47 protein-coding genes (1 of these 47 only partly in view) are annotated in these 57671 nt (G+C 57.5%); 23 read left to right on the top strand and 24 right to left on the bottom strand.

Translation table 11 applies throughout. The features are described from left to right. Positions 1-306: 306 nt before the first annotated feature. The 3 genes from JF535_RS05960 (at position 307) to JF535_RS05970 (ending at position 5869) form a co-directional block, all read left to right on the top strand. Positions 307-1269 (top strand): glucokinase, encoded by a 963-nt coding sequence (locus tag JF535_RS05960; protein ID WP_207000342.1) that lies wholly within the window; start codon positions 307-309, stop codon positions 1267-1269. A 224-nt stretch (positions 1270-1493) separates the two neighbouring features. Further along, on the top strand, positions 1494-4259 hold the full coding sequence (locus JF535_RS05965) for a TonB-dependent receptor (protein WP_242523729.1): 2766 nt from the start codon (positions 1494-1496) through the stop codon (positions 4257-4259). Between the two features lie 119 nt (positions 4260-4378). After that, positions 4379-5869, top strand: a complete 1491-nt coding sequence (locus JF535_RS05970; RefSeq protein ID WP_207000344.1) for a tryptophan halogenase family protein — start codon at positions 4379-4381, stop codon at positions 5867-5869. 33 nt (positions 5870-5902) lie between these two features. On the opposite strand, the gene JF535_RS05975 is transcribed toward JF535_RS05970, so the two are convergent. Continuing rightward, complete coding sequence (locus tag JF535_RS05975; protein WP_207000346.1) at positions 5903-6766, bottom strand: alpha/beta hydrolase; 864 nt, start codon at positions 6764-6766, stop codon at positions 5903-5905. A gap of 306 nt (positions 6767-7072) precedes the next feature. On the opposite strand from JF535_RS05975, the gene JF535_RS05980 reads away from it, so the two are divergent. Next, positions 7073-10975: a PxKF domain-containing protein gene (locus JF535_RS05980; RefSeq protein ID WP_207000348.1), complete on the top strand. Its 3903-nt coding sequence runs from the start codon at positions 7073-7075 to the stop codon at positions 10973-10975. A 77-nt stretch (positions 10976-11052) separates the two neighbouring features. Here JF535_RS05980 and JF535_RS05985 read toward each other — a convergent pair whose 3' ends face one another. Continuing rightward, positions 11053-11895 (bottom strand): universal stress protein, encoded by an 843-nt coding sequence (locus JF535_RS05985; RefSeq protein ID WP_066967439.1) that lies wholly within the window; start codon positions 11893-11895, stop codon positions 11053-11055. 282 nt (positions 11896-12177) lie between these two features. Here JF535_RS05985 and JF535_RS05990 point away from each other — a divergent pair, with 282 nt between their 5' ends. After that, the gene (locus JF535_RS05990; protein WP_207000350.1) at positions 12178-13926 is read left to right on the top strand and encodes an alpha-amylase family glycosyl hydrolase; all 1749 of its coding nucleotides are present in this window, start codon (positions 12178-12180) and stop codon (positions 13924-13926) included. Between the two features lie 205 nt (positions 13927-14131). On the opposite strand, the gene JF535_RS05995 is transcribed toward JF535_RS05990, so the two are convergent. The 4 genes from JF535_RS05995 to JF535_RS06010 form a co-directional block, all read right to left on the bottom strand. Continuing rightward, positions 14132-14971 (bottom strand): DUF3014 domain-containing protein, encoded by an 840-nt coding sequence (locus JF535_RS05995; protein ID WP_207000352.1) that lies wholly within the window; start codon positions 14969-14971, stop codon positions 14132-14134. Between the two features lie 204 nt (positions 14972-15175). Next, a complete protein-coding gene (locus JF535_RS06000; protein WP_207000354.1) occupies positions 15176-17104 on the bottom strand; it encodes an alpha-amylase family glycosyl hydrolase in 1929 nt (642 codons plus the stop codon). Positions 17105-17125: 21 nt separating this feature from the next. Beyond that, positions 17126-19585, bottom strand: coding sequence for a glycoside hydrolase family 31 protein (locus tag JF535_RS06005; protein ID WP_207000355.1), 2460 nt, complete (start codon positions 19583-19585; stop codon positions 17126-17128). A 52-nt stretch (positions 19586-19637) separates the two neighbouring features. Further along, a complete protein-coding gene (locus JF535_RS06010; protein ID WP_242523730.1) occupies positions 19638-21524 on the bottom strand; it encodes a glycoside hydrolase family 13 protein in 1887 nt (628 codons plus the stop codon). Positions 21525-21826: 302 nt separating this feature from the next. Here JF535_RS06010 and JF535_RS06015 point away from each other — a divergent pair, with 302 nt between their 5' ends. After that, positions 21827-24103, top strand: a complete 2277-nt coding sequence (locus tag JF535_RS06015) for an alpha-amylase family glycosyl hydrolase (RefSeq protein ID WP_277987236.1) — start codon at positions 21827-21829, stop codon at positions 24101-24103. 114 nt (positions 24104-24217) lie between these two features. Here the strand turns inward: JF535_RS06015 and JF535_RS06020 are convergent, their stop codons facing one another. Further along, positions 24218-24373, bottom strand: a complete 156-nt coding sequence (locus JF535_RS06020) for a DUF2986 domain-containing protein (protein WP_207000357.1) — start codon at positions 24371-24373, stop codon at positions 24218-24220. Positions 24374-24564: 191 nt separating this feature from the next. On the opposite strand from JF535_RS06020, the gene JF535_RS06025 reads away from it, so the two are divergent. Further along, the gene (locus JF535_RS06025; protein WP_207000360.1) at positions 24565-25266 is read left to right on the top strand and encodes a spermine/spermidine synthase domain-containing protein; all 702 of its coding nucleotides are present in this window, start codon (positions 24565-24567) and stop codon (positions 25264-25266) included. On the opposite strand, the gene JF535_RS06030 is transcribed toward JF535_RS06025, so the two are convergent. From JF535_RS06030 to JF535_RS06090, 13 genes are all read right to left on the bottom strand, one after another. Further along, a complete protein-coding gene (locus JF535_RS06030; RefSeq protein WP_207000361.1) occupies positions 25267-25665 on the bottom strand; it encodes a hypothetical protein in 399 nt (132 codons plus the stop codon). It abuts the gene before it with no gap. 12 nt (positions 25666-25677) lie between these two features. Then, on the bottom strand, positions 25678-26118 hold the full coding sequence (locus JF535_RS06035; RefSeq protein WP_207000362.1) for an FAD-binding oxidoreductase: 441 nt from the start codon (positions 26116-26118) through the stop codon (positions 25678-25680). 127 nt (positions 26119-26245) lie between these two features. After that, positions 26246-26389 carry a hypothetical protein gene (locus JF535_RS06040; RefSeq protein ID WP_207000364.1) on the bottom strand — a complete coding sequence of 48 codons (144 nt, stop codon included), beginning with the start codon at positions 26387-26389 and terminating at the stop codon, positions 26246-26248. Between the two features lie 275 nt (positions 26390-26664). Next, positions 26665-27186 carry a GNAT family N-acetyltransferase gene (locus JF535_RS06045; RefSeq protein WP_207000366.1) on the bottom strand — a complete coding sequence of 174 codons (522 nt, stop codon included), beginning with the start codon at positions 27184-27186 and terminating at the stop codon, positions 26665-26667. A gap of 104 nt (positions 27187-27290) precedes the next feature. After that, the gene (locus tag JF535_RS06050) at positions 27291-27758 is read right to left on the bottom strand and encodes a nuclear transport factor 2 family protein (protein ID WP_340674134.1); all 468 of its coding nucleotides are present in this window, start codon (positions 27756-27758) and stop codon (positions 27291-27293) included. Positions 27759-27876: 118 nt separating this feature from the next. Then, positions 27877-28338, bottom strand: coding sequence for a methyltransferase (locus tag JF535_RS06055; RefSeq protein WP_207000369.1), 462 nt, complete (start codon positions 28336-28338; stop codon positions 27877-27879). A gap of 60 nt (positions 28339-28398) precedes the next feature. After that, positions 28399-28809: a hypothetical protein gene (locus tag JF535_RS06060; RefSeq protein ID WP_207000371.1), complete on the bottom strand. Its 411-nt coding sequence runs from the start codon at positions 28807-28809 to the stop codon at positions 28399-28401. Between the two features lie 31 nt (positions 28810-28840). Continuing rightward, positions 28841-29761 carry a GIY-YIG nuclease family protein gene (locus JF535_RS06065; protein WP_207000374.1) on the bottom strand — a complete coding sequence of 307 codons (921 nt, stop codon included), beginning with the start codon at positions 29759-29761 and terminating at the stop codon, positions 28841-28843. Positions 29762-29874: 113 nt separating this feature from the next. Beyond that, positions 29875-30627 (bottom strand): endonuclease/exonuclease/phosphatase family protein, encoded by a 753-nt coding sequence (locus tag JF535_RS06070; protein ID WP_207000376.1) that lies wholly within the window; start codon positions 30625-30627, stop codon positions 29875-29877. An 82-nt stretch (positions 30628-30709) separates the two neighbouring features. Further along, positions 30710-31528 carry a hypothetical protein gene (locus JF535_RS06075; protein WP_207000378.1) on the bottom strand — a complete coding sequence of 273 codons (819 nt, stop codon included), beginning with the start codon at positions 31526-31528 and terminating at the stop codon, positions 30710-30712. A 196-nt stretch (positions 31529-31724) separates the two neighbouring features. After that, positions 31725-32234 (bottom strand): hypothetical protein, encoded by a 510-nt coding sequence (locus JF535_RS06080; RefSeq protein ID WP_207000380.1) that lies wholly within the window; start codon positions 32232-32234, stop codon positions 31725-31727. A gap of 693 nt (positions 32235-32927) precedes the next feature. Beyond that, on the bottom strand, positions 32928-34250 hold the full coding sequence (locus JF535_RS06085; RefSeq protein ID WP_242523731.1) for a type II toxin-antitoxin system HipA family toxin: 1323 nt from the start codon (positions 34248-34250) through the stop codon (positions 32928-32930). Then, entirely contained in the window at positions 34250-34600 is a 351-nt protein-coding gene (locus JF535_RS06090) for a helix-turn-helix transcriptional regulator (protein ID WP_207000383.1), read from the bottom strand. Before JF535_RS06090 ends, JF535_RS06085 begins: the two co-directional genes overlap by 1 nt. Before the next feature lie 336 nt (positions 34601-34936). Between JF535_RS06090 and JF535_RS06095 the strand changes: the two genes are divergently transcribed. Next, positions 34937-36418 (top strand): MFS transporter, encoded by a 1482-nt coding sequence (locus JF535_RS06095; RefSeq protein ID WP_207000385.1) that lies wholly within the window; start codon positions 34937-34939, stop codon positions 36416-36418. 105 nt (positions 36419-36523) lie between these two features. Here JF535_RS06095 and JF535_RS06100 read toward each other — a convergent pair whose 3' ends face one another. Continuing rightward, a complete protein-coding gene (locus tag JF535_RS06100) occupies positions 36524-37570 on the bottom strand; it encodes an NADP-dependent oxidoreductase (protein ID WP_207000387.1) in 1047 nt (348 codons plus the stop codon). Positions 37571-37887: 317 nt separating this feature from the next. Here JF535_RS06100 and JF535_RS06105 point away from each other — a divergent pair, with 317 nt between their 5' ends. The 6 genes from JF535_RS06105 (at position 37888) to JF535_RS06130 (ending at position 44654) form a co-directional block, all read left to right on the top strand. Continuing rightward, on the top strand, positions 37888-39267 hold the full coding sequence (locus tag JF535_RS06105; protein WP_207000389.1) for an alanine/glycine:cation symporter family protein: 1380 nt from the start codon (positions 37888-37890) through the stop codon (positions 39265-39267). A gap of 198 nt (positions 39268-39465) precedes the next feature. Further along, entirely contained in the window at positions 39466-40071 is a 606-nt protein-coding gene (locus JF535_RS06110; RefSeq protein ID WP_207000391.1) for a bactofilin family protein, read from the top strand. A gap of 91 nt (positions 40072-40162) precedes the next feature. Then, positions 40163-41374 carry a class I SAM-dependent methyltransferase gene (locus JF535_RS06115; RefSeq protein ID WP_207000393.1) on the top strand — a complete coding sequence of 404 codons (1212 nt, stop codon included), beginning with the start codon at positions 40163-40165 and terminating at the stop codon, positions 41372-41374. A gap of 63 nt (positions 41375-41437) precedes the next feature. Beyond that, positions 41438-42814 carry a hypothetical protein gene (locus tag JF535_RS06120; protein ID WP_207000395.1) on the top strand — a complete coding sequence of 459 codons (1377 nt, stop codon included), beginning with the start codon at positions 41438-41440 and terminating at the stop codon, positions 42812-42814. Then, positions 42814-43536, top strand: coding sequence for an OmpA/MotB family protein (locus JF535_RS06125; RefSeq protein ID WP_207000397.1), 723 nt, complete (start codon positions 42814-42816; stop codon positions 43534-43536). The genes JF535_RS06120 and JF535_RS06125 overlap by 1 nt, the downstream gene beginning before the upstream one ends. Further along, positions 43536-44654: a hypothetical protein gene (locus tag JF535_RS06130; protein ID WP_207000399.1), complete on the top strand. Its 1119-nt coding sequence runs from the start codon at positions 43536-43538 to the stop codon at positions 44652-44654. Before JF535_RS06125 ends, JF535_RS06130 begins: the two co-directional genes overlap by 1 nt. Before the next feature lie 63 nt (positions 44655-44717). Here the strand turns inward: JF535_RS06130 and JF535_RS06135 are convergent, their stop codons facing one another. Both JF535_RS06135 and JF535_RS06140 read right to left on the bottom strand, forming a co-directional pair. After that, the gene (locus JF535_RS06135) at positions 44718-45323 is read right to left on the bottom strand and encodes a L,D-transpeptidase (protein WP_227718300.1); all 606 of its coding nucleotides are present in this window, start codon (positions 45321-45323) and stop codon (positions 44718-44720) included. Positions 45324-45878: 555 nt separating this feature from the next. Then, positions 45879-47531 (bottom strand): alpha-amylase family glycosyl hydrolase, encoded by a 1653-nt coding sequence (locus tag JF535_RS06140; RefSeq protein WP_207000401.1) that lies wholly within the window; start codon positions 47529-47531, stop codon positions 45879-45881. A 288-nt stretch (positions 47532-47819) separates the two neighbouring features. Between JF535_RS06140 and JF535_RS06145 the strand changes: the two genes are divergently transcribed. Both JF535_RS06145 and JF535_RS06150 read left to right on the top strand, forming a co-directional pair. Further along, positions 47820-49010, top strand: a complete 1191-nt coding sequence (locus JF535_RS06145; protein ID WP_207000403.1) for a hypothetical protein — start codon at positions 47820-47822, stop codon at positions 49008-49010. Between the two features lie 8 nt (positions 49011-49018). Beyond that, entirely contained in the window at positions 49019-49921 is a 903-nt protein-coding gene (locus JF535_RS06150; protein WP_207000405.1) for a hypothetical protein, read from the top strand. Between the two features lie 28 nt (positions 49922-49949). Here the strand turns inward: JF535_RS06150 and malT are convergent, their stop codons facing one another. After that, positions 49950-52676, bottom strand: coding sequence for an HTH-type transcriptional regulator MalT (malT, locus tag JF535_RS06155; RefSeq protein WP_207000406.1), 2727 nt, complete (start codon positions 52674-52676; stop codon positions 49950-49952). A gap of 682 nt (positions 52677-53358) precedes the next feature. Between malT and JF535_RS06160 the strand changes: the two genes are divergently transcribed. From JF535_RS06160 to JF535_RS06190, 7 genes are all read left to right on the top strand, one after another. Then, positions 53359-54246: a hypothetical protein gene (locus tag JF535_RS06160; protein ID WP_207000408.1), complete on the top strand. Its 888-nt coding sequence runs from the start codon at positions 53359-53361 to the stop codon at positions 54244-54246. Positions 54247-54369: 123 nt separating this feature from the next. After that, the gene (locus tag JF535_RS06165) at positions 54370-55020 is read left to right on the top strand and encodes an MBL fold metallo-hydrolase (RefSeq protein ID WP_277987237.1); all 651 of its coding nucleotides are present in this window, start codon (positions 54370-54372) and stop codon (positions 55018-55020) included. Positions 55021-55080: 60 nt separating this feature from the next. Continuing rightward, positions 55081-55662, top strand: coding sequence for a DUF2799 domain-containing protein (locus JF535_RS06170; protein WP_207000411.1), 582 nt, complete (start codon positions 55081-55083; stop codon positions 55660-55662). A 41-nt stretch (positions 55663-55703) separates the two neighbouring features. Further along, positions 55704-56135 (top strand): hotdog fold thioesterase, encoded by a 432-nt coding sequence (locus tag JF535_RS06175; protein ID WP_207000413.1) that lies wholly within the window; start codon positions 55704-55706, stop codon positions 56133-56135. Between the two features lie 57 nt (positions 56136-56192). Then, positions 56193-56867, top strand: coding sequence for a M48 family metallopeptidase (locus tag JF535_RS06180; protein ID WP_340674193.1), 675 nt, complete (start codon positions 56193-56195; stop codon positions 56865-56867). Positions 56868-56956: 89 nt separating this feature from the next. Further along, complete coding sequence (locus JF535_RS06185; RefSeq protein ID WP_207000416.1) at positions 56957-57325, top strand: DUF2750 domain-containing protein; 369 nt, start codon at positions 56957-56959, stop codon at positions 57323-57325. Between the two features lie 100 nt (positions 57326-57425). Then, positions 57426-57671: the 5' portion of a VOC family protein gene (locus JF535_RS06190; RefSeq protein ID WP_207000418.1), read on the top strand. Its footprint extends 165 nt past the window's final position; 246 of the gene's 411 nt are visible here — the first part of the coding sequence; the start codon lies at positions 57426-57428; its stop codon lies beyond the right edge, outside the window.

Raw genomic sequence — 57671 nt, forward strand, 5'->3', positions numbered from 1 at the left:
CTCCCGTGTCCAGCGGAACCAAACACCAGTTCAGTGTGGCTTGCCCAGAATGCTCCAGAATACTGTAGACGCCTCGTTCCCCCATATTTGTATCTCCCCCTAAAGGAAGGGCTGGAGTTTTTGTCGGCGAATCATTACCTTATAGCGCCTTTTTTGGGCTGGGCCCGCGCTGTTCACGCTGGATGGTGTGTTATACGGCTGCCGCTCTCTGTCAGCCGGCGCCGCGCCGCGCGGCGGGCTAAAATTCAAACCCGTGCGCTGGAAAGTGCGTCAGGCGGGGATTAAGGAATATTTAAGGAAAGTGCCATGACCAGAATCGTTGCGGACATCGGCGGCACCAATGCCCGCTTCGCTATCGCTCACCCACATCAGGGAGGCTACCGACTGGAGGCCATCCATGTGGTGAATTGCGCCAAGTTTGGCGACTTCTATTCCGCGATGGGCCAATGGCTGGAAGGGCTGGATCAGGCCGCCCCCAAGGACGCATGCGTAGCGGTAGCGGGGCCGGTGGAGAAAACGCCCGAGGGCGGTCGCGTGACCATGACCAATCTGGGCTGGGACATTCGCGCTGAAGAGCTCTGTGCGCGCTTCTCGCTCGACCGCGCCCTTGTGGTGAATGATTTTGCCGCGCTTGCACTGTCCTTGCCGCGCCTGCCACAAGAAGACAAGTGGGCGCTGCGGGATGTGCCCGCGCAAAAAGGCGGCCCCATGGTGGTGCTTGGCCCGGGCACTGGCCTCGGTGTTGCCGCACTGGTGAGCGACGGCGGCCGCTACAGCGTGGTGCCTGGAGAGGGTGGCCACGCCAACCTGTCTGCCGGTAGCGAGCGCGAACTGGAGCTGTTGCGTATTCTGGCCCGCGAGCAGATGCCGGTGTACAACGAATATGTACTGAGCGGTGGCGGTCTGGTGAATCTGTATCGCGCCGTCTGTGCCCTGCACGGTCGCTCGGCGGAAGCGCTGACGCCGCCGGACGTGAGTGGCCGCGGCCTGGATGGCTCCGACCCCCTGTGCCGGGAAACCCTGATCGATTTCCTCAATTTCCTCGGCAGCGCTGCCGGCGATGCCGCGCTCTACTATGTGGCCCGCGGTGGTGTGTTCCTTGGCGGCGGCGTGCTGCCGCGGATCGAATCCCTGTTGCCGGAAAGCCAGTTTGAACAGCGCTTTATCACCAAAGGCTGCCTGGGCGAGTGGCTGCAGGGCGTGCGTGTGGAGGTGCTGAAAGCCGGCTATCCGGCCCTGATTGGTGCGGCCGCGTTCCTGGAAAGCTGACCGCCGCGTTCTCCCTCGATAAAACCTCTCCTCAGGGCTGAACAATATTTGTTCATTCCGTATAATCGCCCCGCAATGGTGACCGGGGCCGGCTCCGTTACCTCCTCTACTCCTCTGCCGGCCCCAATTTCTCCCTCCTCCTCCCCCCCTGGGGGTGGAGGATATGGACTTCGGGTAGGCCTAGGATGGCAGTACTCACCATAACGATAAGTCCAAGGGAGAAGATGATGAGTCTGACGAACAAACGTTTCCGACCGGCACTGCTTTCCGCAGCCATTGCCGCGTCCACTGTTTCCGGTGCTGCCTTTGCCCAGGAAGAGGGCAATACCGAGCTGGAAGAAATTACCGTTACCGGTTTCCGCAAGAGTGTTATGGACTCTATCGGTACCAAGCGTGACGCCAAGGGTGTAGTAGAAGCCATCTCTGCCGAAGACATCGGCAAGCTGCCTGACTCCTCTATCGCTGAATCCCTCGCTCGTCTGCCCGGTCTGGCTGCCCAGCGCCTCGACGGCCGTGCCAGCCGCGTGACCATTCGTGGTTTTGGTGAAAACGAAAGTGCTACCACCTTTAATGGTCGTGAGCAGGTTTCCATCAGTGATAACCGCGGTGTGGAATTCGACCTGTACCCGTCCGAGATCATGAGCGCTGTTACCGTGCACAAGACCCCGACCGCCGATCTGGAAGCGGAAGGCATCGCCGGTGTTATCGACATGCAGACCATCAGCCCGCTGGAGCGCGGTGAGCGCGTTGTGCAGTTTAACGGCCAGATGGAAATGACCAGCTTCGACAAGCTGAATCCGGACGGTGAAGATCAGGGGCAGCGCGCTACCTTCTCTTACGTCGACCAGTTCGCGGATGACACCGTTGGTGTGGCCTTTGCCTACAGCACCATGAGCTCTCCAAATCAGGAAGAGCGCTGGAACGCCTGGGGTTACCTCGATTATCTCGACACTGATGGCAACCTGTTTCTCGGTGGTGCCAAACCGTTCGTACGCTCCTCTGTACTGGATCGCGACAGCGCCATGCTGGTGGTGGAAGCACAGCCTACAGAGCGCCTGAATATGACCTTCGACGCGCTGTACGTGGATTTCGTCGATGAAAAAATTCTACGTGGAATCGAAATTCCGTATGGCTGGGGGCAATCCTCGACAGCCAGCATTACTTCAATGGGTGAAGTTGAGAACGGTTACTACACCAGCGGTACCACTGAAGGTGAGCACCTGGTGGTGCGTAACGACCTCGAAACTCGCGAAGCTGAGCTGAGCTCTTTTGGTTTCAATACCAAGTTTGACGCTAGCGAAACCCTGCAGTTGGAGTTCGACGTCAGTCACTCCGCGGTAGAGCGTCAGATCTGGAGTTACGAGAGCTACGCTGGCACCGGCCGTGGCAGCTCGCAGGGCATCAATGACGAGCTGAGCTTTACGCTGGGCTCCGGTGCCGCCGGCGCGATGTTCGAGTCCGGTATCGATTACAGTGATTGGGACATCATCCAGTTGGGTGGCCCGTTGTCCTGGGGTGGCAGCGCCGCATTGAACGATAGCTTGGGTATTACCGGAACTGAGCTTGCAAACACTGGTCAGGATGGCTTTATCAATGCTCCGGAGATCGACGATGAGCTGACCTCACTGAAGCTGGCTGCGACCCAGATGGTGGAAGTGGGCATCGTCAACGAAATTTCTTATGGCGTATCCTACCGCGACCGTGAGAAGACCAAGCGCTCCGAAGGTTACTTCCTGACACTGACCGACTTCCCGAGTACCGTCGTAGTGCCGGATAAGTACCGTTTGGGTACTGCGTCTCTCGACTTTATCGGCATGGGTGACATGATTGCCTATGACTCTGCCGCTCTGCTGGCCGACGGCTACTACACTCTGCTGCAGGAGTCTCTGACTAATAGCAGCCATCTGACAAAGTCTTGGTCAGTAAACGAGAAGGTTACTGCAGCATTTGCTCAGGCTGAGTTTGAGACCGAGGTGGCTGGTTTAGCTCTGACCGGTAACGCCGGCCTGCGCTATGTCTACACCGAACTGCAGTCCGCTGGCGCGGCGGGCAGCCCGGATGCCAATGGCATTATTCAAACGGTACCCACCGACCTGTCCCACGACTATAGCCACCTGCTGCCGAGCCTGAACATGGCGCTGGCGCTCGACGACCAGCAAACCGTTCGCTTCGGCGCGGCCAAGACCATCTCCCGTGCACGCATGGACGAGATGAACGCCTCTCTGAGTGTGTCCTACAGCGAGCAGGTTAACCAAGAAGGTTATAACTGGAGCATCAGCGGCGGTAACCCCATGCTGGAGCCGAAAGAGGCGATTGGTGTCGATCTGTCCTATGAGAACTACTTCGTCGAAGACGGCTACTTCTCTGTGGCGCTGTTCTGGAAAGACCTTAGCCAGTGGACTTTTGGCGGCAACTACTTGGTTGATCTGACCGGTGTCACCGACCCGGTAAGTGGCGAAGTGCCCGCCAACCCGATTGCCCTTGGTTCCGGTACCGTGAATGGCGGTGGCGGTACTCTGCAGGGCTACGAGTTATCCGTTTCTCTGCCGTTCCATGTGTTCAACGAAAATCTGGATGGCTTCGGTCTGATCGCCAGCCACACTGGCGTAAGTTCCGACATTCAGGATCCGAATGGCAACGACTACGAGCTGCCGGGCTTGTCTGATAGCATCCAGTCTATGACCGCGTACTACGAGAACTATGGCTTCTCCGCTCGTGCTAGCATGCGCAAGCGCGCTGACTTCAAGGGCGAGGTGTACGGCATTGGCTTCGACGCTCAACAGCGTAATGTTGTCGGTGAGACGCTGGTTGATGCGCAGATCGGATACGATTTCGCTGAGTCCGGTATCGGTGGTCTGGAGGGGCTGTCTGTATTCCTGCAGGGCCAGAACTTGACCAATGAGCCGTTCGTTACCAAGAACGGTGCCACCATTCAGGATTACCAAAACTATGGTAAGACCTACCTGATGGGCTTCAGCTACAAGCTGTAATCCTAACGGAGTAGAAAAAAGCCCTTGTAATCTCGGTTACAGGGGCTTTTTTATTTCTCCGATAAGACTATAAATACAGGTGTCAGCGTTTCGTGCATTGATAGGCAGAGGTATCTAAATTGCAAAATACAATAATAAAAAACCTGGTTATTCTCGGCGGCGGTACTGCCGGCTGGATGACCGCCGCACTGATGGCCAAGGTGCTGGGCAAGACCGTTCAGATCACGCTGGTGGAGTCGGAGCAGATCGGCACGGTGGGCGTTGGCGAAGCCACCATTCCCCCGATCATCAATTTCAACCAGGCCCTGGGCCTGGATGAAAAAGAATTCCTGCGCGAAACCAATGGCAGTATCAAGCTGGGGATACAGTTTGAGGGCTGGTCGCAGCCTGGCGAAAGCTACATGCACGCCTTCGGAAACGTCGGCAAGAATTTTCCTTTTTGCGATTTTCATCACTTCTGGGTGCGCCATTGCCAGCAGGGCGGTCGCGACAGCTACTGGGATTATTCACTGAATTACCAGGCCGCAGTCCAGAATACATTTTCCCCGATCGCAAAAATTCCCAATACAAACCTCCCGGGCATTTCCTACGCGTACCATTTTGACGCGGGTCTTTATGCCAAGTTTTTGCGCCGTTACGCCGAGGAAAAAGGTGTAAAGCGCGTGGAGGGCAAGGTCTCCGATGTGCGGAAAAACCCGGAGAGCGGTTTTGTGGAAAGTCTGGTGCTGGAGAGCGGCCAGGCTGTCACAGGGGATCTATTCGCGGACTGCTCAGGATTCATCGGCCTGCTCATTGACAAGGCCGTGGGTAGCGAGTACGAGAGCTGGAGCCAGTGGCTGCCCTGCGACCGCGCCATGGCGGTACCCAGCGCTTCCGGCGAGCGTATTCCGCCGTACACGCGCTCCATTGCCCACGCCTGTGGCTGGCAGTGGCAGATTCCGCTGCAACATCGCACCGGCAATGGTCTGGTGTATTCCAGTAGCCACTGGAGCGACGAGCAGGCGCACGAAGCGCTGTTTGGGAATCTACCCGGCGAGCCGCTCGCCGAGCCGCGGATTATCCCGTTCAAAACGGGCCACCGGCGTGAACAGTGGAAAAAGAACGTGGTAAGCCTCGGGCTCGCCAGCGGATTCCTTGAGCCTCTGGAGAGCACATCCATTCACCTGGTGCAGTCCGCGGCCACACGGCTGATCAAGTGTTTCCCCCATCGCGGTATTCGCGGCGAAGAAGTGGCGGAGTTCAACCGCCAATCCCGTGTGGAAATGGAACGCATTCGAGATTTCATTATTCTGCATTACAAGGCCAACCAGCGCCGCGACAGCGACTTCTGGCGCGCCTGTGAAGACATGCCGGTGCCCGATAGCCTGAAGGAAAAGATGGAATTGTTCCGCAGCTCCGGCAAGGTATTCCGGGATTTCGATGACCTGTTTACGGAAGTCGCGTGGCAGCAGGTGATGATTGGTCAGGGCATCGTGCCAGCCGATTACCACGGCATCGCCGATGGGCTGACCGACGGTCAATTGGCGGATCTGATGCAGAGCCTGAAGACCCTGATTCAGGGTACGGTAAAGCAGCTGCCTCCGCACGAGGCATTTCTTTCCCGCAAGTAGCCTTTTGGGCAGGGGTTATTCAAACTGGGGCACTCAAGGTGCCCCTTTTTCTTGTTTATCGCAGTGCGCGTTCAGCATCCAGCGGATGGCCTGCGGAAACTCGCCTTGCCAGAAGGCTTCATTGTGCTCCCCTTCCGCGTCGAGTTTTGCCTGCCAAGTATCGGCACTGGCGTTTTGCTGCAGGAGCGTTTGCATCTGCACAAAACCGCGGGTCATGGATTCGCCCTCCTTGCCTCCGGCCACCAGATAAATTCGGGTATCTTTTAGTGCGGGATTGGCTTCGGTGGCCGCAAATATTTGCGGGGCAATCCAGTAAGAAGGCGAAAAAAGGCCGGCACTGCCAAAAACTTCCGGATAACGGTTAATCGCGTGGTTTGAAATCAGCCCGCCCATGGAGCTACCCATGATCAGTGTGTGTTCGCGGTCGGGCAGTGTGCGGTATTCGCGATCGATGCGCGGCTTCAGTTCCTGCACCAGAAAATCCACATAGGCATCGCCTTCGCCCTTGCCGAAACGCGCATTGTCGTAGGGATTCAGTTCGGTCATACGCAACTGGTCCCCATGATCAATGCCTACCACGATCGCTTCCAGGCCGCAGTCCGCGGCTAACTGATTGAGGCTTTCGTCCACGCCCCATTCGCCCACATAAGACGTGGCGTCGTCAAACAGGTTCTGGCCGTCGTGCATATACAGCACCGGGTAGCGTTTATCGCTGTGCGCGTAATCGGTGGGCAGGTAGACACGGTAGTGGCGCTCACGCGGCAGCGTGTGCATCGCAATCGCCGGCATGACATGCACATTGGGTTGTGCCGTGGAAGTGGCGGGTGCGGTTGCCGCCGCAGGCTGTAGCTGTGCGGCGAGCAGCAGGGGCAGCGCCTGTGCGATTTTTTTATACATGGGTAGCAGTTCCGCGCCAAGAGTAGGCTGTAAGTATCCAAGGTGTTGCGCGAGAGGGCTTCATCCCAGGGCGGGGAGGAGATCATTGCAAGGAAGGGCTCACGAGTTGAACAGCACGGCTGGTCTCTCTGATTCTGAAAAAGTGGCACGCAAGGCGTTATCCCGTCCACTATCCGTGGCAATCCCTCCCTCCGTGCACTAATTTCAGTGCGCGTCGTTTCAAATAATAAATTCTGCGAAATGCAGTAATGTCGAGAGCGCCACCACGTCCCATCACCAAAACCTCACGCCCCGGAGTCCGCGATCATGGATCGAGTCGCCAATCATCGTGCAGTACCCAGAACCTTGCTGTGGTTTTTCTTCCTGTTACTCAGCCTTTGCAGCAGTGTTAGCTGGGCCTCCTGCGGGGGCGTGAATGAACGCGCCTGTTGCTTCTTTGAGCGTTTGCCCTCCTGTGACGCGGGACTGATTGAGGTGGCGGCGGGGGAGTATCCCGGTGCCTGTGATTTTATTTTCGGTCCCCTGCCTGCGGGCACCTGCGTTAAACCCACCAATTGTGGCGGCGCCGGTGAGCGGGGGTGTTGCAACGGCGCCGGCGAATTCAGTGAGGTCTCCGGGGTATGCGATTCCCGCAGCCTGGCGCCGCTGGATGGTTGTGTGGGGGAAAACTGCTGGTGCTCGGCGTTTGGCGCCTTTTTTGGAGGCAAGTCGCAGCACACCTGTGCACAGGAGCGGTCCGCCGGATGTGGCGGTGAAGGTCAGCGCGCCTGCTGTGTGATCGAGGGCGGTCTGCCCTGCGAATCCGGATTGATCCAGCAAATCGACGGCTGGGCGGACAAGTTTATTGCGGTCAGTGGTGATGCCACCTGCACCGACGGCATTACCGCGCAAAGGTCCATTGGTACCTGTGTCAAAGCGAGCCCCGGTGCTATCCCAAGCGAACCGGCGACGGGCTGGGGGCCCCCCGGGGTTAAAAGCAGCAGTGTGATGCGGGGCTATCTGGATATGCATCTGCACCTGCTGGCAGACACCGCCCACGGCGGCAATGTGTTTGTGGGTGAGCCCGCACCGCGGGATGCCAACGGTAACTTTACCCTCAACCAAACCTACAACATCAATACCGCCCTTTCCCCCGACGGGGATCTCGCCATACACGAGCACTCTGACCACGGTCTCGGTCGCGATACCATCGGCGATGGCACCCAGGATGGCACCCGCTCCCAATATGGCGCGCCCTATTTCAGTGGCTGGCCCAAGTGGACCAGTACCACCCACCAGCAGGCTTATTACGTATGGCTGGAGCGCGCCTGGCGCGGTGGCCTGCGTGCGGTTTCCATGCTGGCAGTTACCAACGAGGCGCTGTGCAAAAGCACCAATGATGCTGGGCGCTGGGCCGCCTGTGAAAACTCCATGAGACCGATCATTGACCAGCTGCTGGCGGCGAAAAAATTTGAGGCGTTTATCGATGACCTCGCCGACGGGGTGATCAATGGTAACGGCGCCGGGGAGGGCTGGTTCCGTATTGTCACCACCCCGGAGCAGGCGCGGCAGGTGATTAGCAGTGGCAAGCTGGCAGTGATGCTCGGTATCGAGGTGGACAACCTGTTCAACTGTAAGGAGTCTGGTTGTCCGGCGGACTTCGGTTTGCCCGCCGAGGCTACCGGATTGGAAACACCCACCACCCTGGAAGAAGCGGTTCAGGTGATTTATGACCTGGGCGTGCGTCATGTTTTTCCGGTGCACAACTTCGACAACGCCTTCGGCGCGGCGGCCACCTGGCAGGACGCTATCGGCGTTGGGCAGGCGGTGGTCGAGCAGCGCTGGTGGAGTGTCGAGAACTGTGGTGTCGGCAAAGGTGACTACGGTTTCAAACTCAATACTGCTGTTGGTGCCCTGTTGAATCTACTCGGGTTCGGTGGCGCCGCCCCCGGGCTACCGAATTACCCCGCGCAGACCGTTGCCGAAGCCATGTGCAACGCGCGCGGCTTGCAACTGGGCACCGATGGCCAGGTAGGCAAGGGGGCGGAGCTGATGCGCCTGTTGATGGAAAAAGGCATCCTCATCGATATCGACCATATGTCGAATAAATCCATCGACAATATGATCGGACTGAGCCGCACATTTTCTCCCACTACCGGTGAGGCTTACCCGCTCATCGCCAGCCATGTGCAGTTTTTTGATCTGTTCCCCCGGACTTATGGCGGCAAGGGGCGGCACGAACGCATGCGCACACGGGCACAGCTTGAGGCAATCCGCGATAGTGGCGGCATGATCGCCGCGATGCTCAAGGACGATGTGCAGGACACCGACTCCTACGGCGACAGCTTCAATCTTGCTTACAGCACACCGGAGCACGGCGGTGTGATTCACAACAATTGCCGCTATTCCTCCAAGACCTGGGGGCAGGCCCTGCAGTATGCGGTGGATGTGATGGATGCGCCGGTGGCCATGGGCAGCGACTTCAATGGCATCGCCGGCCATCTTGGGCCGCGCTTTGGCAGCGACGCCTGCGGTGGCTGGGAGGCGGACAACGGGCAGGAACGGGCGCGGCAGGAAGTCGACAGAAACGCCGTGCAGTATCCCTTTGAGCTGGAGGGCTTCGGGACATTCTCGCAGCAGCAAACCGGCTTCAAGCGTTACGACTACAACGTGGATGGGCTGGCGCACATCGGCCTGCTGCCGGATCTGATTGCCGACCTGCGGCAGGTTGGGCTCGACGCCCACTATGAGGATCAGTTGTTTTGTTCCGCCGAGGCGTTTGTACGGGTGTGGGAACGGGCTGAAGCCATCAGCCGTGGTGAGCCAGACCCCGCCAGGGAATGGCTGTGCAACAAGGAAGACGCGATGCCGCCGCTGGTGACGGCGGACGTGTCCCCCGCCGCAGAGTCCAGTGGCTGGCACAGCAGCAAACCGGTGCAGGTCACCTTGCGGGCTACGGATGAAGGCTCGGGGCTTGCCGCCATCGACTACCTGGTGCGGGAGCCGGTGCGGCTCGATGGATCAACGGCCGCCGCGGAGGTCATGGTGGCGCTGGACGCGGAAGGGGTGAACCGACTGGAATTCAGCGCGCGGGACCTGGCCGGCAATCGCAGTGCGAGCACCCGCTTGCCGATCTCGATTGATACCGTCGCGCCGCAGATCGCCGGGGAGTCGCTTCCCGATGCCAATGAATTCGGCTGGAACAATACCGAGGTTGCGGTGCGCTTCTACTGTGACGATGTCGACCCGGATACCGGCATCGCGGGCTCCGGCGTTCCCGTGGCGGACTGCGGACCGGACCAGTTGCTGGCCTCGCTTCCGGCGGGCAGTGAGGGCGTCATCGTCCGTGGCGACGCCCGCGATCTAGCCGGCAACACGGACACCATCGAGGTGGGCCCCATTCGCATCGACCGCGAACCGCCGTCGATCGTGGGCGCGGTAGAACCTCTCGCGAACAGTGCGGGCTGGCACAATGCCGCGGTACAAGTGTCGTTTACCTGTGCCGACAGCCTTTCCGGTGTGCAGACCTGCTCGGCCCCGGTGCTGCTGGATCAGGAAGGCGCGAACCAGAGTGCCAGTGGTGCTGCGCGGGATCGGGCAGATAATGATGCGGCGACCACGGTCAGCCCCATCGCCATTGATACAACACCGCCGGACGTTGCGGTCACCGTGATCAGCATGGGCGATATTTACACCTTGGGTTCGGTGCCCAGCCACGGCTGTACCACCAGCGATAGCCTGTCCGGTGTGGCCAGTGAGGCGATTCCGCTGGTGAGTGGCGGTACCAGCAATGGCGTTGGGCGTTTTACCGCAGCCTGCAACGACGCGCTGGACATCGCCGGTAACCACAGCGAGGCGGCGGTCACGTTTGACGTGCACTATGCCTTCAGCGGTTTCCTCGAACCCATTGATGCCCTGCCGGTGAGCAACCAGGTCAAGGCTGGGCAAGTGGTACCGGTGAAATTTGGACTGGCCGGCGATCACGGCCTCGATATTCTCCTCGGCGGGCAGCTGTTCAGCGCCACCGCAAACTGCTCGTCCGGGGCGCCGGTGAATACGCTGGAGGACACGGCGTTCACCGCTGGCAGCAGCACACTCAACTACAGTCCGGGCAACGATACCTACCAGTACAACTGGAAAACCGAGAGGTCCTGGAGCGGCAGTTGTCGGGTGCTATTACTCAAGCTGGATGACGGCACGGTGCGTCGCGCACTGTTTTCGTTCCGGTAGCGTGGAATAAACAATGGCGTAAAAAGATGGGAAGAGCGTCACCGCCGCAGAACGCGGCGGTGAGCGTTGGCAAGTGATTACTTGGTGCTGGTAAACGCGTTACACACCATCACATCGGTTTCCACCGAACCAATGACGCGCTCGGCGGTGTTGCCGCGCAGTAGCGAGCCGGTTTCGCCGTACTGGTTGAGGGTGCCCATTACCACCAGGTCCGCATCAATTTCCTTGGCAATCTCGGCTACGACCTCGTTGGTATAGCCCTGCTTTACGTGGATGCGGTCGGTAGGTACGCCGGTCTTCTGTGCCAGCTTGGCCAGTGCGCCGCGGTCCGGGTACAGCATGGAGTCCAGGAAGGCATTCACCAGGTGCAGCTCGGCACCGTACACCTCGGCAATATAGCCGGCGCGCTCGGTGATCTGGCGGTTGAGCTGGCGTTGCTGAGTGGTCTTGGCCTGGTAGTTCACCGTGGCCAGTACCACCTTGCGGCGGTCTTTCGCATTCGGGCGGATCAGTACCACCGGGCATTTTGCCTGCTTCAGTACCTGCCACTTAGATTCGGCGAAGGTGAAGCGGCGGCTGCTGGTACGCGCGTGCACCGGCAGGTAGATCATTTCCGCGTTGCAGCGCTTGGATTCCTGAATGATCGCGCCCTGCCAGTCACTGGACCAGCACACGGTAATCTCGAATTCCACGCCCGCTTCTTCAATCGGTTTACGGATCTGGTCACGGAACCAGAATTCGTCGCGGAACAGGTGGTCGTTCACCGCGCGGGTGTCGACCGCTTCCCCATCCACCGCAACGAATACGGCCAGCTTGGGCTGTGGGTTGCGCTCGCGGGCGGTCGCCAGTGCGCGCTCCAGGGCTACTTGGCGGTCATCGTTCGGGTCTACCACAACGAATACGACGGGTTTGTCCTGCATGTTCACTCCTTCAATTTAAAAAAATCTGTTCCCTAGGTTCTCGCTGCGTCGCCGGATCCGGCGCGGTCGATTGTGCCACGCACCTGCCGGGTGTCTCGCAGTTGCCACCTGTTGTTGTACGGCCGGTTTAAGGCTTCTGGGTGGCCCCAAAACTGGGGAGTCAAGCCTATCACCGGCGTTCGATCATTTCATCTACGCCCCGCCCCGGGAGGATGAATCTGTGGGCGAGGCGGTTACATTACGCTTCTGTGATGACCGTTCGATCACGACGGAGAGAATATAATGAGAAAAGTTACCGGTTTGAGTGCCCTGATTCCCGCATTGGCACTGACCATTACCGCCTGCTCCGAGCGCCAGTCCGGCGCTCTGCCCGAAACTGAATTGGCGCCATCTTCCCCTGAAGCCAGTGCCCCTGCCTTGACCGAGGTCAAGCCGGGCAGCGCGGATCCTTTCTGGAAAAACGCGACCGTCTATTTCATGCTTCCGGACCGCTTTCACAACGGCAACCCGGACAACGACCTGTCTTATGGCCGCAAAGATGACGCGGCACACCTGCGCGGTTTCCATGGGGGTGACCTGCGCGGTGTGATCCAGAAGCTGGACGAGGGCTACTTCAACGATCTCGGCGTGGACGCCATCTGGATGTCCCCGGTGATCGAGAACGTGCATGGCTTTGATGAGGGTGACAAGCGCACCTATGCCTTCCACGGCTACTGGCCGAAAGACTGGACCAGTGTGGACGCCAACTTCGGCACCGAGGAAGAACTGGCTGAGCTGATCGCCAAGGCGCGCAGCAAAGGTGTGCGTATCCTGCTGGATGTCATCATCAACCATACCGGCCCGGTTACCAGCGAAGATCCGCTGTGGCCATCCGACTGGGTGCGCACCAACCCGCGCTGCGACTGGAGCAGCTTTGCCCAGAACGTCACCTGCGCCCTGACCGACAACCTGCCGGATATCCTCACTGAGAGCGAAGAGCCGGTGGACCTGCCGCCGCAGCTCACCGAAAAGTGGCAGCGCGAAGGCCGTCTGGAGCAGGAAGTGGCCGAGCTGGATGCCTTCTTCGAGCGTACCGGCTACCCGCGCGCGCCCAAGTACTACATCGTCAAGTGGCTGACCGACTGGGTGCGTGAATACGGTGTGGCGGGCTTCCGTGTGGATACCGTGAAGCACGTTGAGCCGGAAATCTGGGGCGTGCTGAAAAAAGAAGCGAGCCTGGCCCTGGCAGAATGGAAGGCGAACAATCCAGAGAGCAAACTGGATGATCGCGAATTCTTTATGGTTGGCGAGGTTTACCATTACGGCATAAACAATTTCGCCAGCAGCGAAGGTCGCTACTACGACTTCGGCGATCGCAAGGTCGACTTCTTCAACCACGGTTTCGACAGCCTGATCAACATGGGCTTTGCCACCCATGCCAAACAGGACATGGAGAGTATTTTCAGCGAATACTCCAGCATCCTGAACGGTGGCGAGCTGGACGGTGTTTCTGTTCTCAACTACATCGGTTCCCATGACGACTTCAGTTCGTTTGACCGCGAGCGCAAGCAGGTAAAAAGTGCCGCACTGAAACTGATGCTGGCACCGGGTGCGGCGCAGATCTATTACGGCGATGAGATTGCCCGCCCGATGATTGACGAGCAGGCCTACGGCGACGCCTCCATGCGCGTACCTATGGACTGGAGCAGCCTGCAGCAGGACAGCACCAGCGATATTCTCAGCCACTGGCAGAAGCTGGGCCAGTTCCGGCAGTCGCATCCCGCAGTGGGTGCCGGTGTGCACCAGCAGCTGAGCGAAGCGCCCTATGTTTTCTCGCGCACGTTTGAACACGATCGCGTGATGGTAGCGCTGGAACTGGAAGCCGGTGAAAAAACACTGAGCGCCGGTGACGTGTTTGCCGATGGTACAGTGGTGAAAGATTACTACTCCGGTGCGGAAGCCCGAGTGGTGAATGGCACGCTGACCTTCGACACCGAGTTTGACATCCTGCTGCTGGGCACAAGCCAGCAGGGGCAGCTCAGCGCGCGCTAACGGGTGCCACGAGTGTCCTGAGTTTTGGCTTGTTTTTTTGCTTGGTTTTTTGGTTTAGCTTTTTGGTTTGGTTTTAATGTGCAGGGCCGGATTCGGCCCATGTGAGTGCGACTTCTCTTTCTCGTCGAAAGGCTTGCCGGTATCAGGAAACTGATACCGGCTTTTTTTTACTGCGCCATCGTGGCGCAAATTACCGGTACCGCAGTTACTGTTCGCTGGGCATGTTCTGCAGTGCTGCTTTCAGCTCACGCAGTTTTTCTTTCACCCGTGCCGCATTGTCCGGGCCGATGCGAATCATCAGCTTGTGCAGGCCGGGCATTTTTTCCAGCTTCTCATCCTCAAACTTGTAATACACCGTGGGGCGCACCAGTTTGATGGGGCCTTCCACTTCCGGCGCGGCCAGCGCCTGGTCGATGGCCGCCATTACGGCCGCGTGGAAGTTCTTGTTTTTGAGTCCCAGTTCGCCATAGGCCTGCTTCAGGCGCGGGTACCAAAACTGATAGAGGTTCACCGCGGTATCGGTATCCACCATGGCGAACAGACGCACTGGCTGATCGTAACGCTGGTAGTTCTCCTGCGACAGCACATACACTTTTTGCCCGTCGTCGCGGGTTTCCAGTTCCTTGACCGCGAGCTTGCCGTCCACATTGTTGAAGGGGCGGTTCTTGTGCATCAGGTCGCCCTTGGTCGCAGTGTTTACCGCGGCCACCCATTTACGCACCACTTCATCGGGCACAATCCATTTCGCCAGGGCGCCGTCGGAGGAAAGGCTGATGATGTCGGTGTGCGCCTCGCGATCACTGTCGTTCAGGGCGGGCAGTTGACGCGGTGGGTCTTCCGGCTCCACAGGTTCCGGTACCGGAGGAATAACCGGCTCTGCGGGCTCTTCCAGGTCAACATTGGGCTGGGTTTCCGGGGCGGGCTCGGTCACGGGCGCAGAGACTTCCGGTGCGGGTGCTTCGCGCACGGCAAACCAGTAGATGCCAAAAATAACCGCGGCCACCACCAGCAGGGCGATCAGCCATTCTTTGATATTGCCACCCATCCGTATTTCCTCCCGTTAGTGTCTGCGCGCAGACCTGGCGCCTCAATAATCAGTGTAAACCACTGACTGTGAAGTCTCAGACAGTATCAGGTCGCGAAGGTTTCGCCTACGGGAAGCGGTGGGAACGGAGCGGGGAAGAAAGGGGGAGGAAATGGGTAAGAAGGAGCAGGGGTGCATGGCACCCCTGTCCGGGAGGGTGGCGAGTCAGCGGCCGACGCGCAGGATCTGGCCGGAAAGCCGTGGAGTGTCCAGCGATACCGCCGCGCTCAGGTCATCACGCACGACCATTTCCGCGGACCCCTGCTGCAGCTGGTTGGTAAGGGTGTACTTACCGGGAGCCAGTTGCCACGCTTCAATCAGCGCCTTTGGCAAGCGCAGGCTGGTGGTGCTGTCGCGATCGGCGAAGTTGGCGATCACCAGCAGGCGCTCATCGCCGGCCCAGCGGGCGAAACTGTACAGCTTGTCGGTGTAGTTCTCGCCCTGGCTGCGGTTAACCTGGTGCAGATCGAAGAACTTTCCGGTGAGCGCCGGGCTCTGCTGGGAGAAGGTGAGCAGTGTGCGGTAAAAGCGCTGCAGGGACTGTTCGGCCTCGCTGAGCTTTTCGCTATTGAAATTGCCTTCATTATTCCAGCGGCGAATGGTGGGCACCGACCAGTAATCGAAAATGGTGGTACGGCTGGCCTTGCCGAAGCCCGCATCGCCGGCACCGGGCTCACCCAGTTCCTGGCCGAAGTAGACCAGCGTGGGTGCTCCACTGAGGGCGGCGGACACCACCATGGCCGGCTTGCCGGCCTCGGCGTTGCCGGCAAACTCCGGGCTGGCGATACGCTGCTCGTCGTGGTTTTCCATAAAGCGCAGCATGTTGTCTTCGATACCGCGCAGGCTTTCCTGAATCTCCACCAGCGGGTCGGTAGCGGCCTTGCCTTCCATAACCGCACGTATCGCATCGTAGGTGCCTACCTTGTCGTACAGGTAGTCCATTTTGCCCAGGTGCACATAATCCCGATACAGGTCGGGCTGGTAGATTTCAGCCAGCAGCAGCGCGTCGGGCTTCTGCATTTTGATGGAAGAATTTAGGTAGCTCCAGAACTCCACCGGCACCATGCCGGCCATATCGTAGCGGAAACCATCAATACCAAACGCGAGCCAGTAGTCGGTGATCTGACGGAATTTTTCCCAGCTGCTCGGTACGTCTTTATCTGCCCAGAAGGCCGCATGTGCCCGGTAATCTTTTTGTGCGTAACCGGCGGGGAGTGCGGGGAAGTCGTGGCTACCATCCGGGCGTACGCCGAAATTGATTTTTACCGTTTCGTACCAGTCGTCCTGCTTCGGCTGCGGTGCGCGGCTGCCATTGCCGGTCCACTTTGCCGGCGTCTCGGTAAATTTTCCGTCTACCAACGGATGGGCTTCACCATTCAGCGGCTGGTAGGCGTCTTCGGCTACCGGCACCAGGAAAGGTTCGCCGGGCACGTAATAGAAATTATTGTCGCGGGCATAAGCCACGCTGGTGTCGTCATCCGCTCCAAAGTCACGCACGCCTTCGGGTTTGGCCAGCGACTGGTAATTGCGGGCTACGTGATTGGGTACGATGTCGATAATTACCTTGAGGCCGGCGGCGTGGGAGCGCTCTACCAGCGCCTTGAATTCTTCCAGGCGCTTGCCCGGGTCATTGGCCAGGTCGGGATTTACGGTGTAGTAATCCTTTACCGCATAGGGTGAGCCGGCCCGGCCCTTGACGACGTCCGGGTCGTCGTTGCTGATACCAAAGGCGGTGTAGTCACGCACCACTGCATGGTGCAGCGAGCCGGTGTACCAGATGTAGTCAGCGCCTAGCGCGCGGATTTGCTGCAGTGCCTGCGGGGTGAAATCACTGAACTTGCCCACACCGTTTTCTTCGATGGTGCCCCAGGGTCTGTTGGTGGCATTGGTGTTGCCAAACAGGCGCGGCAGCACCTGATAGATCACCGGTTTGCCAAAGGTTTCTACGGGCGAGGCGATTGCCTCCGCACTGGCTGCGTTGTGGGTGTGCTCGGGCTCGACCGCAGACGGTGCCGCGGTAGGCTTGGCGTCACAGCCGGCCAGCAGGCTGGTGGTGATCGCGGTGGCCAGAATCAGTCGGGAAATGTTTTTCATAACAGCGTTTATTTCCTGCAATTATTCGGTGATCGTCAGCGCGAGGTCTTGTTTCCCCCAGGGGAACTGTACCCGTAGGGTATTGCGGCGCTTGTCGAAGTAGGCGGTGTTGTCGGCCAGCTCGGATTCCCGCTTCACCAGCGGGATATTCACGGCGCCCAGCGCGATGCTGGCGGGCGCCTGCTGCCAGTTGTGCAGTACCAGTTCCAGCGCGCGGGACTCCGGTGCGCCGGTGTAGCCGTTGCCTTCACGGGTGAAGGTAAACTGGCTGCGCTCGCCATTGCGCTCGCCGGCAAAGTACAGCTTTTCATACTGGCCCTTGGCAAAGGCATCGGCGGTGAAACCGTCGTCTTCGTACAGGTAGCCGCTGGACTGGCTGACGGACTGATCCGCGTAGTAATCCAGGCGCAGGGTTTTGCTGGTGTACTCGCGGGTATTGTTCATATCCGCCACGGTGGGGATAAACGCACCGGCGCGCACCAGTACCGGAATGGTGTCGAGCTCCACTTCCACTTCGGCGATGTCGCCGCGGTAAGCTTCGTCAGTCCAGTAATCGAACCACACGCCGCCGGGCAGCTGCACGGCCACCTCGTCGATGTTCTCGTCGGTTACCGGCGCTACCAGGAAATCGTTGCCCCACAGGTAGGCATCCTTGTTGTCCATGAGGGCGAGGTTGGATTCGTCCTCGAAAAACAGCGGGCGCATCAGCGGCATGCCGGTCTGGCTGTTTTCAAACGCCAGGGTGTAGTTGTAGGGCAGCAGGCGGTAACGCAGCTTTACATACTCGCGCAGAATGTTGCGGGTCTTGCGGTCGTGGAATACCGGCTCGGGTGCAATGTGCTCCTGTGCGTGCGGGCGGTATACCGGCTGGAATACGCCGTACTGCAGCCAGCGGATATACAGTTCGCGGTCGAACTTTTCACCGCCGGCAAAGCCGCCGAGGTCCGAGTGGGTATAGCCGAAACCCAGCAGGCCCATCTGCAAAGACAGTTCCACCTGCGGCTTGAGGCCGCCCCAGCTGCGCTCCACGTCGCCGGTCCACGGGATCATGCCAAAGCGCTGGGAGCCGGGGAAACCGGCGCGCATCATGATGAACGGGCGCTCGTTGGGGGCATCGGCCTTTTCGTTTTCAAACAGCATCTGTGCCCAGCGGTGACCGTACGCGTTGTGGATTTCATCCGCCATGCCAATGGCATGAACGGTATCAGACGGATGGACTTCCGGTTCGCCCAGGTCGCCCCACCAGCCGGCCACGCCCTGTTCCTTGAGGCCTTTATAGATATTCCAGAACCAGTCGCGGCCGTCTTCGGCGAACACATCAATCAGGCCGGTGTTGCCGAAATAGAAATCAAACTGCTTGGGCTGGCCGGCGAGGTTTTTCGCCAGTGCATTTTGTGCGACCGCCTCATCCCAGCGCTCGGATGTGGAAAGGACAAACGGCTCAGTGACCAAAATGGTGTTGATACCCTGCGCCTGCAGGTCCGACATCATTTTCACTGGTTGTGGGAAGGCGTTGTTGTCCCACGCCAGATTGCCCATATGCCCTTTGATATCAGGGCCGAACCAGTAAAGGTCCAGCACCAGCGCGTCCAGCGGGAAATCTTCCTCGGCAAATTTTTCCACGGTATCGCGCACTTCCTGCTCGGTGCGATAGCCGAAGCGAGAGGCGAAATTGCCCAGTGCCCAGCGCGGCGGCATGGGCTGGTGGCCGGTCACGCCCACATAGTTTTCGATCAGTTTGGGATAGCTTTCCCCGGCAACCACGATATACGCAGTGCGCCCCCCGATGGCCTCGAACTGCATCACGTCGTTTTCACTGGCACCGAGATCCATGTTGCCAGTGGCGCTGTTGTCGAACAGCAGGATGTACTTGTTGCTGCTCATCACCGCCGGCAGGCCAAAATACATCTGCTCGGATTCGGTGGAGTAACCGTAGTGGGCCTTGTTGTACAGCGGCAGGCGCTGTCCGCGGCGGTCCATGCCCAGCACGCGCTGGCCGCCGCCAATCAGTTTTTCCTGATCCTGCAGGGCGAAGCGGAAGCCGCGCAGGGTCTGGTTGGCAAAGAAACCGTGTTCTTCCGCCAGCAGCGTTTCGCCATTGCGCAGGTACTCGATCGTAAACGGTGACTTGTGGATAACCGCGGTGAGGTCGCCAAGTGCGTAGCGCAGGGTGTCCGCGGAGACGCTGAGCTGCGCCTGTACATCCGCCTCGAGTTGCGCACGGGCGAAGGAGGGTAGCTGCTTCACGCCCTCGCGCTGGTAGTGCACCTCCAGTGCGCTGCTATTCAGCGGTGTGAGGGTAACCTGGCTATCACTGGTCTCGATCACCAGCTTGTCGTCGAGCAACTGGTGGCTCTGGTAGCTGCGCGTGGTTTCTGCCAAGGCCGGTTGCAGGGCGGTGGCCAGCAGTGTGGGCAGCAGGGTCGCCAGCCCGAGTTTTTTGAACAGCCTTTTGGGTTTAAGGGGTTGTTGCTCTTTCATCGTCGCTTACTTCTGTTTTTAACTATTTTTGGGAAAATCTTTTCAATAATTTTTAAAAGACTTCGGCAACCAGTACATCGCTGGGTGCGATCACCAGTTCGTTCAGTGGGGTGGCGTTGCCGTTGGTGATGTCGGTTGCGGAGAATTTATCCCCCAGTATTTCTGCCAGATGGGCCAGCGGCAGTTCGCGCGGTCGGTCGCTTTTGTTGATCGCCACCATCACCGTATCGTTTTCGTCATAGCGGAAATACACGTACAGGCCATCGATCGGCGCAAAGTGCTTGAGCTTGCCGCGGTGAATCACGTCTTTTTGTTTGCGCCAGGTAAACAGGGTGCGCACAAACTGCTGGGCCTGTTGCTGTTGTGGGCTGAGGTTCTTGCCGGTAAAGCCATTGACGGTGTCGCCTTCCCAGCCGCCGGGAAAATCACTGCGCACGACACCGTCGTCGCGCTGTTTGGGGCTCTTCGCCAGAATCTCATCGCCATAATAAAACTGCGGGATACCGCGCATGGTGGCGAGGTAGGCCACCGCCATGCGGAACTTGCCCAGGTTTTCATCCAGCTGGCTGTAGAGACGGCTCATGTCGTGGTTGCCGCCGAGAATCACCAGATTGTTGGGGTTGGGGTAGAGCACATCGTTGGCCAGGGCTTCGTACAGGGTCACCAGCCCGGTGCTCCAGCTTTCCGGTTTTTCGAGCCCGTCGCGCAGGCCGTACAGCAGCGGGAAGTCCATCATGCTCGGCATGTGCGAGACATAGCCGTTGCGGTTGTTGTTGCCGGCCTGCCAGTACGCCACCAGCGCCGCCTGACGGGTCCATTCTTCGCCCACCAGGTTGAAGTTGGGGTATTCCTGCATCAGGCGCCCGGACCAGCGGGTGAGGAAGTCCGCATCGGAGTAGGCATAGGTGTCTACACGAATACCGGAGAGGTCGGCGTACTCCACCCACCAGATGGCATTCTGGATCAGGTAATTGGCCACCCGCGGATTGCGCTGGTTGGGGTCCGGCATCACATCCACAAACCAGCCGTCGGTGAACAGCTGGTGATCCTTGTGGCTCGCGTAGGGATCCATGTGCACGGTGCGGGCATGGTTGGTGTACTCGAACTCGCCCGCTTTTACGCCGCGGCCGTTCAGCCAGTCACTGCCGGGCAGGTCCTGCAGCCACCAGTGCTCGCTGCCAATGTGGTTCGGCACCATGTCCTGGATCACGCCGATGCCCTGTTCGCGCGCGGCCGCAACAAAGCCCCGGAAACTTTCATTGCTGCCGAAGCGCGGATCGATGCGGTAGAGATCGGTGGCGGCGTAGCCGTGGTAGGAGTATTCCGGCTGGTTGTTTTCCAGCAGCGGGTTGGGCCAGATCTGGGTGAAACCCATAGCGGCCACATACTCCAGATGCTGCCGCATACCGGCGATATCACCGCCGTGGCGGCCACTGGGATTGCTGCGATCGGCACCCTCAATGGTATCGGCGGTCGTGTCGTTGCCCGCGTCGCCATTGGCAAAGCGATCCGGGGTGATCAGGTAGATGGCATCGCTGCTGTCAAAGCCCTGACGCTCGGCAGAGCCGGGGCGGCGCGGCTTCAGCGCGTAGCTGAGTTCCTGCTGCCAGTCGTCCTTGCGCAGATGAATCTGCAGAGTGCCCGGCTTGGCATCGGCAGACACCGATAAGTTGATAAACAGGTAATTGGGGTTCTGTTCGCGTTCGGTGCCGGTCACGGTCACACCGGGATAGTCGAGGCTGACCTCGGCGCCGGCAAGGTCCTTGCCGTGCAGCATCAGCTGCAGGTTGGGCTCCGCCATCTTCGCCCACCAGAAGGGCGGCTCAACCCGTTCAACGGCGCGCGCTTCCGATGCGCTGCAGCCCACAGATATAGCCGCAAGCAGCGGCAACAGCAGTGCCATCAGTATGGCGCGGGGGCGGGGTGTATCCATCATCATCTGGTCACCTGTGATTGGGGTTGGGCGAGTAACCCGGGACGAACGATTCGCACTTTTTTTCACCATTGTGCCCGCTCATGCCACCCCTGTTATCCCCCTCCCGCCGGGGGGAGGCCGGTAGTAATCGGCGACACTGACACCCGATCTGACCTGGCGCGCCTTTTCTCCACGCCCCGGTCGAGGAGGAGGTATCGACCGGGGAGTCCGCCAGTATGTTGCCGCGCCCGGAAGTGTGCAGACAGGCAGCGAAAAGTCCCCTCCGGGCCTGTGACCGAAAACAATAATCAACCGAGATGATGAACATGAAAAAGAGCTACCTGGCCCTGGCGGCACTGCTGCTGGGCGCGAGTTCTGTGGCGCAGGCGGAATGGTTCCTGCGCGGCACCGACAACAACTGGCAGGCGGACCAGATGCAGAATCTGGGCAGCAATACCATGCTGGCAGACGATGTGGTCTTCACCACTGCCGGCGAGGTCAAGTTTGACCGCTGGGGCGACTGGAGCGAAAACTACGGCGCGAACGGCCAGCAAAACGGCAACAATATTGCCGTCCCCGCTGGCACCTGGGATATCAAGTTCTACACCGATACCAAGGACTACCACATTCTGCCCGCGGAAGAGCCGGAAACCCCGGACGCCATCCTGCATCTGCGCGGTACCCACAACGGCTGGGCTGCCGGAGACCTGCTGGCGCGCATTGGCGATACCGACGAGTACGATGCCTGCCGCAACTTCGCCAGTGGCGACGGCAACGGCGGCCCGCGTTTCAAAATCGATCCCAGCGGCAGCTGGGCGGGCAGTCAGTTCCCGGCGCAGGATGTGGCCGCCAGTGGCTGGACCTACATCGTGGCCAATGGTGCCAATAACAGCCTGGTGAGCGTCACCACCGATCTCGGCGTAAATTGCGGTGTCGTCGCTGCGGACAGCGATGGCGACGGCGTGCCCGACAGCATTGACCAGTGTCCGAACACCCCGGCAGGTGCCAGCGTCGATGCAGACGGCTGCGAAGTCGTTACCCCGCCGCTCAGCGACTTCCGTAACCGCAGCATGTATTTCGTATTTGTGGACCGCTTCCACAATGGCGACACCAGCAACGACGGCGGTAACAACCCCGCCGGCACTTCCGCCAGCAAACAGGCCGGTGGTCTGTCCGAGTGGAAAAAGTACTGGGGTGGCGACATCCAGGGCCTGATCGACAAACTGGATTACCTGCAGAACCTCGGTATTACCGCTATCTGGGTAACCCCGCTGAATGACAATATCGACAACACCGGCAGCGATGGCGCCTACCACGGTTACTGGGGCCGCGACTTCTATGAAGTGGACGAGCACCTGGGTGACTGGGCACTGGTGGATCAGCTGGACGCGGAGATGGAAGCGCGTGGTATGAAGCTGGTGCTGGATATCGCCCTCAACCACTCCAACCAGGACGACCAGTATGAATTCGGCGCCCTGTACAAAGAAGGCACTTTCATCACCGACTTCCTGCAGGACGATGGCACCTGGTATCACCGCAACGGCGCCATCGCCGATTGTGGCGACAGCGACCCGACCACCCAGTGCTTCGGCGAGTGGGATGATCCCTGGGCCTTCACCAACAAGACCCTGTTCAACCTTACCGACTTTAATCACGGTATCAGCAGCAACAGCGTTGCCGACCAGTATTTGATCGATGCCGCCATCAAGTGGATGCAGCACGGTGTAGATGCGTTCCGTATCGACGCCATCAAACATATCGAACCGAGCTTCATCAAGCGTTTCAATGACGCCGTACGTGCGGTGGATCCAGATGTGTATATCTTCGGTGAGTGGTATGGCGCCGGTGCCGGCGATGCGCTGTCGATGGAATTCCTGAGCTCTGCAAACGGTAAGTCCGAACTGCTCGACTTCCAGCTGCGCAACAACATCGAAGCGGCCATCGCCGGTGATATCACCATGACCGAGCTCAACACCCATATTGAGTCCCGTCCTGGTGCCATGGGGGGGAATAGCCGTGAAAGTTGGCAGCCGATCTTCCTCGACAACCACGACGCTACCCGCACCAGTGTATTCCTGCAGACCACCGGTCCTGTGGATAACGGCCGTACCGGTAAGGGCTTCAGCAAGGCGCTGGCGGATGCTCGTCAGAACCTGGGTATGGCACTGGTAATGACTTTGCCGGGCATCCCGACCATCTACTACGGCAGTGAGCAGAACTCCACCTGGTTCGACGCCAACGGCGACGGCCAGATCGGTCACGACCCGTACAACCGTGAAGCCATGCCATCCTTCAGCGAAACCAGCGATGCGTTCCTGCTAATCAAGGCGCTGGCCGACCTGCGCGCTCAGAGCCCGGCGCTGGCCGCCGGCAGCTACAACCAGCGCTGGGTGAACGGCGACATTCTCGTATTCGAGCGTGTTTCCGGCTCCGACAGCGTGATGGTGGCGGTAAACCGCGGTGGCAGCACCTCCATCAACGTGAGCAGCCTGAGCCTGGCCGACGGCCAGTACAACAGCCACACCAGCAGTGATGTGGTGAACGTCAGCGGCGGTTCCGCAGTGCTGAACCTGGACGCCAATGAAGTGATCGTGTTGCACTAAGTTTCGGCAAGACATCCTTAAAACAAAAAAGCCCCGGGGTAAAACCCGGGGCTTTTTATTTTAACGAAAGGTCGACGGGTCTAATCTAAAGCAAGCCGTCCGGGGCGGCAGCAGCTAACGACCCGTGTCGATATCCGGGCCGCCTTCCTGCGCGAACTTGGCCCGCTCCGCTTTGGAGATATAGCGTGGTTTCTGTTTCGGGTTCAGTTTGTCGTTGGCCTTTTTGGCCTTCTTCTTCAGGATCTGGTTGACCTTCTTTCTTCGGTTCATGGTTCGCTGGTGCTCGTACGGCTAGGCAGGGCTAGACTGGGGGTGGCGTGGCCCCGATCGCTCGTGACCTCCAGTAGCAGGAGGCGCAATGGGGTCATCATAACGTTGCCGGCCCGGATCACCAACGTGTGCTACAGTGCGCGCGCTACCCGCACCGCCCGAATGACACCAGACGACAGAGAGCCCCACCCATGAAACCCTGGATCGAACTCGGCACCGCACAGATTCCCAATGGCGGTGGCGCCCTCACGTTGCGCCAGCGCGATCAGGAGTTTTCCATCGCCCTGTCGGGCCCGCGCGGTGAGCTGATGAATAGCCGCCGCTTCCACAGTGAGCAGCAACTGTCCGTACTGGGCTGTGCGCACCTGAAGAACAAAAAGAATGCCCGTGTGCTGGTGGGCGGAATGGGCATGGGCTACACCCTGGCGGCGGCGCTGGAAGCCGTGACCGACTCTTCGCAAGTGATCGTTGCGGACCTGATTCCTGAAGTAGTGGAGTGGAACCGTGGCCCCCTCGGAGAGTGCGCCGGGCGGCCGCTGGATGATCGCCGCGTGGCCGTGCACATCGGCGATGTGGGCGAATTACTGGTCAATCGCAACGCTGAATACGATGCGGTCCTACTGGATGTGGACAACGGCCCGGAGGGCCTGACCCAGGCCGACAACAACTGGCTGTATTCCATTGAAGGCACCAGCAGTATTTACAAAAGCCTGGTGCCGGGCGGCGTACTGGCTGTGTGGTCGGCATCACCGGACGCGGTCTATGCCAACCGGCTGAAAAAAGCGGGGTATCAGGTAGAGGTCAAAACCGTGCGGGAGCGCCCGGGCAAGGGCGCGCGCCACGCGATCTTCCTGGCGAAGAAACCGGGAGCGCAGCGCCGCAAGCCGCACTAATCACTCGATGCGTTGCCACACCTCGTATTCCACGCGCTTGCCATCTTCCCAGCGCTCGTTGGTCCAGGTTGTGTCTTCAACTTGTGTGGTGAACGCGAAGATTGCCCCGGCCTTTTCGCCAAATGAGTTGTAGCGCAGGGTCTCAATATACTGGCCGTCTTTCAGTGCATAGGTCCCGGTACCAGAGGCCCAAAAGGTCCCGCCCTTCATCGACGTAAAACTGAAGTGTGAATCTGTGATCACCTTCAGCGCCTTCATGTCGAGTTCCTTGTAATCCACCAGCTTGCCGCTGCCATCCACATAGTTCCCGGACACCAGTTCCCAGACGCCCGTAAGATCCTTCGCCAGAGACAGCGAACTACCCAGCGACAATACGATAGCGATAACCAGTTGCTTCATGAAACTTCCTTTTTATTCATTGCCTGTTTGTTCATAGGTTATTGAGTCCTGCGAGCTTACCGCTTCGCTGTGCCTGATTGCCTCTTGTTCGGCAGGTGTCAGCGGCTTGTACCCGCGCCCCATCGGCCAGCCATAGCCCCAACGAAAATTCGTCGGCAGGTAAGGCGAACCGCCGATGCGCACACCTGCCAGCATAAGGTTTGCGATTTCTTCCTCGCCGGTACTTGCCACACAAGCCTTGAGGGCGTCATCCGCCGCCACACGATCCTCATAAGACCCGCCTTTCCAGTAGGCATAATCATGCGCCCGGCAGCAAGCCAGCCACAGTGCTTCCTGCTTGATGGTTCCATCGGGAAAAGCGCTGCAGCCGTCAGAGGTGAAGGGCGCAATCTCCGCCGCCTCTGCACAACAGCTGAGGGCTAGAAGTAGGGTAGGTAGGTGTCTGAAGACCAATTGAGTGTTTCCACCATATTAACTAAATGCCAGGCACTGTCCGCCAAAACGACTAAGTTCCGTCACTGTCTGTCGCCCGACATGCCGCCACCAATTCTCAAATATCGACGATACGGTGGCCCGGAGACTACATTAGCGGCGCAATGGCTTTACCTATTACAATGCCGAATGTTAAAAGAAATGCCCCGACAAGAAATGCGCCCAGCACGATCAAGCCATTTTTTTGCGCCGCATCTGCAGTGGCCCACCAATTCTTTAGTGCTTCTTTCATGATCTTTTCCTTGACGTTAATGCTCGGTCTTCGCCGGTAATGATGAGCGCATCGCGAGATTAATTGCCATGCTCATTGTCCCCGACATGACGCCGAAGACGACCGCTTCATTTGAGAGTATCCGTATTGAGGGAAACGACTCAAAAAGAAATACCAGTAATAGGGAGGACGCCAGCCCGAATGCGGAATGTAGAAGCCAGATTTTTGTGGATAACTGCATGCTTTTCACTCAAATATCTTGTTTTTTTGCAAGAAATCTCTTGGGATGCCGCTCATTATGAGAGCCGTTGCTTGTAAAAGTACGTGGTACCCTTCAATTCCCCGCTCGGCGAGAGTGCGTATCCAGGGATTTCTCCTACTCTTACCCAGTCGAGCTTTTCATACAGCTTGTCCGCATCACTACCCGATTCAGTGTCCAGCACCAGTGTATGTATACCGATTGAGAAAGCATAGTCTTCGGCTTGTTCCACAAGTTTTGAGGCGATACGTTGCCCCCTGAATGCAGGATCCACAAATAGTTTTTGTATCTCTCCCCGCACGTATCCATTTTTCTTGGTGGGTCTTTCAAGTTGGACAGAGCCAACGATTCTTCCCTCTGCTTTTGCTACCCAAAGGTGCAGGTAGTCATTGAGGCTGCCACGAACGGAGCGCCAGTACGATTCAGCATCCGAGGCAGTAAAATCTGAAAGAAATCCAACCGATGCACCGTTCGCGACGGTGGCCACAAGTCCAGCGCCTAATTCAGAAACTGCGGCATCCGAAATTTCAGACAGCTTAACTATTTCCATATTGCGCATTTTTTCCTAAAAGCTCGGGTGGGGGACGGTTGGGGCGCAAGGTGAACCGTCGAGGTCACGCCTCTCTGGGCAGCAGCTCATTGTCCGGTATTATTGTGCAAGTACTACTCATGATATTTACGGATCACCGCCACTTTACCATGCTCCATTTCTAAAACCTCCATCATGGTTTGACGATACTCGATTTCCTGCTTGCTTTCCGGGTGGATGCCTTTTGCATGATTCCTGTATCTGATGGCAATGGCTGACTCATTGAACACGAAGACATCGATAAGCTCAGCGTTATATTCTGTATGCGCCCCCAGATAGAACGTCATGCCCTTACGCATGGCATCTTTTCCGTCAGGCGTACGGGAACCATCCGTTTGCCAGGGGAGATGCGTGTGCCCTATATCATCAGTGAGTAGCCCAAGATAACTCTCAAGATCCTCTTTAGTGGCATCTGGGGCCTGCGTCGCCACCATTTTCTCAAAGTATGTTTGAGCGAACGTTTCCAAATCGATTTTTGATTCCTTTGCATGCAGATGAATAGAAACCATGAATATGCATGCCGCGGAAAGAATTTTTATCACTTGGGTCTCCTTCGTTATTCTTAGTAATAGGCAAAGTGCATAGCGCCGAGCCGGGGCTTATGCATCCACGATGCAATACGTTTTTTACATTAAGCAATTAAGGCTAGCTTGTATAGCGTCAAATCCAACGCCGAACCGCTGATTCGTATTCACGGTATTCACCGCCAAACTTTTCACGCATACACCGCTCCTCCGGAGTGATTTGGAACCGGTTCATATAGATCACGAACAGCGGGAGCAGCAGAAAGCTTGAGATATTACTGAGAAAAACGGCCCAGCCGACCAGCATGAGCAGAAAACCAGCGTACATTGGGTTACGGCTCATTCGATAGATTCCACTAGTGACGAGGCAAGTTGATTGATCAGGTACTCTGGGATCGACGGTAGTCCCCGCAGACCGAAACGCTAAAACGCCAAGTAAGATGAAAATCAGACCCGCTGATGCAAAGACTATGGCCGCGAGCGAGAAAGCGGCGAACGTAATGCTCAGAATTGGTAATAGCCCTGCGAATACCCACATGAAGCCTGCGAAGAAAAGTACTTGAACAATAGGTGGGATTTTCAGCTCCAATCTTTCCACTGCAATTCCTTTAGTGTCTGTTAAAGCAAGGGAAGATCACCGTCCAATTGCTTTGAATTATTATGTAATTATTTCCACTGGCCCCAGGCCAGTCATAATATGGTTTTTGAAATCCTCAAATTTCCTCGAAGGGAATACGAAAGTAGGAAATTTGCCTGGCTCAAGTTGATTATAAGGAAGAGTAAAATAGCAATCTTTTTCAACAATTTCTAAGGCGATTTTGTTGATCTTGTCAATAGGGATCGACACGTCAGAAAATTTTAACTTACCGTCCGAAAATTTCACAAAACTAATCGGATCTTCCACTCTCGGCGGACCATTTTCTTTAAATAGGACAATTAACAAGAAGACATTGGTGATGACGCTCAGCTCAAACAACTTAAAATCATACTCTGTAAGAAAAACGAACGCGCAATATGCAATTGCGATTACAGACCATAAAGCTAGCATTCTAACATTGTATTTTTTCATCGTTCCTTGACTCTTGCAGCTACATAGCACCTCAATCAGCCGACGCATTAGCGGTCGGTTGCAGTGACGTGTTAGCTTTTGATATCTCTGTCTCTTCGACGGACTTGAGCTCTTTACCTTTGGCATTTTTCCATTCTATTAGCCCGTTTGCACTCCGCCCCATGACTACGGCCGCCGCCGCAGATGGACTACTAAAAAGGTAGTCCGAAGCTAGAATCAAATCCTCACCTTCTTTAACAATAATTTCATTGTCTATTAGCTCGTCTCTAAGAGCATTAAAACCCTTTGGAAAAGATGGTACTGTATCAACAGCTACTTTGGATCCAGAAAACACTACAAATCCATCCGATGTTCTTTTTCCTCGAGCATCTGCGCCTCTGGCACCTTTTACGGAGAAGAAATCTTCAGACTCTTTCGTATTTGATTCGACTTTAACCAATGGCTCAAAGGCTTTAAAACCCATTGTATTGATAAGAATTTTCACATATTCAATAAATTCTTCCATTTCCGCTTGGTCGGATTCAGAAATGGAGCTCCGTGTGGGCGTATTTCCATTTTGAATATCGTACCTTCCCGCAAAAGTAGCGATTTCATGTAGCCGCGATTCTAAGTACTTGATGTGAGCCTTATTAAGGTTTTCATCTTTGCTAATAAAAACAACGGATTCGTTCCAAAATTCCTTTTCAGATACATGTTGAACAAGGCGAGAGTATGCGTTTTCAGCTTCACCTATATATGCTTTAGGTTTTGAAGTGGAGGATTCCGCGCGACCAAACAATAAGTAAACGGACGTGCCTTTTAGATCTTGCCTATCTGAACAGTCTTTGACCTTGCCGCGCGGTATTCGATAGGCTTTGCCGTTCCAATTCGACAATTCACATACCATCCTTCCATCAGGATCAGCATCCATCAGAAATAATTTAATTGTTTTTCCGTATTTCGTGGAATACATTTATTTTCTCCGAGAAAGCTAACGCCTTGATAACTGGCGGTAACGGAGTCGATTAATTTGTGCTATTAAAGCACAAATTAGTCGACGCAGCGAACGTCCGGTAGATTGCTTTGTTAACTGCCGATCTCAAAAATTAGCGGTAAATGATCGCTAACAGTAATCCATTTGTTATACTCCCCTATGCTTAATTTGGCCTCGTCTAGTAAGTTTTGGGGCAGCAAAACATAATCTATATGGTATGGCTTGTGCTGTTTACGGTGTAAAAAGAATGTTGGCTGAGTCTCCTTGCCGGCAATCTCGCGAGATTGATAATGGTAAAGGCTTTGCAGGCCGATATTCGCGATTTCATTGAAAGTGTCAGTATGGTTCCACCAGCGGTCAGGTTTGTCCCAAACCTTGTTGCTATTGAGGTCGCCAGCGATAATCGTGTTTGGGGCGGATAGTTCAGTGCGGTGAATCTGGAGGTATTTCCAGAGCTGGCCTATATATCCGAATGCTTGAGAATCACTTCCCTTTGTCCAGCAGGCAAGCACGTTGTAGTGGTTATTGATTCTAAAAGGCAGGAAAAGCTGAAGCTCGGCAGTTGACCAAGTTGTCGAAGCGCTCGAAGAGATAAGGCCTGGAATCGAGTACGATCCCGACCAATTTAAAAGCGTGACCTCATTTCCGTTTTTTGGAAATATTCCAATTCCTTTGTTTTTGTTCTTACCTACCCAAAGGTATTCACCTGCCCAATCGCGATACGCCTGAGTTGAGCGTTCTGGGTCTTCGCATTCTTGAATGATTAGTATGTCTGCATCTAAGGACTCAGCTTCTTTCAGTTTATTTCTGAGTCCGCCGTTGCAGTTCCATGTTACGAAGTTCATAGTCAGTTAACGCCGCGCTCTGCGGAATTTTAGGAGCGCCAGCGAGTAAATTTTCCGTAGCAGCGCCTTGTGATGTTTTTTATTAATCTTTAGGTGGAATGACCTCTGCCACTTTCACTTCACCATTTTTTATCATCTCTCTAATTTTTTCCTGAGCTTCTTTGGATAAACCAAATTCCGGATGTACATAATCCTGTCTGTGCTTAATATATTTGAAAGCTCCTTCACCCTGAAAGCTCTTGACGTCATCTGGCCAATCAGATGTATATTTGTGCTTTCTCAAAGGATCATCGTAATTTTCAGGCCAAGCTAGAAACTCGAAAATAATATAAACACTATGCTCAGAAAGCATAGGCAATCGCTCGATTCGAGAAACTTCATGCTCTCCGAACGTTGCCGGACGATCTCGTCTAAATGCTTCGTATGCAGCGTCGTCTGGGGAATTAATGTAATCTTTCCAATTGTCTACGCCATAGAAAAATGATACTGGAAGTGGGCTTTCTGTATTTGTTTCATGGTCTATTATTTGAAACTGATTGAGAAGGTCATGACGCACTTTCATTTTCTTAACATCAATTACTCTCATGTGCTCTTTATAGGTGATTTCCTTCTCCAGCTCCTTGGTTTCAAGAAGTAGCCTTGCAGCATATATCCAGTCCACTCTGACATTATTTAAACCATCCAATGTTTTATAAAAGATCTCATAGTTGTCTGAGCAAACATCCAAATAAAATTGTGAAATTTCTCTTTCACGCTTTTTACTATCCAACATCGAGTTGAAACGAAATGCGGCAAATGCACCGACCAACGCAGCCGTTAGTACTGTAAAAAATCTTGATACATGTTCAAAATACGCAGGCAACACCTTCTCTTCTATAGCCAATGAAGAGAAGTGCCACAAAACTAGCCCTCCTATACCCACAAAAATACCTGTGACTACTGGATCATATCTATATTTATTCAGATCTCATTTCCTCGATGAAACATAACGCCCAGCGCAGGCGCAGCCAGCGCAGAGTACTTTTTGTGTTAATGTTTGAGCGCCAGCGAGTAACACAAAAGGTGCGTAGCGTTGGCTGTCGCTCTGCCGCTGTTTGTTAGGGCTGCTGGAACCTCAACCACCCGGTCTCGGAGCCCACAATAGGAACAAAAAACAGTGCCCCAACGGCACCGTTTTTCTTAGCCAAAATCAGAGAGTTTCCACTTTTGGAGAAACTATACCTTACCCACTGCTTTCCAATAGCACCTTCTTTGGCTAGAAAATCGCCTCGCTCTATGACATAGCTGCCGTTTTTACAGCTAATTACTGATTCTGAAGTAATGTTAACGCTTTTTATAGGCTTAGAGTCATTAAATAATGTGATCTCTAAAGAGCTACTTTCTCGTGAATTGACAATTTTTACGTAATCCACTGATGATGGATCTCGCTCCTTAGGGAACAAAACTGATGATAGATAAACTTCTTTACGCTTTGAGTTTTCGCCAAGGTTTCTATACAAGCCAGAAATATCTTGGCAGCCTCCTGATTTAGCATAGGCTACCGGCTCCCACTCAGGTGGGTACTCATCTTTGAGAGCACAACCTGCAGTTAACGACAATAAAGACAAAATTATTGCTATTTTTTTAATGATGTCCTCCTTGCCCTAACGCCCACGGCATGGGCGGATTACCTTATGCGCGTTTTGCGCAAAAATGGGAGCGAAGCGACCGCGCAAAACGTGCATAAGGTAAGCCGTCCCGCGGAGGCCCGAAGGGCCGGAGCTTCATTGCCCGTGCTTGTTAATGTTGGGAGACAAAAAGCGATTGACACCTTTAAGGCCGCCAAACCTGAAGCCACTCAGAGCCAACATACTTTGAGCGGCACAGCTGGTTTTACCCTACCACGCTTTCCTTGGAGCGGCTAAAAAGCCAGCCAGGAATCACCCACTATTTCACTTCCGCCGCCAGCGCCCATTCCAAAGAATGGAAGCCACTGCGGGCGTTTAAAACCAACCGTAAAATCCTGCTAGCGATTGACCTTCTACAGCGAAAAAAGCCGCCGAGTCGCTCAGCAAAACACACCGTACTTAAAGAGGCGGCGGCATGATGAGCCTGAACATTAACAGTTTTATTCAAAAGCCCCCAGATATAGACATTATGTCTATATCTGGGCATTTATATCCATATGTAGCCATTATGTCCAAATGTAGGCATGGGCAATATGGCTATATCTGGGCATCTGGTTTGACGTTGATGCCTGAGAATTGATCGACCGCTTTCGGGTTGGCCGCTTTTTCTTCATGTCGCGTTCGCCTTTTCCCCTAGATATTCAACCGAAGATTCATGGCAATCTCGTCGATAAGGGGGCCGGGTACTTCATGGGTCTTGGCCAGTTCTCTCCAGCGTGAAACCTCGGTCACCACCTCGTCCACAATGCCGTCGATCTTTCTGCGGGAGAACAGCGGGCTGATTTTCTCCAGGCTGTAGAGGTCCGCGCGGGTGAAGTCTTCGCGCTTGCCGTTCAGGCTCATCCAGTGGCTGTTGATCCAGCGGCTGCCGGGCTTGTAGCTGTACGCGAGGTCGTAGGCGGGGGCCAGTTGCCAGGTTTTTTGCTTGAGCTGAAAGGCGAAGTTCTTGGCGTGGTCGTCGTGGTTGCGGGCGACGATGTTGAACACCATGCGCAGCAGTAGCTGTTCCGCGTCTTTGGCGCTGAGCTTCAGTTGCCGCGCGATGGCGAATAGCTCGCTGTAGGAGAAGGAGCCGGGGGCCTTGTAGTCCACATGGGCGAGACCGTTGAGGGTCTGGATGTGCCGTTTGTGGTTGCCGCGGCGGTCGAAGCGCTCGGTAATAAAGTGCCGGCGGTTACCTTCTGTGAGCAGGTGGCAGGGCATCATGTGGATACCGCAGTTGGTGGCCATTTCGTGGTAGACGTATTCCATGGCACCGAAGCCAAGCGGGTCGCCGAAGGTTTCCTGGTTTTTGTTGTGCTCGCTGACGCCGTCGAATTTCATCAGGTAGTGGGTGAAGCCTTCCGGCGCGTCGGCCTGCCCGGAGCGTACGTGGGTGAAGTCTTTGTTGAAGGCGAGCACGGCTTTGGGGCGGGCACCGCCGGCGCTCATGCCGACGGAGAGCAGGGCGACCATGGCTTCACGGTTTGCGTCATCTTTGCCGAGCTCGATGTGAAAGTCGGCGCGGCTGTCGAGCACTTCCTGGGCGATACCCACCAGCTCGTCAATGGCGATGTCCTGGGTGGCGTTGAGTTTTTTGATGCGGGTGGCGGGGGCGTATTCGAGAGCGCCCATGCCCCGTTTGCCGGTGTATTGCAGTCGTTGCAGCGGTGTGATGTCTTGCGGGTGTTTGCCCTGGGCGGCCATCCAGGCATTGAGTACGGCATTGCCGAAGTCATCGGGCAGGGAGTCGGCAATCAGCCCGGGTAGGCCGCGGAAGGTATCGAAGCGCAATTCCGGGAAGCTGTAGATGCGCGGTGCCAGGGGCATCTTGAGCGGGGAGAGTTCGATGCCGGTGTCGATGAAGGCCGGATCGTATTCGAAGGCGCCGACCCCGGTGTCGGTGTCGAAGCTGACGGCGCCGGCGGTGAGGGTCTTGCCGTCTTCGCCGGCGAAGTCCACACGGATGGCTTCCATTACCATTCCGGCTCCTCCCCTGAAGTGTCTTCCTCTTTACCGCCGTGTTTGCCCCGTTGCCCAGAGGCGCGCTGGCGGCGCTTGCCCTGTAGCTTGGCAAGCTGGATGGGAGAGGGTGGTTGCGGCGGCAGGAATTTGTCGAGCTGGGCGGTGAGGTCGAGGGCCTGGAGTATGGCCACCAGAACTTCCAGCTGTGTCTTGCCCTTTTCTGCGTTGAGCACCGCCTTGCGGCTGACGCCGGCGCGCTCCGCTACTTCCAGTTGGGTGAGGTCCCGGTTCAGGCGTGCCTGCTTGAGCCGGTGGCCCAGCACTTCGGCAATGGCGGCGGGGGACTGACTGGATGTGTCCATAAGGTTACCAAATAGTATCTTTATGGAGTCTAGCTCGCCTTGTGTGTCAAAAATAGTACTTTATTGAATTTCTTGAAATTAAAGCTAAGTGCAAAAATTTACACTTTATGATGGTTTTTAATCATTGTGTGTCCTTTTAGGGACCTTATGGTCGGTGATTTCATCGGCGGCGCTGGGCGGGTGTGGCCGACCTCCGCCCCCTTGCCGGAGGAGGCGATCTGTCGCGCTAACCGCGAGAATCCTCCATAACCAGAAACCCGCACCGCGTCTTTGTGCCGGCGGTGCGGCTGGAAGCACAGTTCCAGCGTCACAATAAATAACGAAGTGATCAGAGCGATGAAGAAGCAGCCCAAACTCCCCTTCTGGCAGGTGTGGAATGTCAGCCTCGGTTTTCTCGGTGTACAGTTCGGCTTTGCCCTGCAGAACGCCAATGCCAGCCGGATTCTTTCCGATTTGGGTGCCGACCTGCACTCACTGTCCCTGTTCTGGATCGTGGCACCCCTGATGGGTCTGCTGGTGCAGCCGATTGTCGGCTCCGCCTCCGACCGCACCTGGAGCCGCTTCGGCCGCCGCAACCCCTATATCCTGTTCGGTGCCATTGCGGCAGCGGTGGGTATGGCGTTTATGCCCAATGCGGGCATCGTGGTGGCCTTTGTGGCCCCGATTCTGTTTGGCGGCGTGATGCTGGCGCTGATGGATGCCGCCTTTAATGTCACCATGCAGCCGTTCCGTGCATTGGTTTCGGACATGGTGCCTTCCGAGCAGCGTACCGTGGGTTACTCGGTGCAGTCCCTGCTGATCAATATCGGTGCGGTGATGGGCTCGATGCTGCCGTTTATCCTCACCAACGTGATCGGTCTGGAGAACACCTCGCGCGCGGGTGAGGTGGCGCCCTCGGTGATTTGGGCTTTCTATATTGGCGCGTCGGTGCTGTTGGGCTCGGTGCTGTGGACCGTGTTCCGCACCAAGGAATATCCGCCGGAAGAGTACAACGCCTACAAGGGTATCGATGCCGAGCAGGTGGCGCGGGAGCTGGCCGAGCGCAAATCCCTGGCGCAGCGCCTGAGTGGTTTTTTCAAGTTGCTGCTCAATATGCCAAAAACCATGCGCCAGCTGGCGGTGGTGCAGTTCTTCTCCTGGTTCTCCCTGTTCATCATGTGGGTCTACACCACCCCGGCCATCACCCAGCACGTGTGGGGTGTGGAAGCCAAATGGTTTGATCACGATTACCTCGCCACCGTGGGTGAAATCCCCGCGCACATCGCCGCTGCCAAGGGTGCTGCGGGAGACTGGGTGGGTATCATCTTTGCCGCCTACTCGCTGTTTGCTGCGCTCTTCTCCATCGTACTGGCGCGCGTAGCGCACACCCTCGGCCGCAAGCCAACCTATGCGCTGTCCCTGCTGCTGGGTGGCCTGGGTTACATGAGCTTTGTACTGTTCAAAGGTGGCGATGCCACCCAGGTGAACCTGCTGATCACCGAGGTAACCGTACCGAGTGGTGCCGTTGGCCTGATGCTGCCGATGATCGGTGTGGGTATCGCCTGGGCCGCAATTCTGGCCATGCCCTACGCGATCCTGTCTGACTCGCTGCCAGCAGCGAAGACCGGTGTGTACATGGGTATCTTCAACTTCACCATTGCTGCGCCGCAGATCCTCTCAGCACTGGTGGCCGGCCCGATCCTGGCGGGTGTCTTCGACAACCAGGCGATCTACATCATCATGCTCGCCGGCGTGTTTATGGTGTTCGGCGCCATCTCGGTGTTCTTCGTGCAGGAAGATGCTGCGCTGCCGGTGCCGCCGGAGCCGGTCACGGCCTGATTCGCGATTCTTTACGGCCCTCGCTGCCGGCAAGCGGGTCACCCGGGCGGGTGCGGCCGCTTGCCGCGGCGGGGCTTTCGCCCGCCTCAATAACGCAGAGGGGGCTCAGCTGTCCTCGCCCACCCGCACCACCAGCTTGCCGAAGTTTTTTCCTTCCAGCATTCCCGCGAAGGCTTCCGGCGCCTGCTCCAGGCCTTCCACCACCTGCTCGCGGTACTTCACTTTGCCTTTGGCGTACCAGTCCGACATCTGCTGGTAGAACTCGTCATAGCGGTGCCCGTAGTCATCAAAAATGATGAAGCCCTGTACCTTGAGGCGCCTGGTGAGAATCGTGCCCATCAGCAGGCCGAGGCGGTCGGGGCCTTCGGGCAGATTGGTGGCGTTGTACTGGGAGACCAGGCCGCACACGGGAATCCGCGCACTGGTGTTCAGCAGGGGTAACACGCCGTCGAGTACCTTGCCGCCGACGTTCTCGAAGTACACGTCGATCCCGTCGGGGCAGGCGGCGGCCAGTTGTTGGTCAAAGTCTTCGGCGTAGTGGTCGATGCAGGCATCAAACCCCAGTTCCTCGACCGCAAAATCACACTTCTTGTTGCCTCCGGCCACACCCACTACATGGCAGCCTTTGATTTTGCCGATCTGCCCCACGGTGGCTCCCACTGGGCCGGTGGCGGCCGCCACTACCAGGGTTTCTCCTTTCTGTGGAGCGCCGATATCCAGCAGCCCCATGTAGGCGGTGAACCCCGGCATCCCGAGTAGGCCGAGTGCGAGCGACGGCTGCGGCGGATTTTTGCCGAGGTTGACGAGCATGGTGCCGTCGGAAAGGGCGTAGTCCTGCCAGCCACAGGTGTAGGAAAGTACCCAGTCACCTTCGGCGAATCCATCCAGGCGGGACTCGATGACACGATTGACCGTACCGCCGACCATTACCTCGTCGATTGCCACGGGCTCCGCGTAGGAGGCGGCATCGCTCATACGGCCCCGCATATACGGGTCCAGAGAGAGAAAGACGGTGCGCAGCAACACCTCGCCCTCCGCAGGCTTGGGGATGTCGCTCTGCTCAAGGCGAAAGTTGTCGTTAGCCGGTGCGCCCTTTGGGCGGGATGCGAGGACAATACGGCGATTGTGGTCACTGGACTGGTTCAGGCTCATTGCGCGTTCTCCAAATTGTGTCCGAGATAGACTTGTAGCATATCCCTTCCCGTCGGGCGGGCAGTGGGCAGTCAGAGGTAATGGTAGGCGTTGCTGATGATCTGCAGAGAACCGTTTGGGCGGCTGGCCATCGTGCTACAGCAGGCGATCATTCCGGGGATCGCGCTGGCCATTGGGCGGTGACTTACAGCAAGACAAGTGTCGGCAATGACGAAGTGGATAGGGAAAACTCAGTGCACGCGACTGCGACAATTTGAGATTCCCCGCGGTTTGCGCGAGCATTGTGGGCTTCGCACATAATAAGTAGCCCGCTGTCCATGACATTTCTTCAGTCTCTCGAGTCCGCCCTCAATACCTTCGTCGCCTACGCCTGGGGCACGCCACTGCTGGTGTTGCTGGTGGGCGGCGGTCTGTTTTTGCTGGTCAGCTCGCGCGGACGCCCTTACCGGCATCTCGGGCATAGCATCGATCTGCTGCGCGGCAAATACGACGACCCCAATGACCCCGGCCAGGTGCCTCACCGCCAGGCACTGTCCACGGCGCTCTCCGGCACCCTCGGCCTTGGCAATATTGCCGGTGTGGCGATTGCGATCAGTGCCGGTGGTCCCGGGGCCATTTTCTGGATGTGGGTGACTGCGTTGGTGGGCGTGGCGACCAAGTTCTACACCGCAACCCTGTCGGTGATGTACCGCGGCCGTGACAGCCGCGGCGAGATTCAGGGCGGGCCCATGTACGTCATTCGTGAAGGGCTGAGCAAGCGCTGGTTACCGCTGGCGTATTTGTTCGCTATCGCCGGGCTGGGTGGGCTGTTGCCATCGTTCCAGGCCAATCAGACCGTGCAGCTGTTGCGGGTCTCCTTTGCCGAGCCGCTGGGCTGGGTGAGCCCGGAGAACGCGCTGTTGTTCGAGTTTGGCCTGGGGGTTGTGCTGGCACTGGCAGCGCTGGTGGTGATTGCCGGGCGCATCCAGCGTATTGGCCGCTTCGCGGTGCGCATTGTGCCGGCGATGGTGATTTTCTATTTGCTGCTGACCCTGGGTGTGATCGGTTACTTCTGGCAGGAAATTCCGGGTGCCTTCGCACTGATTTTCAATGACGCCTTTACCGGCCAGGCCGTGGCCGGCGGTGCGCTTGGCACGGTGATCGCCACGGGCATCAGCCGGGGTGCTTTTTCCAACGAGGCCGGTATCGGTACCGAATCCCTCGCCCACGGTGCCGCCAAAACCACAGAGCCGGTGCGCGAGGGCGTGGTGGCGATGGTGGGGCCAATTGTGGATACCCTGATCATTTGTACCTGTACCGCACTGGTTATTCTTGTGACCGGCGTTTGGCAGCAGGGAGAGGGCATTGAAGGCGTGTCCCTGACGGCGAATGCGTTCAGTAGCGTCTTTGGTGGCTGGGGCCCGGTATTACTGCTGATCATGGTGGTGCCACTGGCGTTCAGCACCATTGTCACCTTCTGGTATTACGGCATGAAGTGTTTCGTGTTCTTGTTTGGCGACCGGCTGCAGGTGGTTTACACCGTAATCTATCTTTTGCTGATCGTATTTGGTGCAGTGGCATCGCTGAATATCGTCAATAGCCTGATTATTGGCATGTACGCAGTGATGGCGATCCCCACCATGGTGTCCACACTGCGGCTTTCCGGGCGGGTAAACCGCGCCGCCCACGACTACTTTGTGAAGACGCCCGGCGCATGACCTAAAGCCGGCTGGGTGTTTATTGGTCGACGGGAGCGGTGGTTTTGTTTGGCGCGTAAAAAATTATTGTGAAGGTCCTCACAAAGTCGGTGCAAGATTTGATTTTTGTCCCATTCCCTATGGGAACTGTCAGAGAAAACCGCTAAAAACGTTGTTTCACGAAAACAATAGCTCTCTACGGTTACATTAGGTTGAACAATGGCGAATCCCCTCGACCCTAAACCGGACGCAAGTCTGGATTCCAACTCTTTTCTCTCCGGAATGAACGAAAGTGGTGCAACCGAGCGCCCGTTTGCGGACAAGCTCGATGCATCCATGGCGAAGGATCGCTCTGTAATCGGTAAGAACATCAAGTTCCGCGGCGAACTGATCGGTACCGAAGACCTGCATATCGAAGGCACCATCGAAGGCACCGTCATTATGGAAGGCCACGACCTGTCCATCGGTCGCGAAGGTGAAATCAATGCGAACATCCATGCGCAGAATATCGTGATCAACGGTACTCTGACCGGTGATGCGCTGGCAGACGAGCTGATCGAAATCCGCAATACCGCGGTTGTGAAGGGCAACCTGATCGCCCCGCGCATCCAGCTGGACGACGGTGGTAAGTTCCGCGGCTCCATGGATATGGTCGATACCGATGACGAGATGAAAGCCCGTCATTCCGAGTTCAAAGACAAGCTGGTTCACCCGAACCTGCCGCCAAAAGACGAAGCGCCGAGCCGACCCGCCGCGAAGAAGTCTTTTGCCCCGAAAGACACTGCCAAGGATTCGGCCAAGGAAACGGAGCTGGCTGATAGCTGATTCCTGCAGGCGCGCCGCATCCCCCGTGCGGCGCTGCCTTCTGCTCCCGTTTACAATCCCTGGCTCACGCCCCGAAATCCTGCGATAAATAATGCAACACCGATCTTTTGGCCTCGCTGCGTTAACGACCGAGATGGTCAAAAGTGGGGACAGAATCCTCGATCTTGGGCCTCTCTCCTCCGGCACCACGCAAGCCTTTCTCGGCCTCAACTGCCAGTGTCATATTGAAGACCTGGTGGAATACCTGGCAGATAACCAGCACCGCGATGATCCGCTGGCCGCGCTGGAAGAACACCTGCTGCCAAAGCCCGCCAACCTGAAGTTTGATGTCATCCTGTGCTGGGATCTGCTGAATTTTCTCGAGCTGGATGTCATCCAGCACCTGATTCGCCTGCTACAGCCGCATCTCAAGCAGGGCACCATCTTGCACACCATGCGTTACACCGGGCGCAATCAGCCGCACAAGCCGCGGCGTTTCCGACTGCTGGATAATTTCTGTTTCGAGTATGTGGACGACCCCAGCTATCCGGAAGTGGCCTCCAAGGGGCATTCCACGGTGACGCTGCTGAAATGCATGGACCGCTTTAGTCTGTTCAACTCCCTCATGAAACGCGAGGGAATGGATCAGAATGTCACCGAACATTTTCTGGAATACGACAGCACCACGTCGCGCAATCAGGTGCGCAGTGGCGGAGCTTCGGATGTGAGCGCCTACTTCCGCCAGGTGCGCGACGATGAGCGCGTGTTGTTTGCCGGTGTGGGCAAAGCCCTGGAGGCCCTGCCGACCAATGCAACCGTACTGGATTGCGGGCGTAAAAACGGCCGCAATATCGATGCGCTGAAAAAGAAGGTGGGTGCGCTCTATGTGGAAGACCTGCATGCGTCCCTGGCCTGGCGCAGGAAAATGCACGGGGAAAGCAGTGACTTCAGCGCTTCCATGTTCAGCTTTGATCCCGGCACCAAACTGGATGGCGTGTTCCTGTGGGACCTGCTGAATTTTTGTAGCGCGGGACAAATTGAAGCCCTGGGAGAGCTGCTGGCGGGGCGCATGACACCCGGCGGTCAGCTGCATTTCCTGGTGTACAAATCCAGTCAGCACCCGGAGCGTCCAGCCATGTTCGAGCTGCTGGAAGATGAGCGGGTGGCGGTGACGGGGATTTCCGAAAGCCGCACGGATCGCAGCCTCGGCAATACGGCCGATCTGATGCGGCTGCTGCCGGGCTATCGCCTGTTCAGCCACCACCTGGCGCGGTTGCCGAGCGGTGATGCCGTGCAGGAATTTGTATTGCAGCTGAAAGGCTAGCGGCAAACCCTGAACTGAATAATGAAAAATTAATTCGAGAAGATTCCACAAGAGATTGCTTCCATGTCTGAATTCTTGCGCTCTATTTTTGTTGCCCTGAGCCCGGATGCGGTAACCGACGGGTTCCTCTCCGTGATGTTGGTATTGTTTGCCCTGGCGCTGGTGTGCCGGTTTCTTCGTCGCGGTGGGGAGTTTGTGGAACAGTCGCCCGGGCTGCTCACTTCACTGGGTATTCTCGGCACCTTCACCGGTGTGATTATCGGCCTGTTTGAATTCAGCCTCGCGGATATCGACCAGAGTATCTCCAATTTGCTGGAGGGCCTGAAAACCGCCTTTATTACCAGCGTGTGCGGCATTGGCCTGTCGATCCTGCTGCGTGCCCTGACCCGCTTTATCCCGTTGCCGGGGGAAAACCTGCCGGTAACCGACCTGGCGGACGTGCGCGATGCACTGCAACAGCTGCAGGCCGCACTGGTTGAGGGGCAGGAGCGACAATTGAAGCAGAGTGAGACACAGCTGGAGAATTTTTCCGGGCAGGTGTCTCAGGCACTGGTGCAGGAGATGGAACAGGTGGTTCAGCGTTTTAACGAGCGGGTGGAAAACCAGTTCGGCGAAAACATGACCCGCTTCGGGGAAAACTTTGCCCGCTTTGATGCCATGGTGGAAACTCTCACTCGCGAGTACAAGGCCCATGAGGAGCGGGTGGAATACTGGTCCGAGCACTGCGATACGACGGTCATGGGGCTGGTACAGGTGGCGCGGGATCTGCAGCAGATTCACCAGCAGCTTGCAGATATTCCGCAGTTCTTCGAAGGCATGCAGGGCGTGAATGCTCAGGCCCGCGAACAAATGCAGGCGCTCAATGAGCAGCTGGAACGCTACCGCGGTGTGAGTGTGCAGATGCAGGAAGTGCTGCCGCACCTGGGTGAGCGTATCGATCAGTTTGTACAGGGCATCGATGTGGTACAGCAGGTCATGACCAGCGACATGAAGCAGTCGCTGGTGAGCATCGCCCAGCAGAGCGAGATGCTGGGCGCGCAGATCAAGGCGGTGTCCGGTGCCTTCGAGAAGATGTCCAGCCTGGATGCCGACTTCATCCAGGGTCTGGTTCAGGAATCCATTACCACCCACCGCAATGGCATGCAGGAGCTGGCCCTGCAGCAGGCACGCACGCACAAAGAAATGGTGGATGCGCTCAGCCATGTGATTCGCAAAAGCATGGGCGACGCCGAGAACTCTATCGGCAAGCAATACCAGCTGGTGGAGCGCAAGATGGAAGAAGAGGTGGAAGGTGTTATTGCGGCCATGGGCCAGGCGCTGGCAACCATCAGCGGCCAGTTTACCCGGGATTACCGCCAGCTGGTGGCGCAGATGCAGCGCCTGACACAGGCCGCACAAACGGCCGCCGCCACTGAGCGTGCGCGCGAGGAAATCGCCTGATGTCCACCAGGTCGGGGTTTCCCCGTTCCGGTTTGCCGAACCGCGGCGAGGGCGAGTCCTCGTGGATCAGCGTGTCCGACCTGATGGCGGGGCTGATGATGGTGTTTCTGTGTATTGCGGTGGCGATGATGCGCTCGGTCATGATCGAGCGGGAAAAAATCCGCACCATCGCCATGTCGTACAAGGAAAACCAGCTGGCAATTTACGAATCGCTGCAGAATGAATTCGCTCCCGATCTGGCGCGCTGGGGCGCGACCATTGACCGGGATACCCTGACAGTCGCCTTCAACAACTCCGATGCCATGTTCGACACCGGCGAGGCGGCTCTCACTGCCAGTTACCAGGTGGTGTTTGAGCAGTTCTTCCCCCGTTATATGAATGTGCTGGCGCCGTTCAAGGGATCGGTAGAGGCGGTGCGTATCGAGGGGCACACCAGCTCCGGCTGGGGCCAGACCAGCGACCGCAATGACATGTACTTTAATAACCTGCGCTTGTCGCAGGACCGCGCGCGTTCGGTACTGCGCTTCGTCTACACCCTGGATGAAGTGGCCACTCACCACGCCTGGATGATGCAGAATGTGGCCGCTGTCGGGTATTCTTCCTCGCGACCCATCTACAATGCCGATGGCAGCGAGAATATCGAACAATCCAAGCGAGTGGCCTTCCGCGTGATCACCAATTCTGAAACCAAGATCCACAGTATCCTCGAGGAATCTTTCTGATGAGCCGCTGGAGCCGTCATCTGGAAGCGCTCACCCAGGCCATTTCCGGTATGGGGGGCCGCGATGTGCACGACGCGGCGACCGGTCAGGATATTCTGGAGCGCGAAGCCCCGGAGACCGTCACAGCGTCAGTGGACGCCGCGGAGCCCGACCGCCACAGTGCATCGGTCGAGCAGGCCCTGGTCCGGGGAATGGAAGTGACCCTGGGAGACCTCGAGTCGACCGAGCACGGCTGGATGTATCGCGGGAATCCGGTGATGGTGTACGCGGTGGATGTGGCCGCGGTGGAAGACCAGCAGGTGCGTAAGGAATTCTTCCACCGCGTGCACCTGGCCAGCTGTTGTGGGGCTCTGGAAGACCCCGCGCAGGTGGTCTGGATCGGCACCGCGCGGGAAGCACTGGCAGCCCCCGGGCTGAGCGGCACACCACACGCCTGCGAGTACTGCCTGACGAAGGTCAACCACCGCGGTTTTCGCGGCCTCGGTCCGCGGGACCGCACGCGTGTTGCCGATGGGTTCAGTTTTCACTGGCATGTAAGCCAGTACGCGCAGGAGTTTTTCTCCAGCGAAGAAGCGCATTTCTGGGCGCCGGGCAAGTCGGTGCAGGTGGTGGGCGATGTCGAGCCAGAGGCTGCCGACCACGGTACCTGTGGCTTCTGCGAGTGGCCGGTGCCAGCCGGGCACGACTGGTTTGTGCCGGTGGAGCGGGGCGCGGCGTTGGGCCTGTCTATGGATGCCTGTATTCTCTGCGCCCAGCAGCAGGCCATGGGTGTATTGACGCTGCCGGAGACCAGCGCGCTGGCCGCCAGCCAGGCACGGTTTGACACGAAGCAGGAACACCCGGCCATGTCTGCGCACGATGCAGAAACAGAAACTGAGCGCGACTGGTCCCGGGTGCGCCGACAGCTGCCTTTGTCCTGGCACCCACTGTGTGAGCAGCTAGAGCGCAAACTTTCTGCCCCCGTACTGTTTCACCGCTTTACCGGCTACGAGGGTGTCGCGGTGCTGGCGTGGCCGGAACATCGCCGGGGCATTGTTGCGACCGAGGAAGAGCGTGCGCGCTTGCCGGAAGGCTGGGATTTCTGGACCATGCGCAGTGTGCTGGGGAGCCTCGGCTAAGGCGCGCTACGGAATATAAAAAAGGGCAGCGAAAGCTGCCCTTTTTCATAGTGGTCGGTGCGTTTATTGACGAACCGTTACCTTGGTGCCCGAGGGGGCATTTTCGAAAAAGATCTTCGCCATATGCCAGGGCAGGCGAACACAGCCATGGGACTCCGGACGCCCGGTGACCTTGCCCGCATGCATGCCTACCGCGCCGTTGAAGCGCATAAAGAAGTCCATCGACGCACCGCGGAATACGGTGCCCGCCGGACGCTTGTCGCGGCGCACGTCGACACTCGACTTGCGCACATAGCCGGCCCGGTCCACATAGTGGCCGAACAGATTGGAGCGGTGGTCGATATTTTTCTCCGAAATACGGAAGCTGCCAGTGGGTGTGCGGTAGCCAGCAATGCCTGTTGCTACCGGGGAGATACCCGCGAGCTGGCTGCCCTTGTAGAAGTAGGCCCGCTGTTCACTGATGTCGATAATGATATGCGGCGCACCGCCCACAACATCCCGGCGCCACCAGGCACTGCCATCGGTCATGGAGCGGTGCTGCTGGTAGGGGTAGGGGTAATCACCCGCCTGCGCCACGGGTGCAAATACCGCCGACGCGGCCAGAACCAGGCTGGCGCCGAGGGCGATTTTTTTAAGAGCTTGCTTGATGAATGTGGAAGAGCCTTGCATGCGTACCTCATCTGCTCTCGCGAGCAACTTGCAGGGCGGCGTGCGGGTGCGCTGGAGGCATTCGTTCTCCAGTGAAATTCAGGGCGAACAAACCCCTGCACCTTCGTGCACAGACCAGACCTGTGAATTTCCCCAAAGCGGCGCGTCGGTGTATCCCGAATTGGCCGCGGGATGAGCCTGCCTATCGGCATCGCTAGCGAGCGAACCTCAGGGCAAGTGAGAGGCATGGTAGGGTCCGTGATTGGCGCTTTTTACATTGAAACGGAATGACGGGAGGCGGGGATATTATCTTTCGCTCGGGGGCGGTCACCGGTGATACCGGCAAAAAAAAGCCGGCTGGGTAGCCGGCTTCAAACTTTCCAGAGAAACTGGAAATCGTGCTTTGACGAGAGCAACACTGGTTGACGATCTTATTGAGAGGTAATCCTTTGAGTGTGTAATGGAGCGCGGGTTCTGTGCAGTCAGGCAACCGCGCGCCAGTTTCTCGGATTTTTTCGCCGTTTTCTTTCCGTTTTTCTTCCGGCTTTCTCGCTAGTCGTCGAATACTTTTCTGGCTCAGTTGCGGCGGAATACGCGCGCGCCCGCCACCGGCAGTTCAACGGTCTCCGCGGTCACACTGCCGCCGAAACCGGCCGGGGTGATGTCTTCGGCCCCGACAAATGCTTCCGGCAGGGTATAACTCGCGGCTTCGCGCCCAAGGTTCAGCACTACAAAATAGCCTTCGTCGGCACAGCTGCGCTCGAATACCAGCAGGTCATTGCCGCTGTCGATAATGCTCTGCTCGGCGATCGCCAGTGCCGGCGACAGGTTCGCGTGCCACTGCAGCAGGGCGCGGAAACGGTTCAGCATGGAGTGCTGGTCGTCTTCCTGAACGGATGCCGCCAGGTGGTAGTGTTCTTCTGCGACCGGCAGCCAGGGTTTCACCTTGGAGAAGCCCGCATTGATCTCGCCGCCGTTGAACCAAGGCATGGGCGTGCGGCAGCCATCGCGGCCCTTGAATTCCGGCCACAGGTTGATGCCGTAGGGGTCCTGCAAATCCTCGAAAGCCACCTCCGCTTCCGGCAGGCCCAGTTCCTCGCCCTGGTACAGGCATACGCTGCCGCGCAGCATCAGCTGCATCAGCAAGAACAGGGGTGCGCGGGCGCTGGCCGTTTCCGGGTCAAAGCCTTTGTTCCAGCGGCTGAACGAGCGGGGTACATCGTGGTTGGAGATGGACCAGCACGGCCAGCCTTCCTCGGTTACCCGGCGGTTCTTCTCCAGAGTGTCGCGCAGGAACTGTGCGCTGCACTCTTCCGACAGCAGGTCGAACGAGTACGCCATATGCAGGCGGTGCTCGGTGGTGTAGTCGGCCATGATCTTGTGGGTATTGTCGTCGCCCACCTCACCCACGGTGGTGGAACCGGGGTACTCGTCCATCAGCGCGCGCACCCGCTGCAGGAACACCAGGTTCTCCGGCTGCGACTTGTCGTGGATGTGCCACTGGTATTCGTAGCTGTTCACCGGCGGCAGGCCGTTCTTGTCCAGTTTGACCGGGCGCGGCGGGTTGTCCTGCAGGGAGCGGTTGTGGAACGCATGGTTGATGGCGTCCAGTCGGAAACCATCGACTCCGCGGTCAAGCCAGAAACGCAGGTCGGCCAGCAGTTGCTCCTGAACTTCCGGGTTGTGCAGGTTCAGGTCCGGCTGCTCCTTGAGGAAGTTGGTCAGGTAGTACTGGCGGCGGCGGGTACACCAGCGCCAAGCGCTGCCGCCGAAGTTGGACATCCAGTTATTGGGCGCGCTGCCATCGTCCTTTGCGTCGGCCCACACGTACCAGTCGGCCTTGGGATTGTCGCGGCTCGCGCGGCTCTCCTCGAACCAGGGGTGCTGGTCGGAGGTATGGCTCAGGATCTGGTCGATGATGATCTTCAGTCCGAGTTCATGCGCCTTGTCGATGACCTGGTCGAAGTCGTCAAGATTGCCGAAGATCGGGTCTACATCGCGATAATCAGATACGTCGTAGCCGAAATCCGCCATCGGCGACTTGAAGAAAGGAGAGATCCAGATGGCGTCAACGCCCAGGGATTTCACATAGGGGAGCTTCTGGCAGATACCCTGAAGGTCGCCAATGCCGTCGCCGTTAGCGTCACAAAAGCTGCGGGGATAGATCTGGTAGATCACGCTGTTGCGCCACCATTCCCCGGTTTGACTGCTGTTGGGATTACCGCTCATGCCTTGAGTCCGTTTTTGGATACTTATTAGGTTAGGGTCAGTATGGCGATGTGGCAGCACCCTTGCCTCCTCCCTTGCCGGGGGGGAGGGGGGCATCCGGTGGCCGGGCAGGCGGGGTGGATAGCGGGCGCGGACAGGGAGGGAAGTCGCCCGGAAACGCGCCGGTCAGCCGGCCAAAATAAGTCAAAGCTGGTACTGGCGTGCCCGCAATAATCCTTGAGGCGGATATTGGCGCTCTTTAAGATTCCACGCAGTTTCACAGGGATTTGAAATATTGCAAGGATTCGCATGGATACCCCACAAGGCACTCTCTACCCCTCCCCCCAAAATTGCCCAGTGATTGCCGGGCAAAACGCCGGTAAGCGCATTAGCTGCGTTACGGAATATCAGCATGTATATGACCGCCTGCAACAGGCCGCACTGCGCAACCACCACTGGGCCCGGATTGCGGTAAAAGAGTTGCATGCGCTGACCACCGGCATGCTCGGTAAAAACAATGTGTATGTACGGCCCGGTGAGCGTCAGCGCAGCACGGGCAATGAGAGGTACTATGTATTTTTGCCCGGTTTGAAGGCGACTGTAGAGCGCTGGCCTAATGATCAGTATTGTATTACTGAGTTGGTGTTGGATGATCACTACTACGATTTGACGGCGCCGGGGCAAGAGGAGACGCGAATGGGGCTGTATCGAGCTTCCTCAGATCTCGGTCAGAATTTGTGGAAGGCTTCTTATGTCAAAGATAGTAAGATCTTGCCGCAACGGGGCCGCCTAGTGGCAATTGCGGACGCTAAGTTCAGCAGCGCTGACGATGCGATTGAGGAAACGATGCCTAGAACGGCGAAGCACTTGGGCGTCGGTGCGGCCCACGTAAGAGATAGTGGTGCGGATTTGCATTTCACGCCAGGAAGAAAGCCGCTGGGCGGCGGGCTCCTGTGCTACAACCCTCTAAACGTGGAAAAGAGTCGCGCATCGGCGCTTTTATTGGCAACTACTATGGCGTCCGCTCGCGATGTTGAAGGTGTGGTCTGGGCGGCAGATTTCGGCGGATCTGCCGTACTAACTCAAGCGATGCAAATACTTGCAGATAAAGGTTTGAGCCTGAAAGGGCACACTGTTTATTTCCATAAGCCGCGTACATCTCCAGCCAAGTCGTTGCGTTTGGCTCACAAGCTACAGATGAATTTAAATGAGAGGATTGCGGATACTGGGCTTAGTTTGCGGGGTGCTATCAGTCAGCTCAGTGTTGCGGATGTCCGCCTAAAAAATAAAAACGATCCTTACAGTAAGGGCTACCATGCAGAAGCATGGCTGAACGGTGGGCTTAAGGTCGCCGCGCCGGCGGGTTTGCTGGCTGCCGCAGTTGGCGGTCAAGCTGGACTGGTAGTTGGCGGGATTGCCACTGTAATTGGCGGGACTGGTGTGGTTCATGCTTTAGGGAAAAGTGCAGCAGAAAGCTTTGGTTATCGCTTCAGGCGTTGAGAGGATTTATGCGTAATATATTCAAATATCCTGCTCTGGAGTGGCGGCGTCGAGATGATTATTGTGTGCCGCAAGGGCCGGCGTTTTCTGATGCGTCGAATGTCTCGTTGACGCTGGCTGGCAGTCGGTTGAAGTTGCGGGCTCCTCGACACAATCCCTTACGCCGTTCTGTGAAACAGGTGCGAACTGTTCCGGGCCTGGATGTTTTGGCTGATCCTCACTTGAGTCGATACGGCCAAGGGGTTATGTCGAACTCTCATTGGGGGCTTAACTGTTTAGTTAGGCGCCTATGGGCTTTTTACGGGCCCTGGATGACAGGGTGTAAAGGCGAATTGATATTCAGTGTTTGTGTTATTGGCCGATTTGATGAGTATCGGCTCGACAGTGTTTCATTTTTTAATCCCAAAGCCTTCGAGATGGTTTTAGTTCGCTACTTGAACGAGCGATATGGGCACCATAATTGGGAGGATGAGCTGTCCCATATTCCTCGTTATCGAGGCCCTATCGATTGGCGGCGTCATGACCACCTTCCGGTTCCGAGTGCCAGTTTTAAAATCAGCAGGGGGGCAGATCCTGAGCGTGTGAATCGGCCGCAAAGTATTTTTGTATTTCCTGTTTCCGATGGGCATTTTGTCGAAGTTTGTTTCGAGCAGCGATATCACAGCTTCGATCATGAGTATCAGCCAAACTTCGATAACTCTCCTTTGCAAGAGTTGCAGGATAATATCTTCAACAGCATTACATTGGAGCTTGGCCCGGAAACCCAGGCCAAAGTCGAAAAAATAAAAGCCCAGGTCGGAGATATGCAGCTCTGCAAAGAATTCGCCCCCCTAAAATGGCCCACCAACATCTATCCTCCGGAACCATCTGCCGCGCCGGAAACACAAAAGTCCCTGAAAGCCGGCTGTTAAAGCCGGCTTTTCTCTAATCTCTATCCGCTCAGGGCTTATCCTGCACCGAGCGCAACAGCTGCTCCGCAAGCGCTATCGCCTGCTGGCGATCTTTCACATCCAGTTTCTGATACAGGCTGCGAATATGCGTCTTGATGGTGCTTGGCGCGACCTTGAAGTGCCGGGCGATGCGTTCGTTGGAGAGGCCGGAATGGATGGCGTTAAGTACCTGCCATTCCCGCGGGGTGAGGGGGGAGTGACGCAGGAAGTCGGGCACCGCATCGCTGGCGAGAATTTCGCGCACGATGGTTTCGTCCAGCTCAATGCGGATGCCGCCGCCCAGCTCCGGTTGTTGCTGGGCGAGTTTCATCAACTGTTGTGCTTTTTCCGCCTGGCGCCCGTCGAGGGCGTTGTCCCCGGTTTCTTCCAGCGCTGCTTTCAATAGCACGATCATCGGTTTGCCGATCTGCAGGAAGCTGGCGGTGAGGTCGCTATCCAGCATGATGGTGAGCGCCGCGCGGATATGGGCGAGCGCAGACTCCTTGCGCTCCCGCAGCCAGGCCAGATGTGCGGCCAGCACCCGGTTGCGCAGCTGGTCGGTGACCAGGCCGCACTCTTCGGCGACCTGTTGCAGGCGCCCAAGCAGGCGGTTGGCATCGGACCAGCGGTGCAGGGAGATCAGGGCGCGCACGTGGTTGCGCCCGTGGCACTGTTCGAAGTGGTTGCTGGGACGGTCGGCTACCGGGTCTGCCTGTTCCTGCCAGCTGGCGATGGCTTCGGTATTTTCCAGCGCCTGCCATACGCGCATTCTTGCAGCGTCGGCATTGGCGACCCAGTCCCGGTGATATTCCTCCCCGGCAAGCAGGTGCTCCACCCGCTCCATCCACTCCAGGCATTCGTCCTTGTCGCCTCGCGCCAGCGCGACTTTTAACAGCAGGGTGTATTCGGGCAGCAGCCAGCGCTCGCCCACTTTGCGATTGATCTGCATACCGCGGCGGGCGGATTCCGCGGCGCCGTCGAGATCGCCGGCTTCCCATTGCAGCTGGCCCTGCAGTCGGTAGATAAATTCAGAGATGGGTAGGCCCACCAGGTGATGCTCTTCCACCAGCCGTTGTGTGCGGGCCTGGAGGGCGGCGGCCTTTTTCAGTAAACCATTGGCGAAGGCAATTTCGGTTTGTTGGCACAGGGCCCAGGCGGCATTAGGAATGTCCTGGCGGGCGAGGGTGGCTTTTTCCACCGCTTCCATATGGTGCATGGCCTGGTCCAGCTCACCCAGGCAGAAGCTGGTCTCACCGATCACCAGTTGTGCGGCGATGCGGTCACTTACCTGGTCTTGCGGCAGTAGTTCCAGGGCTTCCTGAGCGTACTCCTTTGCTTTCAGGATCTGCCCGCGGGAAACGGAAACCTGTGCACGCATTGCGGCAAAGGCACCCTCGTAGGCTTGCCACTGCTTGGGATCTTGCCGCTGCAGCCAGCTTTCTGCCGCTGCCAGCAGTTTGTTGCAGCGCTCGTACTCAAAGCTGTCGCGGGCAAGCCGGGCCGCCAGCAAGGTAAAGGAGGCGTGGCGCTTGATCTGCTCCTCGCCGAGCCAGTTGAGGCTGTCGTTCAGTACCCGGAATTGCCCCTCACGCAGGAATTGCTCGCCTTGCTCGGCAATCAGGCGGTGTACCCGTTCGCGGTCTTCGGCCTTGAGCGCGTGGCGCAGGGCTTCCAGGGGCTGGTTGAGTTCCTGCCAGGTGTCGCTGGCGGTCTGGTGCAATTGGGTCAGTTGGTTGCCGTCGGACAGCTGGCGCTGCAGAAAGCGTGCGAACACCGGATGAAAACGGAACCACTGCCGACTGGAGTCCAGGGCCTGCAGGAACAGTCCGCGGCTGGCGGCGGTTTCCAGCTGCTGCTGGCCGCCACTCTGGCCACTCAATCGCTCTGCCAGCAGGCCGTTGACGCGGGTCAGGATCGAGGTGCGCGCCAGCAACTGGCGCAGTTCCGGCTCCAGGCGCTCCAGCACTTCCTCGGCAAGATAGTCCAGGATATGCGCATGCCCCTGCTCCAGTTCACCCAGGTACCGGTCTACTTCCTCCTGGTTGCGCACCGACAGCGCGAACATCTGGATTGCCGGTGGCCAGCCCTCCGACAGCTGATGCAGTTGTGCCACGCGGTCGCTGCCCAGGGCGAAGGGCAGGCGGCGGGCGAGTAACTGGGTGGTTTCGTCGGTGGTGAGTGCCAGGTCTTCCGGGCCGAGTTCCAGTAGTCGCCCCTGCAAACGCAGGGCACCGAGCCCCAGCGGGGGCTGGCTGCGGCTGGTAATCACCACGCCAATACCGGCGGGCGCGTGGCGCAGCAGGAAGCGGGTCGCATCGTGCACTACCGGGTTGTCGATCTGGTGGTAGTCGTCGAGGACGATGCGCAGCTCGCTGGGCAACTGGCGCAGCTCAGACAGCATCTGGCTAATGATGAGGGAGGGGTCGAGGGTGTGCTGGGCGGCAAGAATTTTGCTGGTTTCGGGGACTCCGTTGCCGGTGGCGCGGTGCACGCTCTCCACCAGGTAGCGGCAGAACTGGCCGGGCTCATTGTCGCCGCTATCCAAGGAGTACCAGGCGACCGGATTGTCCTGCTCCGTGGCCCAGGAGGTGACCAGGGTGGTTTTGCCGTATCCGGCGGGGGCAGTAACCAGTAATAGCTGGTCACTTTGGCTCTGTTCCAGCAGCGATTGCAGCCGCGGCCGCTGTAACGTGTGTTCCGGGCAGTCAGGGAGGCTGTACTTGGAAGCTAAAAGCATGGCAATGACCGGTCAACAGGGCTTGGGCCGGGTTTCCAGTCACCAACACATCACCTGGACCCCGGAAGGCGCAATTGTACAACTTTAGTGTGCCAGCCCCCTATTTGGTGCGCGTCCTCCCCCCTCGGGGGGGAGGGGCGCACCGGTGGATACCGCGGTGCCCGGGACGGCCGGTCAACGCTTTGCCGGTGGGCTGTGCCCGCAGTGTTTATCCTGGTGGACAGAAAAAAGCCGGCGCAAGGCCGGCTTAAAGCAGAGATACGATGAGAGAGTTCGATCACCACGCGTTCAAACGATGTGATCTGGGGGAACTGGTATCTTTGAGTGGTCGCTGGCGCGGAAGTTCCTCACTGGAAAGAAAAAAACGCTTTTTGTGCAACACCGCGGCAGCTACGGCGGTTTTGGCGCGCATATTGCTTTTTATGGCGCAGTTCTTCCCATTAAGGGCGGAGGGTGGTAGCTTTTTCTGTTTGCGGTGCCCCCTTTTCAGCGCTCGGGTCGCGTTTTCCCGGCCAGCGGCGCCAAACACGCACCATCGCACGGTAAATCAAAATAAAAACGGCGTGCAGGCAATCCCGGGCGCGGCAGTCGCATCCAGTAGTAAGTCTGGTAACCGCCCAGAAGCACGCAGACAGCAGCACCGACAACAACAAGACCAACAAAAATTTTACGGGGAGCGACAATGGCTGATCTGGTCATCCTGGCGGCGCCGGGCATGGGTGCTGTGGACGAAGGCTTCGCCGAGCCACTGTTTCAGGCACTCAAGAGTGGATTGGGGGATGACTGGTCCCGTGTCCATACCGATACCATCCTCTATCAGGGGCACCTGCAACCGAATCTTGAGCGGGTGTTCGACGCCATGCAAAAGCGCGACATGGACTACCTGCGCGCGCGCAAGTTCATGCTCTACGGTCTCGCCGAAGCCGCTGCCCAGCTCACCGACATCGACCAGCGCGGCGGTAATTACGACAAAACCCAGCAGGCGATCCACCAGACGTTCGAGCGCGCCGCCAAAGCCACCAGCGACACTGCGCCGGTGATTCTTGTCAGCCACTCCATTGGCTGCAGCATCCTGTCAAATTACCTTTGGGACGCGCAGCGCCCCACCATCAACCACGGGGTCTGGCGCGATGGCGGCCCCAAGGGTGTGCACAAGGGTTCTGCCAAGGACCTCTTCCTACGCGGAAAAAGCCTCGCGCACTGGTATACTCTCGGTGCCAGTAATCCCCTGTGGACCGCCGCCATGGCCCGCGACCAGATCCAGGCCGTTACTTCCGACACCCGCGGTTACAACTTCCGCTGGAAAAATTTTTATCACCCGGACGACCTGTTCGGCTGGCCCCTAAAACCTCTCAGCCCTTCATACAACCAGGCCGTCTACCGGGACTATGAAACAAGACCCCTAGCAGACTGGAGTGCCGCCAGCTGGGGGCCACAGCTGGTATCCCACGACGGCTACTGGCAGAGCGAGATGGTGCAGAAGATGCTGGTTGAGGATGTAAAAGAGGTGCTGAAAAAGTCCGCCGCGCGCCGCCCCAGTGCGCTGCAGCGCACGCCAGAGGTGGTTTAAGCCTCTGGATCGCCCACCCGGTAGCGGCACCGCCACCCGGCCAGCGACGAAGTACCTGAGCCACCTTAGCCGGATAAGACCCCGGGCGTTATACTCGGCACCGAAGATTAAACAGGTACTCCCATGGCTCTGCAATTTCACTCGGTCCCCGTCACGCCCTTCCAGCAAAACTGCACCCTGTTGTGGTGTGATGACAGCAAGCGGGCCGCGGTTGTGGACCCCGGTGGCGATGTGGATCGTATTCTGGCCGCCGTCGAAGAGCGCGGTCTCAAGCTGGAAAAAATTCTCCTCACCCACGGCCACCTCGACCATGTCGGTGGCACCGCACCACTTTCCCGCGACCTCAAGCTGCCGGTAGAGGGCCCGCATCAGGCCGATCAGTTCTGGATCGAGCAAATCACCACCCAGGCGCAGATGTTCGGGTTCCCTCCGGTGGAAACCTTTACCCCGGACCGCTGGCTCAACGACGGTGACACCGTCACGGTGGGCGACGAAGTGCTCGAAGTGGTGCACTGTCCGGGCCATACCCCCGGCCATGTGATTTTCTTCCACCGCGCGGGCAACCTTGCGCTGGTCGGCGATGTACTCTTCGCCGGTTCCATTGGCCGCACCGACTTCCCCATGAGCAATCATCAGGACCTGATCGACTCCATCACCAAGAAGCTCTGGCCTCTGGGGGACGCGGTGCAGTTCATTCCCGGCCACGGCCCGATGTCCACGTTTGGGCAGGAACGGCAAAGCAATCCGTTTGTGGCCGACAAGCGTTTTGGGTGATTCAGCAAAGGTTCACCGGGAAAGGTATTTAATAGGGCCATTCAATTGGCGGATCCCTTTATGAAACTCTGGAAACTGGTCACCCTGCTCTCCATCCCGGCGTGGCTGACTGTGGCCAGCGGCTGCGCAATTATTTCTGAAAACGAGTGCCAGGCCGGCCTCTGGTATGAGCGGGGTATTGAAGATGGCGCCCGCGGCCAAACCCAGGCCACCGTGTATAAAATTGCCCAGAAGTGCCATGAATACGGTGTGCGTACAGACACCGCCGCCTGGATGCGGGGTTATGAAGAAGGGATAGAGCGCTACTGCACACCGGAAAACGGGTTTGCGGTTGGCCGCCGCGGCCGCAACTATGAAGGGGTGTGTACCGGCCCCACCGCCGATCTGTTTCTCGCCAACTATGAGCGCGGCCTCGCGGTGTACCAGGCGGAACAGCAATACGCCGCGCTGGTTGACCGGTACGAGAGTGCCGAGCGGGAACTCTACCGGGTAGAAGAGGCCCTGGACGAGTCCGAGAGCAAGGAAGAGCGTCGCGCCTTGCGCAGCCAGCGCCGCAGCCTGCTGCGGGAAATGCGTCACCTGGAAGCCGAGATGATGCATTTTGGCGGCTTTGGTGCTTTCAATCCCCTGCTGTTTTACTGATAGTCAGCCTCCACTCCGCTGCATATTTTAGAGGTGATCCCATGGCGATCTGGCACAGCAGCCCGACCGTAGAAACCGTCAATCAAGGCATGGGCGAGTGCATGCCCACATACCTGGGAATGAAAATCACCGAAGTCGGTGACGACTACCTGGTGGGAACCATGCCGGTGACCGATCGCACCCGTCAGCCCTACGGTATTCTGCACGGCGGCGCCAGTGTGGCACTGGCGGAAACCCTCGGTTCCGTGGCCGCGAATCTGGTGGTGGATGCCAATAAATTTTACTGCGTGGGTCAGGAGATCAACGCCAATCATTTGCGCCCGGTGGCCGATGGTGAAGTGACCGGCAAAGCGCAGGCGGTACATATTGGCCGCACCAGCCAGGTCTGGGAAATTCGTATGCACGATGCCCGAGGCAAACTCAATTGCATTTCCCGTATCACCATGGCGGTGGTGCCGGTACCTTCCCGATAATCACTTTATGCGGCTGACGTTTTTTCCGTGAGCGGAGATCTGTTTTCTTTCGAAGAAGTGACCTACCGTCTAGCGCGCTCACCACGCCGCAAACGACTGGGGTTGGTGGTGACAGAAAGAGGCGCGGAAGTGCGGATTCCGCAGCGCTGCGCCGAGCGTCACGGCCATCAATTCCTGCGGGAAAATATCCAGTGGGTGCGCGCGCAATTACGCGGCGTGGCTGAACGTCAGTCCCAGGTTCCCGAGCACCACTTTGCGTTTGGTGCGCACTTTCCATGGCTGGGTAAAACCCTGGAGCTGGATCGCGCCGCCTGCGCGGCGGACGCGGGTATTCGCGACGGATTTATCCAACTCTACAGCCGTGTGCGCGAGCCGGATGAGAAGCAGGTCCAGGGGGCGCTGCAGAAGCTTTATCAAAAGGAGGCCCTGCAGCTGCTTGCGGAGAAATCCCGGCAATACGCAGACCGCTTGGGCCTCACGTTTTCGACGGTAAAAGTCCGCCGCACCCGCAGCAAGTGGGGGCACTGCACCATTCGCGGTGAGTTGCAGTACAACTGGCTGGTGTGTCTCGCACCGGAGCCGGTGGTGGACTATCTGGTGATTCACGAGGTCTGTCATCTCCAACACCACAACCACAGTCGCGAATTCTGGTCGCTGGTCGCCAGCCTCTGTCCCGATTACAAGCGATTGCGGCGTTGGCTCAAGGAGAACGGGCACACTTTACAGCTGTAGTGGTGGGCTCGCGACATCCCAGCGCAAGTTTCTACTTCTCCCGCCTAATCTGGCGTAAACTCCCGACATCACTTTTAAGGCAAGCTGGTATGGATTTGGAACCACTCGGAGACGATTTTGAGGAAAACTGCGCCCGTTTTCTGCCGGAAGCGGTAGAGCAGGGCTGCGTGTGGGCACTGGAAGGGGAAGAGGGTTTTGCCCTGTGTGAATCGGAGCGTCGTGCAGACACCGATGTCATGCCGTTCTGGTCCCAGCGTGAATTTGCCGAAGCGCATATCGCCGATGACTGGTCGGAATACCAGGTGGTGCCCGTCGACCTCGAAGAGTTTATGGACGACTGGCTGGAAGGCATGCATGAAGACGTGCTGCTGGTGGGCATCAACTGGAACGCGGACATGGAAGGGGAGGAAATCGAGCCTCTCGACCTGCTGGAACAACTGGAGCAGGAACTCGACTAGCGCCGCTCATGTGCGCAAAAAGCAAACAAGAATAAGTTGGCGACAACTGTCGGAAAATGCACAGTGAAGCCGGAAACAAATCTCCTGCAGGAGGTCTGAGGTGAGTCAGTTTTCAGGGGTGCAGAGCGTCATCTACGGCGTCACTAATCTGGAAGAAGGCAAAGCGTGGTACACCACCTTGCTTGAAGTTGAGCCCTACTTCGAGGCCGAGTGCTACGTCGGCTTTAACGTCGGCGGGTTCGAGTTGGGACTGGATCCGGATGCCCGCAATGTGACCAGCCGCGCCGATGGCGTGGTAGCCTACTGGGGGGTTGAGGATATCGCCGCCCAGGTGGAGCGGATCAAC

Source organism: Microbulbifer salipaludis (assembly GCF_017303155.1).
GTDB lineage: Bacteria > Pseudomonadota > Gammaproteobacteria > Pseudomonadales > Cellvibrionaceae > Microbulbifer > Microbulbifer salipaludis.

What these genes read in the sequence shown, in the direction of transcription:
- JF535_RS06120 (WP_207000395.1), top strand. Translation starts at nt 41,438, where the DNA reads ATGTCTGAATTCTTGCGCTCTATTTTTGTTGCCCTGAGCCCGGATGCG.
- JF535_RS06045 (WP_207000366.1), bottom strand. Translation starts at nt 27,186, where the DNA reads ATGCGCAATATGGAAATAGTTAAGCTGTCTGAAATTTCGGATGCCGCA.
- JF535_RS06185 (WP_207000416.1), top strand. Translation starts at nt 56,957, where the DNA reads ATGGATTTGGAACCACTCGGAGACGATTTTGAGGAAAACTGCGCCCGT.
- JF535_RS06165 (WP_277987237.1), top strand. Translation starts at nt 54,370, where the DNA reads ATGGCTCTGCAATTTCACTCGGTCCCCGTCACGCCCTTCCAGCAAAAC.
- JF535_RS06040 (WP_207000364.1), bottom strand. Translation starts at nt 26,389, where the DNA reads ATGAAAGAAGCACTAAAGAATTGGTGGGCCACTGCAGATGCGGCGCAA.
- JF535_RS06020 (WP_207000357.1), bottom strand. Translation starts at nt 24,373, where the DNA reads ATGAACCGAAGAAAGAAGGTCAACCAGATCCTGAAGAAGAAGGCCAAA.
- JF535_RS06005 (WP_207000355.1), bottom strand. Translation starts at nt 19,585, where the DNA reads ATGAAAGAGCAACAACCCCTTAAACCCAAAAGGCTGTTCAAAAAACTC.
- JF535_RS06125 (WP_207000397.1), top strand. Translation starts at nt 42,814, where the DNA reads ATGTCCACCAGGTCGGGGTTTCCCCGTTCCGGTTTGCCGAACCGCGGC.
- JF535_RS06025 (WP_207000360.1), top strand. Translation starts at nt 24,565, where the DNA reads ATGAAACCCTGGATCGAACTCGGCACCGCACAGATTCCCAATGGCGGT.
- JF535_RS06070 (WP_207000376.1), bottom strand. Translation starts at nt 30,627, where the DNA reads ATGAACTTCGTAACATGGAACTGCAACGGCGGACTCAGAAATAAACTG.
- JF535_RS06175 (WP_207000413.1), top strand. Translation starts at nt 55,704, where the DNA reads ATGGCGATCTGGCACAGCAGCCCGACCGTAGAAACCGTCAATCAAGGC.
- JF535_RS05980 (WP_207000348.1), top strand. Translation starts at nt 7,073, where the DNA reads ATGGATCGAGTCGCCAATCATCGTGCAGTACCCAGAACCTTGCTGTGG.
- JF535_RS06090 (WP_207000383.1), bottom strand. Translation starts at nt 34,600, where the DNA reads ATGGACACATCCAGTCAGTCCCCCGCCGCCATTGCCGAAGTGCTGGGC.
- JF535_RS06150 (WP_207000405.1), top strand. Translation starts at nt 49,019, where the DNA reads ATGCGTAATATATTCAAATATCCTGCTCTGGAGTGGCGGCGTCGAGAT.
- JF535_RS05965 (WP_242523729.1), top strand. Translation starts at nt 1,494, where the DNA reads ATGATGAGTCTGACGAACAAACGTTTCCGACCGGCACTGCTTTCCGCA.
- JF535_RS05990 (WP_207000350.1), top strand. Translation starts at nt 12,178, where the DNA reads ATGAGAAAAGTTACCGGTTTGAGTGCCCTGATTCCCGCATTGGCACTG.
- malT (WP_207000406.1), bottom strand. Translation starts at nt 52,676, where the DNA reads ATGCTTTTAGCTTCCAAGTACAGCCTCCCTGACTGCCCGGAACACACG.
- JF535_RS05960 (WP_207000342.1), top strand. Translation starts at nt 307, where the DNA reads ATGACCAGAATCGTTGCGGACATCGGCGGCACCAATGCCCGCTTCGCT.
- JF535_RS06010 (WP_242523730.1), bottom strand. Translation starts at nt 21,524, where the DNA reads ATGATGATGGATACACCCCGCCCCCGCGCCATACTGATGGCACTGCTG.
- JF535_RS05975 (WP_207000346.1), bottom strand. Translation starts at nt 6,766, where the DNA reads ATGTATAAAAAAATCGCACAGGCGCTGCCCCTGCTGCTCGCCGCACAG.
- JF535_RS06115 (WP_207000393.1), top strand. Translation starts at nt 40,163, where the DNA reads ATGCAACACCGATCTTTTGGCCTCGCTGCGTTAACGACCGAGATGGTC.
- JF535_RS06140 (WP_207000401.1), bottom strand. Translation starts at nt 47,531, where the DNA reads ATGAGCGGTAATCCCAACAGCAGTCAAACCGGGGAATGGTGGCGCAAC.
- JF535_RS06030 (WP_207000361.1), bottom strand. Translation starts at nt 25,665, where the DNA reads ATGAAGCAACTGGTTATCGCTATCGTATTGTCGCTGGGTAGTTCGCTG.
- JF535_RS06015 (WP_277987236.1), top strand. Translation starts at nt 21,827, where the DNA reads ATGAAAAAGAGCTACCTGGCCCTGGCGGCACTGCTGCTGGGCGCGAGT.
- JF535_RS06135 (WP_227718300.1), bottom strand. Translation starts at nt 45,323, where the DNA reads ATGCAAGGCTCTTCCACATTCATCAAGCAAGCTCTTAAAAAAATCGCC.
- JF535_RS06105 (WP_207000389.1), top strand. Translation starts at nt 37,888, where the DNA reads ATGACATTTCTTCAGTCTCTCGAGTCCGCCCTCAATACCTTCGTCGCC.
- JF535_RS06160 (WP_207000408.1), top strand. Translation starts at nt 53,359, where the DNA reads ATGGCTGATCTGGTCATCCTGGCGGCGCCGGGCATGGGTGCTGTGGAC.
- JF535_RS06095 (WP_207000385.1), top strand. Translation starts at nt 34,937, where the DNA reads ATGAAGAAGCAGCCCAAACTCCCCTTCTGGCAGGTGTGGAATGTCAGC.
- JF535_RS06060 (WP_207000371.1), bottom strand. Translation starts at nt 28,809, where the DNA reads ATGAAAAAATACAATGTTAGAATGCTAGCTTTATGGTCTGTAATCGCA.
- JF535_RS06170 (WP_207000411.1), top strand. Translation starts at nt 55,081, where the DNA reads ATGAAACTCTGGAAACTGGTCACCCTGCTCTCCATCCCGGCGTGGCTG.
- JF535_RS06100 (WP_207000387.1), bottom strand. Translation starts at nt 37,570, where the DNA reads ATGAGCCTGAACCAGTCCAGTGACCACAATCGCCGTATTGTCCTCGCA.
- JF535_RS06130 (WP_207000399.1), top strand. Translation starts at nt 43,536, where the DNA reads ATGAGCCGCTGGAGCCGTCATCTGGAAGCGCTCACCCAGGCCATTTCC.
- JF535_RS06065 (WP_207000374.1), bottom strand. Translation starts at nt 29,761, where the DNA reads ATGTATTCCACGAAATACGGAAAAACAATTAAATTATTTCTGATGGAT.
- JF535_RS05985 (WP_066967439.1), bottom strand. Translation starts at nt 11,895, where the DNA reads ATGCAGGACAAACCCGTCGTATTCGTTGTGGTAGACCCGAACGATGAC.
- JF535_RS06110 (WP_207000391.1), top strand. Translation starts at nt 39,466, where the DNA reads ATGGCGAATCCCCTCGACCCTAAACCGGACGCAAGTCTGGATTCCAAC.
- JF535_RS06085 (WP_242523731.1), bottom strand. Translation starts at nt 34,250, where the DNA reads ATGGAAGCCATCCGTGTGGACTTCGCCGGCGAAGACGGCAAGACCCTC.
- JF535_RS06000 (WP_207000354.1), bottom strand. Translation starts at nt 17,104, where the DNA reads ATGAAAAACATTTCCCGACTGATTCTGGCCACCGCGATCACCACCAGC.
- JF535_RS05995 (WP_207000352.1), bottom strand. Translation starts at nt 14,971, where the DNA reads ATGGGTGGCAATATCAAAGAATGGCTGATCGCCCTGCTGGTGGTGGCC.
- JF535_RS06145 (WP_207000403.1), top strand. Translation starts at nt 47,820, where the DNA reads ATGGATACCCCACAAGGCACTCTCTACCCCTCCCCCCAAAATTGCCCA.